43 protein-coding genes and 3 tRNA genes (2 of these 46 cut by a window edge) are annotated in these 57,671 nt (G+C 48.5%); 22 read left to right on the forward strand and 24 right to left on the reverse strand.

All coding sequences use genetic code 11. The features are described 5' to 3' along the window. Nucleotides 1-1,445: the 3' portion of a mechanosensitive ion channel family protein gene (locus L4C36_RS02035; protein WP_428476117.1), read on the forward strand. Its footprint begins 217 nt before the window's first position; only the last 1,445 of its 1,662 coding nucleotides appear in the window; the start codon falls outside the window, past its left edge; the stop codon is at nucleotides 1,443-1,445. Between the two features lie 99 nt (nucleotides 1,446-1,544). Here L4C36_RS02035 and L4C36_RS02040 read toward each other — a convergent pair whose 3' ends face one another. Continuing rightward, the gene (locus L4C36_RS02040) at nucleotides 1,545-3,164 is read right to left on the reverse strand and encodes a methyl-accepting chemotaxis protein (protein ID WP_428476118.1); all 1,620 of its coding nucleotides are present in this window, start codon (nucleotides 3,162-3,164) and stop codon (nucleotides 1,545-1,547) included. Between the two features lie 439 nt (nucleotides 3,165-3,603). On the opposite strand from L4C36_RS02040, the gene L4C36_RS02045 reads away from it, so the two are divergent. Continuing rightward, the gene (locus L4C36_RS02045) at nucleotides 3,604-4,047 is read left to right on the forward strand and encodes an META domain-containing protein (RefSeq protein WP_428476119.1); all 444 of its coding nucleotides are present in this window, start codon (nucleotides 3,604-3,606) and stop codon (nucleotides 4,045-4,047) included. A gap of 83 nt (nucleotides 4,048-4,130) precedes the next feature. Here the strand turns inward: L4C36_RS02045 and L4C36_RS02050 are convergent, their stop codons facing one another. Then, complete coding sequence (locus L4C36_RS02050; protein WP_428476120.1) at nucleotides 4,131-5,792, reverse strand: CHASE domain-containing protein; 1,662 nt, start codon at nucleotides 5,790-5,792, stop codon at nucleotides 4,131-4,133. 299 nt (nucleotides 5,793-6,091) lie between these two features. Continuing rightward, nucleotides 6,092-8,395 carry a 5-methyltetrahydropteroyltriglutamate--homocysteine S-methyltransferase gene (gene metE, locus L4C36_RS02055; protein WP_428476121.1) on the reverse strand — a complete coding sequence of 768 codons (2,304 nt, stop codon included), beginning with the start codon at nucleotides 8,393-8,395 and terminating at the stop codon, nucleotides 6,092-6,094. A 328-nt stretch (nucleotides 8,396-8,723) separates the two neighbouring features. On the opposite strand from metE, the gene metR reads away from it, so the two are divergent. Continuing rightward, nucleotides 8,724-9,635, forward strand: a complete 912-nt coding sequence (metR, locus tag L4C36_RS02060; protein WP_428476122.1) for an HTH-type transcriptional regulator MetR — start codon at nucleotides 8,724-8,726, stop codon at nucleotides 9,633-9,635. Nucleotides 9,636-9,743: 108 nt separating this feature from the next. Here the strand turns inward: metR and L4C36_RS02065 are convergent, their stop codons facing one another. Then, nucleotides 9,744-9,932, reverse strand: coding sequence for a DUF4250 domain-containing protein (locus L4C36_RS02065; RefSeq protein ID WP_428476123.1), 189 nt, complete (start codon nucleotides 9,930-9,932; stop codon nucleotides 9,744-9,746). Nucleotides 9,933-10,040: 108 nt separating this feature from the next. Next, nucleotides 10,041-10,718: a hypothetical protein gene (locus tag L4C36_RS02070; protein ID WP_428476124.1), complete on the reverse strand. Its 678-nt coding sequence runs from the start codon at nucleotides 10,716-10,718 to the stop codon at nucleotides 10,041-10,043. A gap of 313 nt (nucleotides 10,719-11,031) precedes the next feature. On the opposite strand from L4C36_RS02070, the gene glpA reads away from it, so the two are divergent. The 3 genes from glpA to glpC are packed head-to-tail and all read left to right on the forward strand — an operon-like array spanning nucleotide 11,032 to nucleotide 15,235. Continuing rightward, nucleotides 11,032-12,708, forward strand: coding sequence for an anaerobic glycerol-3-phosphate dehydrogenase subunit A (gene glpA / locus L4C36_RS02075; protein WP_428476125.1), 1,677 nt, complete (start codon nucleotides 11,032-11,034; stop codon nucleotides 12,706-12,708). Beyond that, the gene (gene glpB / locus L4C36_RS02080) at nucleotides 12,705-14,027 is read left to right on the forward strand and encodes a glycerol-3-phosphate dehydrogenase subunit GlpB (protein ID WP_428476126.1); all 1,323 of its coding nucleotides are present in this window, start codon (nucleotides 12,705-12,707) and stop codon (nucleotides 14,025-14,027) included. The genes glpA and glpB overlap by 4 nt, the downstream gene beginning before the upstream one ends. Continuing rightward, nucleotides 14,024-15,235 (forward strand): anaerobic glycerol-3-phosphate dehydrogenase subunit GlpC, encoded by a 1,212-nt coding sequence (gene glpC, locus L4C36_RS02085; RefSeq protein WP_428476127.1) that lies wholly within the window; start codon nucleotides 14,024-14,026, stop codon nucleotides 15,233-15,235. Before glpB ends, glpC begins: the two co-directional genes overlap by 4 nt. Before the next feature lie 125 nt (nucleotides 15,236-15,360). Here the strand turns inward: glpC and L4C36_RS02090 are convergent, their stop codons facing one another. Beyond that, nucleotides 15,361-16,641, reverse strand: a complete 1,281-nt coding sequence (locus tag L4C36_RS02090) for a glycoside hydrolase family 18 protein (RefSeq protein WP_428476174.1) — start codon at nucleotides 16,639-16,641, stop codon at nucleotides 15,361-15,363. A 598-nt stretch (nucleotides 16,642-17,239) separates the two neighbouring features. Here L4C36_RS02090 and dcuC point away from each other — a divergent pair. Continuing rightward, a complete protein-coding gene (gene dcuC, locus L4C36_RS02095; protein WP_428476128.1) occupies nucleotides 17,240-18,607 on the forward strand; it encodes an anaerobic C4-dicarboxylate transporter DcuC in 1,368 nt (455 codons plus the stop codon). Between the two features lie 314 nt (nucleotides 18,608-18,921). On the opposite strand, the gene ygjK is transcribed toward dcuC, so the two are convergent. Continuing rightward, nucleotides 18,922-21,588, reverse strand: coding sequence for an alpha-glucosidase (ygjK, locus tag L4C36_RS02100; RefSeq protein WP_428476129.1), 2,667 nt, complete (start codon nucleotides 21,586-21,588; stop codon nucleotides 18,922-18,924). A 693-nt stretch (nucleotides 21,589-22,281) separates the two neighbouring features. Between ygjK and L4C36_RS02105 the strand changes: the two genes are divergently transcribed. Continuing rightward, entirely contained in the window at nucleotides 22,282-24,729 is a 2,448-nt protein-coding gene (locus L4C36_RS02105) for a YgiQ family radical SAM protein (RefSeq protein ID WP_428476130.1), read from the forward strand. A 124-nt stretch (nucleotides 24,730-24,853) separates the two neighbouring features. Here the strand turns inward: L4C36_RS02105 and L4C36_RS02110 are convergent, their stop codons facing one another. Continuing rightward, nucleotides 24,854-25,009 carry a hypothetical protein gene (locus L4C36_RS02110; RefSeq protein WP_428476131.1) on the reverse strand — a complete coding sequence of 52 codons (156 nt, stop codon included), beginning with the start codon at nucleotides 25,007-25,009 and terminating at the stop codon, nucleotides 24,854-24,856. A 221-nt stretch (nucleotides 25,010-25,230) separates the two neighbouring features. After that, nucleotides 25,231-25,977: a YggN family protein gene (locus L4C36_RS02115; RefSeq protein WP_428476132.1), complete on the reverse strand. Its 747-nt coding sequence runs from the start codon at nucleotides 25,975-25,977 to the stop codon at nucleotides 25,231-25,233. A gap of 197 nt (nucleotides 25,978-26,174) precedes the next feature. On the opposite strand from L4C36_RS02115, the gene L4C36_RS02120 reads away from it, so the two are divergent. After that, a complete protein-coding gene (locus L4C36_RS02120; protein WP_428476133.1) occupies nucleotides 26,175-26,657 on the forward strand; it encodes a LabA-like NYN domain-containing protein in 483 nt (160 codons plus the stop codon). A gap of 126 nt (nucleotides 26,658-26,783) precedes the next feature. On the opposite strand, the gene L4C36_RS02125 is transcribed toward L4C36_RS02120, so the two are convergent. Further along, on the reverse strand, nucleotides 26,784-27,497 hold the full coding sequence (locus L4C36_RS02125) for a cation efflux transmembrane domain-containing protein (protein WP_428476134.1): 714 nt from the start codon (nucleotides 27,495-27,497) through the stop codon (nucleotides 26,784-26,786). A gap of 189 nt (nucleotides 27,498-27,686) precedes the next feature. On the opposite strand from L4C36_RS02125, the gene L4C36_RS02130 reads away from it, so the two are divergent. Beyond that, nucleotides 27,687-28,571, forward strand: a complete 885-nt coding sequence (locus L4C36_RS02130) for a LysR family transcriptional regulator (protein WP_428476135.1) — start codon at nucleotides 27,687-27,689, stop codon at nucleotides 28,569-28,571. A 158-nt stretch (nucleotides 28,572-28,729) separates the two neighbouring features. After that, the gene (gene aqpZ, locus L4C36_RS02135) at nucleotides 28,730-29,422 is read left to right on the forward strand and encodes an aquaporin Z (RefSeq protein WP_428476136.1); all 693 of its coding nucleotides are present in this window, start codon (nucleotides 28,730-28,732) and stop codon (nucleotides 29,420-29,422) included. 94 nt (nucleotides 29,423-29,516) lie between these two features. On the opposite strand, the gene ydiJ is transcribed toward aqpZ, so the two are convergent. Then, complete coding sequence (gene ydiJ, locus L4C36_RS02140; RefSeq protein WP_428476137.1) at nucleotides 29,517-32,585, reverse strand: D-2-hydroxyglutarate dehydrogenase YdiJ; 3,069 nt, start codon at nucleotides 32,583-32,585, stop codon at nucleotides 29,517-29,519. Nucleotides 32,586-32,745: 160 nt separating this feature from the next. After that, complete coding sequence (locus L4C36_RS02145) at nucleotides 32,746-34,215, reverse strand: phosphatase PAP2 family protein (RefSeq protein WP_428476138.1); 1,470 nt, start codon at nucleotides 34,213-34,215, stop codon at nucleotides 32,746-32,748. Nucleotides 34,216-34,385: 170 nt separating this feature from the next. On the opposite strand from L4C36_RS02145, the gene L4C36_RS02150 reads away from it, so the two are divergent. From L4C36_RS02150 to L4C36_RS02180, 7 genes are all read left to right on the forward strand, one after another. Then, the gene (locus L4C36_RS02150) at nucleotides 34,386-36,041 is read left to right on the forward strand and encodes a VRR-NUC domain-containing protein (RefSeq protein WP_428476139.1); all 1,656 of its coding nucleotides are present in this window, start codon (nucleotides 34,386-34,388) and stop codon (nucleotides 36,039-36,041) included. Nucleotides 36,042-36,191: 150 nt separating this feature from the next. Next, nucleotides 36,192-37,019, forward strand: coding sequence for a pirin family protein (locus L4C36_RS02155; RefSeq protein ID WP_428476140.1), 828 nt, complete (start codon nucleotides 36,192-36,194; stop codon nucleotides 37,017-37,019). Between the two features lie 486 nt (nucleotides 37,020-37,505). Then, nucleotides 37,506-39,509, forward strand: a complete 2,004-nt coding sequence (locus L4C36_RS02160; protein ID WP_428476141.1) for a TonB-dependent receptor plug domain-containing protein — start codon at nucleotides 37,506-37,508, stop codon at nucleotides 39,507-39,509. Next, complete coding sequence (locus tag L4C36_RS02165) at nucleotides 39,509-40,051, forward strand: YfiR family protein (RefSeq protein ID WP_428476142.1); 543 nt, start codon at nucleotides 39,509-39,511, stop codon at nucleotides 40,049-40,051. Before L4C36_RS02160 ends, L4C36_RS02165 begins: the two co-directional genes overlap by 1 nt. Before the next feature lie 736 nt (nucleotides 40,052-40,787). Continuing rightward, nucleotides 40,788-42,788 carry a TonB-dependent receptor plug domain-containing protein gene (locus tag L4C36_RS02170; RefSeq protein ID WP_428476143.1) on the forward strand — a complete coding sequence of 667 codons (2,001 nt, stop codon included), beginning with the start codon at nucleotides 40,788-40,790 and terminating at the stop codon, nucleotides 42,786-42,788. Further along, entirely contained in the window at nucleotides 42,788-43,348 is a 561-nt protein-coding gene (locus tag L4C36_RS02175) for a YfiR family protein (RefSeq protein ID WP_428476144.1), read from the forward strand. Before L4C36_RS02170 ends, L4C36_RS02175 begins: the two co-directional genes overlap by 1 nt. Next, nucleotides 43,345-45,357 (forward strand): diguanylate cyclase domain-containing protein, encoded by a 2,013-nt coding sequence (locus L4C36_RS02180; RefSeq protein ID WP_428476145.1) that lies wholly within the window; start codon nucleotides 43,345-43,347, stop codon nucleotides 45,355-45,357. The genes L4C36_RS02175 and L4C36_RS02180 overlap by 4 nt, the downstream gene beginning before the upstream one ends. 124 nt (nucleotides 45,358-45,481) lie before the next feature. Here L4C36_RS02180 and L4C36_RS02185 read toward each other — a convergent pair whose 3' ends face one another. Next, nucleotides 45,482-45,958, reverse strand: coding sequence for a DUF2947 domain-containing protein (locus L4C36_RS02185; RefSeq protein ID WP_428476146.1), 477 nt, complete (start codon nucleotides 45,956-45,958; stop codon nucleotides 45,482-45,484). A 161-nt stretch (nucleotides 45,959-46,119) separates the two neighbouring features. Then, entirely contained in the window at nucleotides 46,120-46,338 is a 219-nt protein-coding gene (locus tag L4C36_RS02190; protein ID WP_428476147.1) for a hypothetical protein, read from the reverse strand. A 362-nt stretch (nucleotides 46,339-46,700) separates the two neighbouring features. Between L4C36_RS02190 and L4C36_RS02195 the strand changes: the two genes are divergently transcribed. Both L4C36_RS02195 and L4C36_RS02200 read left to right on the forward strand, forming a co-directional pair. After that, the gene (locus L4C36_RS02195) at nucleotides 46,701-48,245 is read left to right on the forward strand and encodes a long-chain-fatty-acid--CoA ligase (RefSeq protein WP_428476148.1); all 1,545 of its coding nucleotides are present in this window, start codon (nucleotides 46,701-46,703) and stop codon (nucleotides 48,243-48,245) included. Nucleotides 48,246-48,352: 107 nt separating this feature from the next. After that, nucleotides 48,353-49,153, forward strand: coding sequence for a DUF3108 domain-containing protein (locus L4C36_RS02200; RefSeq protein WP_428476149.1), 801 nt, complete (start codon nucleotides 48,353-48,355; stop codon nucleotides 49,151-49,153). A gap of 6 nt (nucleotides 49,154-49,159) precedes the next feature. Here the strand turns inward: L4C36_RS02200 and L4C36_RS02205 are convergent, their stop codons facing one another. Genes L4C36_RS02205 through L4C36_RS02225 form a run of 5 tightly spaced genes read right to left on the reverse strand, consistent with a single transcriptional unit; the run spans nucleotide 49,160 to nucleotide 52,410 of the window. Then, complete coding sequence (locus L4C36_RS02205; protein WP_428476150.1) at nucleotides 49,160-49,411, reverse strand: hypothetical protein; 252 nt, start codon at nucleotides 49,409-49,411, stop codon at nucleotides 49,160-49,162. 1 nt (nucleotide 49,412) lies between these two features. Next, nucleotides 49,413-49,973 (reverse strand): gamma-glutamylcyclotransferase family protein, encoded by a 561-nt coding sequence (locus L4C36_RS02210; protein WP_428476151.1) that lies wholly within the window; start codon nucleotides 49,971-49,973, stop codon nucleotides 49,413-49,415. A gap of 18 nt (nucleotides 49,974-49,991) precedes the next feature. After that, the gene (locus L4C36_RS02215; protein WP_428476152.1) at nucleotides 49,992-50,948 is read right to left on the reverse strand and encodes a 5-oxoprolinase subunit C family protein; all 957 of its coding nucleotides are present in this window, start codon (nucleotides 50,946-50,948) and stop codon (nucleotides 49,992-49,994) included. Continuing rightward, complete coding sequence (gene pxpB, locus L4C36_RS02220; RefSeq protein WP_428476153.1) at nucleotides 50,930-51,673, reverse strand: 5-oxoprolinase subunit PxpB; 744 nt, start codon at nucleotides 51,671-51,673, stop codon at nucleotides 50,930-50,932. The genes L4C36_RS02215 and pxpB overlap by 19 nt, the downstream gene beginning before the upstream one ends. Continuing rightward, nucleotides 51,670-52,410 (reverse strand): 5-oxoprolinase subunit PxpA, encoded by a 741-nt coding sequence (locus L4C36_RS02225; protein WP_428476154.1) that lies wholly within the window; start codon nucleotides 52,408-52,410, stop codon nucleotides 51,670-51,672. Before L4C36_RS02225 ends, pxpB begins: the two co-directional genes overlap by 4 nt. Before the next feature lie 440 nt (nucleotides 52,411-52,850). On the opposite strand from L4C36_RS02225, the gene L4C36_RS02230 reads away from it, so the two are divergent. Both L4C36_RS02230 and L4C36_RS02235 read left to right on the forward strand, forming a co-directional pair. Next, the gene (locus L4C36_RS02230; RefSeq protein WP_428476155.1) at nucleotides 52,851-54,824 is read left to right on the forward strand and encodes a methyl-accepting chemotaxis protein; all 1,974 of its coding nucleotides are present in this window, start codon (nucleotides 52,851-52,853) and stop codon (nucleotides 54,822-54,824) included. 10 nt (nucleotides 54,825-54,834) lie between these two features. Beyond that, nucleotides 54,835-56,175, forward strand: coding sequence for an ABC transporter substrate-binding protein (locus L4C36_RS02235; RefSeq protein WP_428476156.1), 1,341 nt, complete (start codon nucleotides 54,835-54,837; stop codon nucleotides 56,173-56,175). Between the two features lie 53 nt (nucleotides 56,176-56,228). Here the strand turns inward: L4C36_RS02235 and L4C36_RS02240 are convergent, their stop codons facing one another. The 5 genes from L4C36_RS02240 to L4C36_RS02260 all read right to left on the reverse strand — a co-directional run. Continuing rightward, nucleotides 56,229-56,771, reverse strand: a complete 543-nt coding sequence (locus L4C36_RS02240) for an endonuclease V (RefSeq protein ID WP_428476157.1) — start codon at nucleotides 56,769-56,771, stop codon at nucleotides 56,229-56,231. A 233-nt stretch (nucleotides 56,772-57,004) separates the two neighbouring features. After that, nucleotides 57,005-57,091: transfer RNA gene (locus L4C36_RS02245), tRNA-Leu, on the reverse strand. A 138-nt stretch (nucleotides 57,092-57,229) separates the two neighbouring features. Continuing rightward, nucleotides 57,230-57,305: transfer RNA gene (locus L4C36_RS02250), tRNA-Gly, on the reverse strand. Between the two features lie 18 nt (nucleotides 57,306-57,323). Then, nucleotides 57,324-57,397 (reverse strand) — tRNA-Cys (locus L4C36_RS02255). Between the two features lie 156 nt (nucleotides 57,398-57,553). Beyond that, a protein-coding gene (locus L4C36_RS02260) for a sugar kinase (RefSeq protein WP_428476158.1) crosses the window boundary here: on the reverse strand, nucleotides 57,554-57,671 show its end. Its footprint extends 815 nt past the window's final position; only the last 118 of its 933 coding nucleotides appear in the window; the start codon falls outside the window, past its right edge — the gene reads right to left on this strand; the stop codon is at nucleotides 57,554-57,556.

The raw sequence follows: 57,671 nt of genomic DNA on the forward strand, positions 1-57,671 counted from the left end.
AAAATGAAGAGATCCGAACGGAAGTCCAATCGCTGCTGAATCAGCAAAATGAAGAAAACAAACCGCTGGTCATTAATCTCGTAAATGAGCAGGTTGCCTACCTGAAATCCGCCATCAATTTCTTGTCGAAACAAATGACATCACAGCAAGAAGCGATCGATAAAGCCGATCCTGAGCAAAAACTGCTGCTACAAAAAGCCTTGCAAGAAACCACTCAGTTTTACCACCAGATGCTCAAAGAACAGTGGACCAATTTCCTCTGGCTTGATCGACTTGGTGTGCCAAAACCGAAAGAGGCCGCCGCATTAGCCGAAACCGTTCGCCAGCGGTTAGATTTCATGTCTGCCATGCTCAGCTTTGACAGCCAACAAGAAAGCACCCTGAGCAACCAGCTTAAAGCTGCCGCAGAAGGCGAAAAAGCAACGCTGCAATTGCAGCAAATCCTCGCCCAGCGCAAAGTCGAAAGCGACATTCAATCGGTTCAGTATTTGTCTGACCTCGGCAAAGAAATCGGACTCGATACCACGAATTACACCAAGCAGCTGTTTGAAACCACCGGTAACCTGACCAATGAACTGCTCAACGTTAAAGTTATCATCTCGATACTCTCAGGTTGGTTTGACAATATAAAATCCTGGTTACTTGATAACACCCCGCAAATGCTGTTCAAGTTGTTCATCTTCTTGCTGATCGTGTTTGTGTTTAAAATTTTGAAAAACATCACCCGCCAGATTGTGACCCGTGCAGTGTCATCCCCGACCCTGCGCATGTCGCAATTAATGAAAGATTTCTTTATTTCTATCACGGGTAACGTGGTGTTGTGTATCGGGCTATTGTTTGCCTTGGCTCAGGTCGGTCTGGATCTCACCCCTATCCTGACCGGTTTCGGTGTGGCCGGTGTCATCATTGGTTTCGCGTTGCAAGATACCCTCTCCAACTTCGCATCAGGCATGATGCTGCTGATCTATCGCCCGTTTGATGTGGATGACTTTGTCGAAGCCGGTGGCACATCCGGCAAAGTGAGCCACATGAGTTTAGTCAGTACCACCATCAAAACCTTTGATAACCAGATTTTGATTGTGCCCAACAGCAAGATTTGGGGGGATACCATTAAGAACATCACCCATGAGCGAGTGCGCCGAGTGGATATGGTGTTTGGCATTGGTTACAGCGACGATGTCGAGAAAGCTGAAACTGTACTGCATGACATTGTGACTGAGCACCCAATGGTGCTGCGCGCACCAGAAGCGATGATCAAGTTACACTTGCTCAATACCTCGTCGGTGGATTTCATTGTGCGTCCGTGGGTAAAAACCGAGGACTATTGGGATGTGTACTGGGATATTACCCGTGAAGTGAAAATGCGCTTTGACCGTGAAGGGATTTCAATTCCGTTCCCGCAACAAGATGTGCACATTATCACCACACCGGAAAAGAAAGCCTGAATCGTTAGTCCGTTACCCTATCCGCGATAACATAACGGGGCGGTGTACGCTTTTTACGTACACCGTCCGTCATTCGTTCAACGAGATTGAAATCGATAATTAAGCGAGTTCAAATCGCCCTGTCAGTGTTTTTAGTTCATTCACTTTATGCGTTAACGACACGATTTCTTCTGCACCTTTCACCACTTGCTGCAAGGATACCGATGAAATATCGTTTATGTGCGTAATGTCTGTCGCAATAGCGCGGGTCACCACATTCTGCTCTTCCGTCGCAGCCGCAATGGAGCTGATCATCTGTTGTACCGACGCCGTACTCAACACTATTTGCTCAAGAGCACTGGCGGCATCTGTACTTTGTCCCACACCTACATTCACCAACTTCACGCTTTCCGTGGTCGATACCATGACTGTTTCTGTTCCTTGCTGAATCGCAGAGATAATGTCTGCCACTTCCTTCGTCGCGGTCGTGGTACGCTCAGCTAAGGCACGCACTTCGTCTGCTACCACAGCAAAGCCACGGCCAGACTCGCCGGCACGGGCCGCTTCAATCGCCGCATTCAAGGCCAGCAAATTGGTCTGCTCGGCAATGCCTTCAATCACTTTGATCACACTGCCAATTTCTGTGCCTTTAATGTTCAAGTTATTCATGCTGTGCGAAGTATCGCCAATTTGCACCGACACTTGCTCAATGCTTTTCAGCATATCCAGAATCACATGACGGCCATGCTCAGCCGCTTCACCCGACTGTGACGCATTATCAGACGTTGCACTGCTTTGCTGTGACACTTCCGCAATAGTGGCCGACAACTCTTCAGAGGCCGTCGCAATCAGGTGCGCACGCTTAGCCTGCTCACCGGCACCGTCTTTGATTTCTTCCATCAAATGGGAGATCCCATTCACTGTACCTTCCACCTGTCCCGTCACAGAGACAATGGCAGCAATCAAATCCGTTAACGACGCTTTCATGCTGTTAATCGAGGTCGCTAAACGCGCCAGTTCATCACCAGAGTCATCCACAATATCCGATGAGGTCAGGTTACCGGAGGCGATATCTTTCGCGATACGCTCCAATTGATGGATGCGCACAGTGATCGAACGGGACAATGCTGTCGCCACCACACCGCAAATAATCACACTCAGCCCTAACACCACCAGCATGTTCGTTTTTAAACTCGTCAGTGTCTCGCCTAACATGGCCAAGCCTGTTTGTGCATCGCCTTTTTCAGCCAACGTTTCACGATCTAAAATCGCTTCCATCGGCACCATGTATTGCTGTTCAACCTGTTTGATTTGATCAAACAACGCATCTGTATCCGCCACAGAAGACGACAGCACTTGCGGCAATACGTCAGATTGAATAAAAGAAACATACCCTTTTGCCAAACGGGTAATTTCATTCATACGCGGTATGGCATCACTGGAGGTTTCGAGTTGCTTTAGCTTATCGAGCGCACTGTAAAACTCAGCCATATTGTCATTAAACTGCGCGGGGGCGGCCGGATCACCCAGCAGCATACGTGCCACATCACGCTGCATGTCACCCGATTCATCAATCAGTAACATATAAAGCTCAACACCCGGTACATCATCAAACTGTACCTCATGCTCGACCACCAGCGCACGATTAACCTGTACAATCGTAATAACACTCGAAATGGTCATTAACATCAGGATAATACCGAATGCCCCCCACAGTTTATGCCTCACCGACAACGACATACATTTTCCTTATTATGTAATACTTACCGCCTTTATAGCTGCAAGTATAAAATTGTGTTTGTATAACTCATTGGTATGAATAACGGCACGCTCACACATCTCTTTAATAAAAAGTCACAATTTTTCAAAATTAACTACAACTTCCATTTCCTTGCCATCCAATACCGCTGATAGCCTCTCGTTTGGTACAACTTTTCACCTCACGCACCTTTCAATAACGCCCCTGCTCCCAGTTTTCATTGTTATTCACACAGCCATGACATAACGAACCCACATTTCTATTTCTTCTTTTGCTATCCTGAGATATATTTGGTTGTAAGCAATAAAAAACAATGTACAATTGATTTTGTCATTACGCACCATGCGATGACGTGCAGTTGTGCAGGATTCCCGCCTTGAAGCAGGAACCACACATCGAAGCCACTTTTTTGGGATAAATATGATGAAGAAACGTTTTCTTGCCGCGCTAGTACTACCTATGATGCTAGCGGCTTGCGCCTCTAACGACAGCAACAACGAACAGGTACAGACGATGACAAATCAAACGGATATCGCTGCACAGAACTGGGTATTGACCAAAATCGACAATCAAGTGATTTCGACTGAAACTGAAGCACCAAACCTTCAGCTAGCGTCTGACCTAAATGCAAACGGCAACGCGGGCTGTAACCGCTTCTTTGGCCAAGCAGAACTGCAAGACGGTAAACTGCGCATTGAAAAGATGGGTCTAACTATGATGGCATGTCAGGGCCCAGGCCAAGACATGGAGCAAGTGATGAGCAAAATGCTAATGGACTGGAGCACGGCGACAGTGGCTGGTGACGAGCTAACGCTGAAAAATGCATCACACAGCCTAACGTTCTCTCGTGCTGACGCTGAATAATCACTTCTGCCGATGAATACCTGAAACGCCTGCCGACGCAGGCGTTTTTTGTTTTTACGGCTGGATAAACACCGATACCCCGATCAACGGATATGGCTCAGTACCGCGGTTGGCTGAGGCTGGGCTTTGATCTTCGTCGCCCGAATCATATTTCGCCCACTGCTTTTCGCTTCGTACAAAGCATTATCGGCCAATTCATAAATCGTTTCAGTGGTATGTTGTGCCACGGTATCTAAGGAAACAACCCCAATAGAGATCGTGACCAAATCCGACGTACATGAGCCGCCATGGGCAATGCCTAAACGCTCTACCGCCATACGACACTGCCTTGCCACCACTTCACCATTGTTGGTATTGGGCAAAATAACACCAAACTCTTCCCCACCGACCCGCGCTAACATATCCGCAGGACGCCGTAATACTCGTTCTAATTCGCTCGCCACCAGTTTTAAACAGCGATCACCAGCTTGGTGACCATAGGTATCATTAAACGCTTTAAAATGATCAATATCGATCAACAATAATGCCAGCGGTTTAGCATCTCGGCTCGCTCGGCTAAATTCTTTCATTAAGGTTTCATCAAAAAAACGACGATTTGCCACTCCAACCAATGCATCCATACGGGTTAATCGTTCGAGTTTTTTGTTACTGGCGCTTAACTGTTGATTGTGTGCATCCAAGTTCTCAAGCAACGCCTGATGACGGTGCATTAAAATACGTCCGTAATACGCCAACACACTGAATAGCAGTAACACACCCACAAAAACATACAGGGGAAATGCCGTACGCCGTTGGTCAAAATAAGCGTGCGTTGGGAGTGCCTCTATCACCCACTCACGCCCGCCTTTGGCGAGCACGGTGCGTGTCACTTTCTCAGCACCCAACCAAAAGCCGACCTTCGATGTGATTGCGACGGGCGATGTGGCTGTGACAGACGGGGAGGCAGGCGTCACACTGTATAGTTGAGCATGATCAGAGGAGGCTTTCAGATCCATCACGCGGTAATGCATCTGCGAGGATTCAGCCGCAGGGAAAAGGGCCGGCATAATGTCGGATAAACGGATATAGCCGAGAATAAACCCTTCCAGCGTTTGTCGGCGCATTGTGCGCGTCAGAGGTTCAACCTGACGATAAACGGGTAACACCAGCTGCACACTACCGTCCGTTTGTGGCAGCATGCCCCGCTCTACACGCGCAGAAAGCTGTAACGCGCCACTGTCACGGGCTTGATTTAATAAGGTGCGTTGCAGTGCATTAGAACCTAAATCATACCCCAGCGCCGCTTCATTGCCCGCCAGCGGGGCGACGCTGTGTAACGGGTAGTAATCCGCACGCTCGGTCGCCGTCACCATGTCGCCCGACGCCACGCGTTCTGTAAAATGGTAATCAGAAAGCACTTGCGCTGCGGAAGCTTCATACGCCGTTCGCTGTGCAGCCGATACCCAAGGTACCCACGCTAACGCTTGCAGAGGGGAATGTTGCGCCATGACCTGTTGCGCCAATGCCGCGAAGTTGTCTCGCGTCAATACGCCCTGATATTCGTAAGCAAATTTCAGACTGTGTAAGGCACGAATATGCGAATCTATCGATTGCGACAGGGAATCTGCTTTTTTGTCGACTTCTCGTTCAAAGTCGCGCTGAATATGGGTCGTTTCCAATTGGTAGGCAATCCGAAACAATACGCAGGCCAGTATTATCCCAATGACAACAGCGCACACCGTGATGGAATACAGTCGGCGTATCATGTGAATCCTATGGTTGAATGACGATGCCTTAAGTAAAGACAACTCTGTTTAAAATTCAACTTGTTGCTTAATTTTCCCTGCGAAAATAGGGACATTTCACAGAACGAATGTGTCACAATGATAATTGGCGTGCTATGAGTCTTTCTTCATCACATTGTCATGCTTTTGAGGTATTCATCAAGAAACCGCTCCAACATACAGCTTACGCACAAAAAAGAGCGCCGAAGCGCTCTTTTTATCGTTCATCGTTCAACGTTTTTCCCGTCTGATGAGGCTTCATCGCATCGGAAAAAAACCGCTTATACCGCTTTCGCTTGCCACTGTTTACGCAACTGTTTTGCAGCCTCGACCATGTTGGTCAGTGCCGCTTCAGTCTCTTCCCAGTTACGGGTTTTAAGGCCGCAGTCTGGGTTGATCCACAAACGCTCAGCCGGTACCAGACTCTCCGCTTTTTCCACCAAGTCCACCACTTGCTCGACGGTCGGAATATTCGGCGAGTGAATATCGTACACACCCGGACCAATTTCATTCGGATACGCAAACTCTTCAAACGCTTTCAGCAATTCCATGTCTGAACGCGAGGTTTCAATGGTGATCACGTCCGCATCCAATGCCGCGACAGACTGAATAATGTCATTGAATTCGCTGTAACACATGTGAGTGTGAATCTGCGTGCCCGGCTCCGCGCTGGCGGCCGAAATCTTAAAGGCTTTCACGGCCCAATCGAGGTACGTTTGCCATTCGCTCGCTTTTAGCGGCAACCCTTCACGGATGGCAGGCTCATCAATTTGAATCACTTTGATGCCTTTCTCTTGCAAGTCAGCCACTTCATCACGCAGTGCTAACGCAATTTGGTTGGCAATGGCTTCACGGGTCAAATCTTCACGCGGGAACGTCCAGCCCAAAATAGTAACAGGGCCCGTCAACATGCCTTTGACCGTTTTCTCCGTTAGTGACTGCGCATAACGCGTCCATTCAACGGTCATCGGTGCCGAGCGATAGATATCTGACACAATCACCGCGGGTTTCACACAGCGTGAACCGTAGCTTTGTACCCAACCGAAGCGAGTAACGGCAAAACCTTCTAGTAACTCAGCGAAATATTCCACCATGTCGTTACGCTCAGGCTCACCGTGTACCAATACATCCAAATCCAAACGCTGCTGACGCTCAATGGCATCGGCAATGTGCCCTTTCATGGCCGTGTTGTAATCTTGCTCTGACAAGCGACCCGCTTTGAAGTCGCTACGCTGTGTGCGGATCTCACTGGTTTGTGGGAACGAACCAATGGTCGTGGTCGGCAGCAAAGGCAAACCGAGTGACTGACGTTGCACACGGGCACGTTCTGCATAAGGCAGTTTACGCTCCGCCAACGCATCGGTGATAGCAGCCGAACGCTGACGCACATCCGGGTTATTCACCAAGGCGCTGGTCGCACGGGCTTTAATCGGGGCGCTGTAACGCTCACAGTCCGCAATGGCTTTGCTGTCACCGTCCAAGGCACTTGCCAGTAGTGTCACCTCATGACACTTCTGCTTTGCAAAAGCCAACCACTCGCGCACGGTGGGGTCTAAATCGGTTTCCAATTCAAGATCAATCGGCGTGTGCAGCAATGAACATGACGTACCCACCCACAAACGATCACCCAGTGCGTCTTTTACTGGCTGTAGGCGATCAAGTTGCTCACTCAAATCCGCACGCCACACGTTGCGACCATTAATCACACCAGCCGACAGCACCCAATCACTTGGCAATGCAGCGACAACGGCATCAAGCTGCTGCGGGGCCGTCGCAAGATCGACGTGCAAACCATCGACCTTCAGTTCCACGATTTTATCAAGATGGTGCGTGATGTGATCAAAGTACGTTGTCAATAACAGCTTCGGCCCGCCTTGGATCACTTGATACGCAATCTTAAACGCATCGCGCCAAGCATCTGGCAATTCGAGAGCAAAGACAGGCTCATCAATTTGCACCCACTCCACACCCAATTTTTGCAGCTTGGTCAGAATCTGTTGGTATGCCACCAACAGACGAGGAAGCAGTGATAAACGATCAAAGCTGGTTTCTTCCCCCACACCGTCTTTTTCTTTCCCAAGCCACAGGTATGACACAGGCCCCAATAGCACAGGTTTGACGTCTTTACCGCTAGCCTTCGCTTCCGCCACTTCTTCAAACAATTGCTGCCAGCTCACGGTGAACTCATCGTCAGCACAGAACTCAGGCACAATGTAGTGGTAGTTGGTGTTAAACCACTTGGTCATGTCAGAAGCGGCACACGCACACCCGGTTGGCGCTTTACCACGTGCCACACGGAACAAGGTGTCGAGATCCGGAAAACCGTTACGGTGGCGTTTTGGCAAGTGGCCCAGCAGCATACTGGTGCCTAACACATGGTCGTACCATGCGAAATCGCCAACAGAGACAAAATCCAGCCCCGCTTCTGCTTGGTCAACCCAATGGCGCTGACGTAACTCGCTACCCACTGCTTTCAATGCATCCTGACTGATCTCGCCACGCCAATACTTTTCTTGTGCAAATTTCAGTTCGCGTTGGCTACCGACACGTGGGTAACCCAAAATATGTGTCTTTGTTGCTGTCATCTCTCATCCCTGCCTTTCAAATGCTTTGATTTAAATAGTCACGTCGTATGCTTGATTCAGATACGGCGTTGATGAGAGGTACAATGAAGCAAGGCATGATGATGAGCAATTTCTAATGATTAATGTTAAACATGAACATTTTTCATACACATATCATCAACGCCCCTGTCTCTCGCCACGATTAGCGTGTTACGCCCCGGCACAAGCACCTAGACGTCCAGATGTTTACCCATCCGTATTTACAGCGTGCACTTTTACCCGTACAGTTGAGGTCTAACACGAGGCAGGAGGCCAAACGTGTGACTCACAGGGACAGAGAGAACGCATTTTGATTGAAATTAAGCACCTAAAAACACTGACGGTATTGCGAGAAACCGGCTCACTGACAGCCACGGCCAACACGCTTTGCCTGACCCAATCAGCCCTCTCACACCAGTTAAAAGATCTCGAACTGCGCTTAGGTAGCCAACTGTTTTTACGCAAAACCCGTCCGGTCAAATTTACCGCGGAAGGGGAAGTGCTACTGCGTTTAGCTGATGATGTGATCCCGCGTCTCGCCCGAGCGGAACACGAGTTGGCCAGTTTAAAAGAAGACACCAATGGCCGCTTGCACATGGCCATTGAATGCCATTCTTGCTTCCAATGGTTGATGCCGGCTTTGAAGGAATACCAAATCCACTGGCCAAACGTCACCTTGGATTTCTCCTCCGGTTTTGGTTTCGAACCGCTGCCCGCCCTCAGTGCCGGTGAATTAGATTTGGTGATCACCTCCGACATTCAGCCGCGCAATGAAGTCCATTTTGAACCCTTGTTTGATTTTGAAATGCGCTTGATTGTGTCCCCGCAATCCCCTCTGGCCAGCAAAGCCGTTATTACGCCAGATGATTTGATCGATCAAACCATGATGACGTATCCGGTGCAGAAAAACCGTCTCGATGTGGTGAAGCACTTTTTGCAACCGGCAGGCGTGGAACCCGCGAATTGGAAACAAGCCGATAATACCTTGATGTTGATCCAGATGGTGTCGGCAGGATTAGGGGTGGCAGCGCTACCTAATTGGGCAGTGTATGACTTTGCCCGCCAAGGCTTGATTGTGAGTAAACCACTCGGGGAAGGATTATGGCGTCGGTTGTTTGCCGCTATTCGCGCATCAGAACGTGAGCGACATTACTTGTCGGCCTTCTTTGCAACGGCCAAACAGCAGTGCCAAACCCATTTAGAAGGCATTAAGGCGGCATAACCAATACGCAATACGTTTGGTCATACCGCCTTAATGATCGCAACAGATAGCCGGGGCAATGGCGATCACATAACCGCTATTCGCCCCGCTTATCTTTACATTAATCGATTATTTAAATTGATTGTTGATGGGATCGTAATGGTAGCCCATGGCTTCCATTTTTTCGCTAAGCTCATCAAAATCGAGTTCATAACGGCTGACAAGCTCTTCAACGGTGGAGCATTCCAGGCGAAGTCGTTCATTCACGATCCCCAGAACAATGTTCCCATCCATGCCCAATAAATTGGTGATCTCCATGCCTACCTCCTTGCTAACGTGACGTTACTCAGTAAGCATAGACAGGATCATTAGGAAAGAAAAAGCCGCCCGTCACAGTTTACAAGCTTGCTGTCACCATGCAGTCACTTAGACAGCCATGATCAACACAGACTCAAAATACGCTGAACCCACCAACAGCACCGCCGCTGCCAGTAATTGCCAACGGTTAACGGTCTTGGCACTCAGTAAATGCATCGCCCATACCAGCAATGCCGCCACTAAGCACACTAATGCCGCAATCATGGTGCCCACCATGGCCTGCGCCTGCGCATCACCCAATTGCATCGCCACCCATAACAGGCACAACACGCTGAGGATTGCACTCGCTACGCCCGCAAACGGCAATAAACGGTGGAACGCTTGTAAACGGGTACGCGCTTGCGTCAATAACAGGTGCGCCAACAATGCCCCAAACAATGGAATAGCCATCAGGCTTAGTACCGCCACAGGCAGCGATAGGCTTGCCGCAGTCATTAACCATACCACCGCCGCCAAACCGTCAGCCGCATAAAACACGTTAAGCGGCCCTGCATCACGGGTTTTGCCCGTTTTCACCTTCATAGTGAAATACGCCAAGGCCAGCAACGGCAATACCGCCAGCGGTTGGAAGATGGTCGCGATCAACCATCCCACCAGCAAGATCGGCAAGGTTTTATGGACACGGCCACGCTGGCCGGGGCAGATCTCCCCTTTCGTGAGTACCATCGTCAAAACAAGTTGGGCGCCGAGCAGCGCGGGGATCAAAAAGGGTAAACCTACGTTCATGGAGTGTGATCTTAAAATGCGAAAAAAAGAGCGGCGATAATACCAACTCCCTTCCCTGATACCAAATAGCACCGGCATTTTCGAGAGATAGGTCATTGGCAATCCCACCTGACACATTGCTCACTCGACAAGTTGCTCACCATTCGCGCATATTCGTACCAAACGCACAGAAATGAAAATCAAAATGCTCGAACGCTCATAATTGCGCTTTTGATCACCAAACAATCGGGGCTGAAATGGCATATTGCTGAGCATATTGAAAAGGAAGACACCCTTTCCTGATCCACGAACCAAACAATAAGCGAAAACGAACATGACTAGTTGGTTTGAAACAGATGTTGTGATTATCGGCGGCGGCGCGACGGGAACAGGCATCATGCGTGACTGTGCACTGCGAGGGATCCGCTGTATCTTAGTCGAGAAAGATGACCTTGCGTCCGGCACGACCGGGCGTAACCACGGCCTGCTCCACTCTGGCGCCCGTTATGCCGTCACCGATCAGGAATCGGCCAAAGAATGCATTCAAGAAAACCGCATTCTGAAAAAGATTGCTCGCCATTGTGTTGAAGACACCCAAGGCTTGTTCATTTCACTGCCAGACGACGATCTGGATTTCCAGAAAACCTTTATGTCCGCCTGCCAGCAAGCAGATATCAACGTCGAACAACTCAGCCCACAAGACGCCTTGCGCCTTGAGCCTAACTGTAACCCAGCCATGATTGGCGCCGTCAAAGTGCCCGATGGCACATTAGATCCTTTCCGCTTATCCGCATCCAATGTGATTGATGCGGTCGAGCACGGGGCAAAGTTGTTCAACCACACCCATGTTACGGGCTTGATCCGTGAAGGTGCGACCGTGTGTGGCGTGCATTGTTTGGATTTAAAAACCGGTCAACGTATTGAGATCCGCGCCAAGCAAGTGGTTAACGCGGCAGGGATCTGGGGGCAGCAAATTTGTGAATATGGCGATCTGTCCATCAAAATGTTCCCCGCAAAAGGATCACTCTTGATCTTGGATTACCGCATCAATAATTTGGTGATCAACCGCTGCCGTAAGCCATCTGACGCCGACATTCTGGTGCCGGGTGACACCATCTCGTTAATCGGTACCACCTCTGAGCGTATCGACTATGACAAGATCGATAACCTCCACGTCACCAGTAAAGAAATCGACATTCTGCTGGCAGAAGGCACCAAATTGGCGCCCATCATGGCCAATACACGCGTATTGCGCGCGTATGCAGGCGTACGTCCTTTGGTGGCCGTCGATGGCGATACCAGTGGCCGTAATATCAGTCGCGGTATTGTGTTGCTTGATCACGCCGAACGTGATGGTCTTGATGGCTTCATCACGATTACCGGCGGTAAGCTGATGACCTACCGCATGATGGCGGAATGGACAACAGACTTAGTCGCGAAAAAGCTCGGCAATACCCAACCGTGTATCACCCACGAAAAGCCGCTACCCGGTTCTGAACAAGCGAAACCCAAGAAAGCCCCTACCGCCAGCTTAGCGAAACCCGTTTACCAATCCGCCTTGTATCGTCACGGCGAACGCGCTGAAAAATTCTTGAGTAACGACAAGAAAAGCCAAGCGGTGATCTGTGAATGTGAAATGGTGACATGCGGCGAAGTGGAATACGCCATTAAAGATCTTGATGTCCATAACTTGGTTGATTTACGCCGCCGTACCCGTATCGGTATGGGGCCATGCCAAGGCGAATTATGCTCTTACCGTGCGGCTGGCCTGTTCTCTGAATTTGGTAAGAAGACCGGTAACCAAGCCAGTCACCTGTTAGAAGAATTTTTAGAAGAACGCTGGAAAGGCATTAAGCCGGTATTCTGGGGCGATGCCCTGCGCGAAGGCGAATTCACCTACTGGATTTACGAAGGTCTGTTTGGGGTCAGTGATTTACCTGAGCAACAAAGCCACAACGTTCACCCATCTACCCAAACAGCCACACCTGCAACGGACGAGGAAACAGCATGAAATTTGATAGCATCATCATCGGTGGCGGTGTCGCCGGCCTGAGTTGTGCCATCCGTTGCGTAGAAAGTGGCATGAAAACCGCCGTGATTACCGCCGGACAAAGTGCCATGCACTTTTCTTCTGGCTCGATTGATGTACTGAGCCGTTTACCCAATGGCGACGCCGTCACTGCCCCTTTCGCTGCGTTTCCAGTACTCGCTGAACAATGCCCTGACCACCCTTACAGCAAAATCGGAGTGGAAGCATGCCGCGAGGCCATCGACTGGTATCAGGCTATGATGGAAGAATCTGGCGTATACTTAACGGCGCAAGATGATGACACCAACCATTACCGCGTCACACCGATGGGCACTTTCCGCTCAACCTGGCTGTCACAGCAAACCGTGCACCAGTTCCCGATGCAGAAACTGGCCGAAGGCATCAATACACTGGCATTGGTGACGGTTGACGGATTCCGGGATTTTCAACCGCAATTGGCCGCCAGCAACTTGGCCGCCCTTGACGCTTTCCGTGATGTAAAAATCAAAACCGCTAACGTGGAATTGCCGGATTTTGAAACCATGCAGCGTAACCCGTGTGAGTTCCGCTCTATCGATATCTCTCGTGTGTTGAAAGACGAAACCAAATTGCATGCCTTTGCGAAATCCTTGATCCAACAAGTGGGCAAAGCGGACTTGGTGATCTTACCGGCCATTTTTGGTAACGGTGACGGTGCAGCCACGATAAAGCTGCTGGAAGGCCTGACGGGGTTCTCCATTTGTGAGATCCCAACTATGCCCCCTTCACTGCTGGGGATCCGCCTTGAAGAAACCATGAAGTCCCACTTCAAACAACTCGGCGGCTTATTGCTGATGGGCGATGAAGTGCAAGGCGGTGACATTGAAAACGGCCAACTCAAGCGTATTTACACCCGTCACCATGAAGACATTGCGCTTGCGGCCGATCATTTCCTGATCGCCAGCGGCAGCTTTTTCAGCAAAGGCCTAAAAGCCGAGCGTCACTGTGTGACCGAGCCGATTTTTGGTCTCGATATCACGGATACCCCGCACCGCGATCACTGGTATCAACCCCAGTTTTTCAGCCCAAGCAGCCACCCGTTCATGAAGATGGGCGTGGCGTGCACCGCCAATCTGAACCCGACGATGGCCGGTAATACAATCTCTAACCTGTATTGTGCGGGGGCGATCCTGGCTCACTACGATCCGGTACAGGAAGGTTCTGGTTCCGGCGTGGCCATTTCAACCGGCCACTATGTCGCCCAACAGATGATCCGTGCACATAACAGTAAGATCGGCACACAAGAAAGGACACACGCATGAGCCTGATTAAAAAAGACACCAGTTTCGATCAATGCATTAAATGCACCGTGTGTACGGTTTACTGTCCGGTCGCCAAAGCCAACCCGCATTATCCTGGCCCGAAACAGTGTGGTCCCGATGGCGAACGCTTGCGTATTAAAAGCCCTGACTTTTATGACGAAACACTCAAGCTCTGCACCAACTGCAAGCGTTGTGAAACCGCGTGTCCGTCGGGGGTGAAAATCGGTGACATGATCGCTGTCGCCCGTGATGAGCACGCCAAGCTACCGATGAACATCAAGACGGTTCGTGACTTTGTTCTGAGCCACACGGATATGATGGGCTCCATGGCCACGCCGTTCGCCCCGATCGTGAATACCATTACCGGGCTCAAACCGGTCAAAACGCTGATGCACAAAACCATTGGGGTGCATGATCACAAGAGCTTGCCGAAGTACTCACACGGTACGTTTCGTCGTTGGTACAAACAAAACTGCACCAGCCAAGCCCTGTACCCAAAACAGGTACACTATTTCCACGGCTGTTACGTGAACTATAACCACCCGCAACTGGGCAAAGATTTTGTCAACGTGATGAATGCCATGAGCATTGGGGTGCAACTGCTGGACAAAGAAAAGTGCTGTGGAGTACCGCTGATCGCCAACGGTTTCTTTGATAAAGCGAAGAAAAATGCCCGTTTGAACGTGAAAAATTTCTCGGCCGCGATTGAAAAATACGACAGCCAAATTGTCTCAACCTCTTCGACCTGTTCGTTCACCTTGAAAGAGGAATACCCGAACGTATTGAAGATCGACAACAGCGGCGTGGCTGATCGCATTGAATACGTCACGCGCTTTTTGTTAAAGCAATTCATGAACGGCAATGCGCCGAAGATGAAGCCAATCAACAAAAAAATTGTGTATCACACACCGTGTCACCTTGAGCGTACGGGCGGCAGCTTATATACCATTGAACTACTGAAAATGATCCCAGGCTTGGAAGTGACCGTGCTGGACAGCCAATGTTGTGGCTTAGCAGGCACCTATGGCTTTAAGACCGAAAACTACGAAACCTCCATGGCGATTGGTAACGATCTGTTCAAGCAAATCAAACGGGCCAAAGCCGATTTTGCGATTACCGATTGCGAAACCTGTAAGTGGCAAATTGAAGAAAACACCGATTTGGACACCATCCATCCGGTTTCTTTGCTAGCGATGGCGCTGGCCTGATCCGCGCTAGAGTGAGCGTTGCCTCGCGCTAACCAACAAAGCCATTCGTCATCGGTATCAAACCAGACGAATGGCTTACTTTTCTATCGTTTCAGGATCGTTTCAATCTCGCTTCAACGCTGCGGTTAACGTTTTAGATTATCCGCCATGGTCTCAGTTAACACATTATCCGGATCACCCGATAGCTCCCACACGAACATCCCCGCATATTTGTTCTTCTTTACCCAATCCGCTTTAGCTTTTATCGAGCGCATATCTTCATAAGTAATAAACACTTTTTTCTTCGGATGCCACAAAAACGGCGCATGAGCTTTTTCATCATACCCATTCTCGTAACCATCCTTCACTGTGTAGTTACGTACTAAATCCCAGTACATGAAATATCCCGGCTCTTTCGGGTCGGTGCCGAATGTCGCGCCTTTTTCTGATACTAAATCAGAAGCTAACGACTGGCCATCAAACCCTTTGGTACCTTCCCAGCCACGGCCATAATACGCCGCACCGACAACGAGTTTGTCTTTCGGGATCCCCAAGGCGACCATTTTTTCAATGAACACATCCGTTCCCATGCCCCACCAGCCATCTGGCGTGGCATGCAAGTTCGTCAAATGGCCCGTTTGCTGCCCCCACCCGCCAAGGTAGTCATAGGTCATGGCAAACATGTTGTTCATCAATGGCGCGACCGCCGCCCAGTCAATCCCTTCCGCTTTGGCACCCACGCCGACAGCCGTGGACAACTCATACTCACGCTGTGTTTTCGCCGACAAGGCATCAAGCTCTGCACGCAACGACTTCACTAAGTGAGTGTACGCGTCTTTTTCGAGGGCTTTTTGTGCATCGGTCAGTTTGGTTTCAGGATTCCATGGCGAGGTTGTTAACCCACCACCACCCGGGTATTCCCAATCCAGATCGATCCCATCGAAGAAGTCATACTGCGCAATCAATGCCACCGCCGTACGTGAGAAATGCTCAATCGCCGCCTTGTCTTTCGCCATCGCATGGAAAGGTTCTGACATGGTCCAACCGCCAAACGACGGTAAAATACGCACATTAGGGTGCGCGGCTTTCAGATCTTTTAACTGAGCAAAGTGTCCTTTGTAATCAACTCGGGCGTTAACGGGGCCAAAGTCATGCTCCAGCGCCGCTTTTTGATCGACAATAATCGCCGAGAACGGCTGTTTATCTTTGCAGGCTTGTGCCACTTGCTGTTGTACTTTCTTACTCGCGCCATCGTGAGGTCCACACATACTCAAAAAGGCGTAGATAATATGGCTGAGTTTGTCAGCGGGTATATCATCCACGGTATAGGGGTTTTGTTCATTGTCATACTGCCAATCAGCAAAGTAGCCCGCCACAACCGGGGCTGGTGCCGATGGCGCAGTTTGTGCCATTACAGTGGGCACCATGAGCAATGAGGCGACTGCCAGTGATACTGCCGTTTTCATGACGCTTTCCTTCTCATCGTTATTATTGCACGGGCCAGTGTAACGGCTGGTTAGCTTGTTTTTTGTACAAAACCCCCATTTTGGTGTGATACCTTTAATGAGCCATCAGAAATGCGACACGCTATGACGTTATTGATTGATGAGAAAAGAGTTACATATCAATATGTGATGCAATCCATTTCATCACGCCCTGACACAAAACGTTAACAACAAAATAAAACCGCAACATCCCCTTCACACGCAAATCCCTCATAGCTCTATCTTGCACAAACACAACCTTTTATTTACAACCACTTGAATTGAAATTGTTTGAAATATGGTCAAACATTACTGTTTAACTGACCCTATACAGACAAAAATCAATTCATTTTCATTTTTGTCGCACAAGCCTAACAAGCTGCTAAAAATACTGTTTAAGATCATAAAGAAGCGGAATTTTTGTCGAGCGGGGCAATCTTTTCCGATAGATTTATCGGTAGTTTATTTGTAAGCAAGTACGTCATACTGACATATTTTGACTTATTCCATCAGTATTAATGGTTAAAGAGGATGTTTTACCATGTTGGAGCTATTTATTGGCCTAGCGGTCACAATTGCCGTTGGCTACTTCATTATCAAGGGATATAAAGCCGCTGGGGTGCTGCTCACCGCGGGTTTACTACTGCTTCTCATCACCGGCTTGCTGGGCTATGACGTTTTACCTGCCAGCATTAAAACCACCGGCAACTTCGTGACTGACTCGCTGGAATACATCAAATACATGTTGCAAAACCGCGGGGGCGGTTTGGGCATGCAAATCATGTTGTTGTGTGGCTTTGCCTCTTACATGACGCACATTGGTGCCAATAACGTCGTGGTGAAACAATTCTCAAAGCCTCTGTCTATCATTAAATCACCTTACACCTTGCTGGTTGCGGCATACATCGTGGCGTGTTTGATGTCGTTGGCGGTCAGCTCAGCAACGGGCCTTGGCGTGCTATTAATGGCGACCTTGTTCCCAATGATGACAGCAATGGGGATTTCACGCCCCGCAGCCGTTGCGGTTTGTGCCTCACCGGCCGCAATTATTCTGTCTCCAACGTCTGGCGATGTGATTGTCGCAGCCGAAAAATCTGGACTTCCCCTGCACGTTTTTGCCGTTGAAACCGTTCTGCCGGTTTCAATCTGTGCCATTATCGTGATGGCAGCCGCCGCGTTCTTCTGGAATAAGTTTTTGGATAAGCGCGAAAATATCGTGATGGAAAAAGTCGATATTTCAGAAATGGAAGTGAAAGCCCCTGCTTACTACTCTATTTTACCCTTCCTGCCTATCATCGGTGTCTTCGCTTTCAATGGTGAAACCATCCCAGGCCTGACACTGGATATTTACACCATCGTGGTCATGTCTATCGTGATTGGCGCGCTGGTAGATTACGTCACCAAGCGTTTCAACGGTAAACAAACGCTGGAAGATTTGGAATCCTGCTACCAAGGCATGGCCGAAGCGTTTAAAGGCGTGGTGATGCTATTGGTTGCTGCCGGTGTGTTTGCGCAAGGTCTGATGTCTATCGGTGCGATTGATAACCTGATTGGCTTAGCTGAATCTGCCGGTGCTGGTGGGTTTGCGCTGATGCTATTGCTAACAGGCCTAACCGTTGCGGCTGCCATTGCAACAGGTTCAGGTAACGCGCCTTTCTACGCGTTCGTAGAATTGGCTCCTGCACTGGCTGGTAAGATGGGCTTGAGCCCAGCGTTCTTGATCATCCCAATGCTGCAAGCCTCTAATCTGGGCCGTACTATTTCACCGGTATCGGGTGTTATCGTTGCGACCTCAGGTATGGGTAACGTCAGCCCGTTTGAAGTAGTGAAACGTACCTCTGTGCCGGTTTTGTGTGGCCTGCTGACCGTGATTATCGGCACTATGGTGTTGGTACCAATGCACGCTTAATATCGTTTTGGTACCCATTAACGGTCAAAAAATAATAAAGGAGGCTTTGGCCTCCTTTATTATTTTCCTATTCTTCACGTCTTTCTTTACTCGCTGCTTTTCTTCCTATTGCCCTTTTTTGTCATGGCTGTAATAACACCGTGAATTCGACTATCTGAGCACTTGTTCTGTTAGCCGGTAAATAGGTTCGCTAAAATAAAAAATCGACCTTAACATTATTAAGGTCGATTTGAGCGTTAACGAGAAATCGCTGACTAACCACAAACTATGTATCGTCAGCTTTTCTTTTATTCGCTGTTACTTACTAACGAAAGTTACTTACCAACAAAACCATTGTAAAGCATGTACAGGTGAGCCGCTGACCATGAGAAGTTATTCGCGCCTTGCACCTCGCCCGTCTCTGGGTTGTAGTTCTCTTGAATTGGCGTTGATTCCGTTAAACCTTCAGCGTTAGCAAACAGTTTATCAACCATCTCACGCGCTTCAGCACCGTAACCGTAGTTATCAAGACCACGTACACCGAAGTAGAACTGATCAAGCCAGACACGACCACGCCAATAAACATCCGGACCGTATGCAGGGTTGCCCGTGCCCGCCGTACTCAATGGGATCTTAAGCTCCGTCTCTCCCACAAAGCTAAACTCACCATCAATCAAATGCTTCGCAACCGCTGCTGCATTCTCTTTCGTCGCTGCTTTGTTAAACAGCGGCGACCAACCTTCGGTGTTTTTACCACGAGCAACAATGTGTGAGCCCGCACAATTAATAGGTGTTTGAGCGTTAAACTCTGTCACAACAGGTACTGTATTTTCAATCTTGATATCGTAGAAGAAACCCGATGCGTTGTACGGGTCTGCACCACCTTTCGCATCGTAGAACATACATTGGTTGATGTAGTTCTTCGTGTAAGCCGCAAAGTCATTGTAATGCTTAGCTTCAGCCGTCTTACCAAGGATCGTCGCGATTTCTGCCAGGTACAAGTTGTCTGAGTACCAGTATGAGGCTTGGTCAACCGACTCCTGATCAATGGTGTAACCTTTCAGCGCGTTATTCTGTGGATCACGCACTTCTGTTACGCGTAATTCCCAATCTTTTGACGCAGCAGCTAAATCACCGTTGTAACGTTCTTCTGCATAAGCTTGTAGCTGATCTTCATAGATAAAGCCGAATGTTGCTGCGTTATCACGCCCTGACTCCCACCCTGCTGCGGTTTTAACTGGAATCTCCATGTTTGCTGGTGTCGCCAAGCCGTTATCAAGCACGTGGTTGTACTCTTCTAAACCACCAATAGCGTGCTTTTCACCTTCAGTCACATAAAACTTCATCGCATCTTCGCTATTATCACCTTGATAATCCTGTGAGCCGATCTCGTCGCCCATAATGGTGTGAATAGGGTCTTTCGCAGCCCCATATTCAGGAATACCGTTATGGTTAGTATCACGGTTACTCTTCCACCAGTCGTGGTAAGCCACGAGTTTAGGGTACATTTCTTCCAGCCAAGCTTTCGCTTCTTCTGGACGGTCATGTTCCGTAATCAACGCGTTGTACACTTCCATAACAGCCCACGCGGCCAGTGACGGCTTCGTGTTACGTTCGTTCCAGTTAAGACCGTTGGTCGCCAATGGGTGCGCAGCCTTATACTCCTCAGACATCGCATTCCAGCGATCTTCGGGTAAGTTATAGGTCACGACATCCAGCAAGTAACCTTCATCCCAAGGACGCACCACGTCATCGGCTTTGACTTGGTATTGGAATACAGTACGGATGTTTTCCATCGCCACATCAGGGTTAAAGTGCGCCATTGCGTATGCTTGCTTCCATGTATCCCACGGCCATGTCATGTTGCCTGAGAAGTAAGGTGCAGTCACTGACGGCGTCACGGTATCATGACTAATCGCACCCGCCTCACCACGCCAATTAGAGTGCAATGTCTCGATTGCTTTAACGGCAACAAACTCTTGTGCTTTCGTTGCTTTATCATTGGTCAAACCTTTCTCAAGGTACCCTTCCCAGCGCTGAGCGGATTTATTCATCTGCTCCACGGGATTTAGCATCAGATCAGAAAGAGTGGCCACTTCACGCGCTTCTTCCTTCGAGTCTTGAACGTGAGTAAAAGCTGTATTTATTGCGATTGTCGATGCATTACCCAGTTTCGCAGATTGCACATAAGAAGAAGAACCGGATTCATCATTCGCGGTGATTGTCGTGTTGCCGTCATGCTGAACAGAGCGCGTGACAATAAACTTGGAATCACCAGAGGTGAGTAACGACCAAGAATTTCGCACGGCACCGAATGACACCTCAATACCATCGCGGGTTTCTTTTATTGCACGCTCATAAGTTGGATATGCTTCTATGACCGTCTTATTTGTACCATCATCAGACAATGAAAAACCAGACTCATTCTGATAGTAGTTATCCATAAGAGAACCACCCCAAACAGCGCCTAACATTAAGTTATTTGGGTTATCAATCGTTACATTGACCATGGATGTTCGGTCAGAAACAAAACGCATTGTCAGCTTCGCAGTTACACCCTGTTCGCCGGTGTAATTTTGGATTAGAGCACCTGCAATTGAATATGCCTCTGTTAATACTAATTTAACAGGCTTGTCGTCTAGCAATAATGTCAGCGCGTCAAAACGACTGGCCATATAATGGACATATTCTTCCGTCAATAAAGCCACAGAACCTAAAGCAATTGAGCTATCTTGTACCTTTTTTGGATCATCTAAAGTATGGCCATGCCATGACCCGTGATCGAATAAAGGAATATACTCAAGATGACCATGAGCAAGATCCCGTAAAGCAACCGGATTACCAATACGATTAATTGTGTTTTTAAAATCAGATGCTTTTAGACTGCTYTCTGGTGTGAGTTTTTCACTGTTTTTTGATGATTCATTGTTATCGTTATTACAACCAGAAAGAGAAATAGCCATACCAATAGATAAAGCTAAAAGTGTTTTATTAATATACATGAACATTTGCCTAATTAAGATGTATCCATAAAGGATTGAGATTGTAAATATAGCAACAGAACAACATGTAAAATCGGACTCATTGGGGGAAGTGAACCTGATAATTCAGAAAATAAACATGATATAAAACACATATCAATTTACATTCTGACCATGTTTGTTTAGTTACAAACTTCGCATCTTATTTGCCATTCTCATTTTTTAAGCCAAAAAAGAATAACCTGATTATTTAAATTCCATCATTACATAGATCACAGTTTAGCGAACTGAAACCCTCCTAATATAAATAGTTAGATTCTCCTTCAGATTAAAAACCAAACAAATAATATTTTATTGACAATAGTGTTTTTTAACTATCAGGGTATTTGCTTCTGTTGCATATTCATTTCACGAATAACAGGCGTGAACCAAAGCCTATTTTCGCCCCCTGCCTCTCTACCGTATGTAATGATACTGAACACCATGCACATAAAAATCGGCCCTTCATTCTATTTTCCTCCCTGTTAGACAAAGCGCGCTCTATACTTTACAGCCAAGTGAATATCACGCGGTTCAAACACAATAATGACAGGGCAAGCCCCTTAATCCTTAATGAAAGAAGGGTTAATAAGCCACCAGCCCAGAAGGGATAAGGGCTAGATAGTTGTTTTGCTAAGGGCTATAATTCCCGCCTTCAAAAATTGAGGTCAAAATATGCACACTGAAGTAACTCCTATTAACAGCTATCCTAAATACTGGGCAGAATGCTACGGTACGGCGCCTTTCCTGCCGACCTCTCGCGCAGAAATGGACGCCCTTGGCTGGGATAGCTGCGACATTATTATCGTTACCGGTGATGCGTATGTTGACCACCCTAGCTTTGGTATGGCGGTGATTGGCCGCTTGCTCGAATCACAAGGCTTCCGTGTGGGTATCATTGCCCAGCCTGAATGGCAAAACAAAGATGCCTTCATGGCACTGGGTAAGCCGAACCTGTTCTTCGGTATTACTGCCGGTAACATGGATTCCATGATCAACCGCTACACCGCTGACCGTAAACTGCGTCACGATGATGCCTATACCCCTAACAATGAAGGCGGTAAGCGCCCTGACCGCGCGGTATTGGTGTATTCACAGCGCTGTCGTGAAGCCTATAAAGATGCGCCTGTTGTACTGGGCGGGATCGAAGCGAGCTTACGCCGCCTTGCGCATTATGATTACTGGTCAGACAAAGTCCGTCGCTCAGTATTAATGGATGCCAAAGCCGATATTTTGCTGTTTGGTAACGCCGAACGCGCATTGGTGGAAGTGGCTCACCGTCTTTCCCATGGCGAAGACGTGAAGACGCTAACCGGCATTGCGGGCACAGCGGTAATGATGAAAGCGATCCCTGAGCACTATAAAGAGATTGACTCATCACGCATTGAAAAACCGGGCCGCCCGATGGTCATGCAAAACCCGTATGCCACCGAAGAAACGTGCGCCACCAATAAAGAAGAGAAAAAAGAGCAGGCACAAGTGGTGCATGTTCGCCCATCTCGCCACGATGCTGCGACCACCGTCGTACGTTTGCCTTCTTATGAAAAACTGGCAAACGACCGTATTTTGTATGCACACGCAAGCCGTGTGATGCACTTGGAAACCAACCCTTATTCTGGACGCGCACTGGTACAAAAACATGCCGACCGTGAATTGTGGATAAACCGTGCACCTATTCCGTTGACCACAGAAGAAATGGACTTTGTGTTCGGGTTACCGTTTGCACGAGTACCACACCCAGGCTACGGCAAAGCAAAAATTCCGGCTTATGACATGATCAAAACGTCGGTCAATATCATGCGTGGCTGTTTTGGTGGCTGTTCATTCTGTTCTATCACCGAACACGAAGGGCGTATTATTCAAAACCGTTCACAAGCATCGATTTTGAACGAACTCGAAGAAATTCGCGATAAAGTCCCTGGTTTTACCGGCACAATCTCTGACTTAGGCGGCCCAACAGCGAACATGTATCGCCTTGGCTGTTCAGACGACAGAGCTGAAGCCAACTGCCGCCGTCCTTCGTGCATTTTCCCGAAGATCTGTGAAAAGCTAAATACGGATCACCGCCATACGATTGATTTGTACCGTAATGCCCGTAACGTGAAAGGCATTAAGAAAATCATGATCGCCTCTGGCGTACGTTATGACTTGGCGGTGGAATCACCAGAGTATGTGCGTGAATTGGTGACACACCACGTGGGCGGTTATTTAAAAATTGCCCCAGAGCACACAGAAAAAGGCACGCTGGATCTGATGATGAAGCCGGGCATGGGCACCTATGACCGCTTCAAAAACATGTTTGAAAAATACAGTGCGGAAGCGGGTAAAAAGCAATACTTGATCCCTTACTTCATTTCGGCGCACCCAGGTTCCACCGATGACGACATGCTGAATTTGGCGCTGTGGTTGAAGCAGAACGAATACCAGTGTGATCAGGTACAGAACTTCTACCCATCTCCGATGTGTAACGCGACAGCCATGTACCATTCGGAAACAAACCCATTGAAGCGCGTGAAATACAAAAAGCGTGAAGATTTGTTTGTTGCCAAAGGTGAACGTCAACGTCGCTTGCACAAAGCCTTGTTGCGTTACCATGACCCACTGAACTGGCCGTTGATCCGTGAAGCTTTGGTCAACATGGGTAAGAAGCACTTGATTGGTGATCGTGCCAACTGTTTGGTGCCTGCTGAAGGTAGCGAAGCGGAATTGACGCCAGCAGAGCGTCGTGGCTCAGGCCGTCACGGTGCGAAGCGTTTCGCGACGAAACACCCGAATCAGCCGGATATCCGTAAAGACGGCAAGCGCGGCGGTCAATCGTCTAACCGAAACCACGCGGGTAATCATCACGCAGACACGAACAAACCTGCTGGTGCTGGCAAAGGTAAACCGGGGCAACGCGCAGGTGCGGGGACGGGAACAAGCACAGGGAACAAGCCATCCGGTCAAGGCAAAGTACGCAGCCAAGGTAATGGCAGTGGCAACCAAAACGCCACTCAGAACAAGGGCAATCGCCCGCAACGCAGTAACGGGAAACCCGCAGGCCAACGCCAAGGCGGCGGTCAAGGTCGCACTCAAGGTAGTGGTGCTCAAGGTAGTAAACCGAGCCATTCACGCGCGCGATAATCACGCTCATGCGTCGTGACTTAAACGGCCATTCAGCCAAACATAACACTCAACAGCCCGCCTCTCGCGGGCTGTTTTTTTATCGTGCTCTCGGTGCTATCGAGGTATAGCTACCAAGGTATCGCTATCGCATCAACTCATAAGCCATCACACCCACGATATACAGCACAGCTAACAGCCCTAATCCCAATACGAATTTCATCTGTGATCTCTCATCTAAATATTTCATCACCAGCCCGCCGACCAGTAACAATAGGACAATAACCGCCAGTTTAATCATCTTCGACTCCTTGATTGAGTGCTCACTCACCGCAAGCCTACCGACAACTTACCGATATACCCACCCTATCAATAAACGGCTCAGTTTGTCTGCGCGATGACACTTATTTCGCTTTTAGATCAAAATAAACAATCCCGCCCAATAAAAAAGCGATGGATAACCATCGCTCTCTGTTTTGCTTCTGTTCGTTACCTTGTTAAGCCTTGCACACTCGGCCTGTCTTAGATTTTAAACATCGGGTAATTTTTCAATTCAGGGATCAAAGTTTGAAGCTTCTGCTCTTCTTCCGCCAATGCTTTCACATCACCACATACCTCATCAGCCTGTTTCGCCACGACTTTTGAACGTTCCGTTATGGTGGTTTGCATCCGCGTTTTCAAATCCAGCATCTTTTGCTGGAACTCGGTGAAGTTCAGCTCGCCGTCTTTCATCTCAGCCGTTAATGCTGCGAACATGGCCGCCATTGATTCAGCACTCACATGCTTCATCGCCTGCTCAAACTCTTGTCGCCAATCGCTTTCAACCGTAGAAAAAATATCCGCGGGTAAAACAAACTGCCCCTCTGGATAAAATTTCGCTTTGGCTTGCTCGCTGTATTGGTTGATCAAGGCATGTGTGCCAGCAAAGGCTTCTTCGCCCCCTAAACTTGCGGCTAATTCCGTCACAACATCATTGGCAACAGCGACGCCATCATCCGCCAGTTCCGCCATTTTCGGTAAATATGCCTGCACATGTTCGCGGTAGGCTTCGACCGCTTTTTTCTGCGCGGCATCCAAATCCATTTTCTCGCCATTAATGAACAATTGATTATTTTCATCAATCACCACTTTTGCAGTGCCTTGCTGATATAACGCCACCTGTTTATCGTTGATATGGATATCATTGGGTACGTTAACTGGGCAACTTTGTGCTTGCACATTCAAAGACGCAGGCAACAGCAGTAGAGCGAGCCCTAACTTTTTCATCATCAATCTGTTTTCTTTTTGTATCGAGTCATCATGCATATACTTTCACACGATTACGACGCAGGGACAAGTGTTCTAACCCACCAGCCAATCCCCTGTTTGGCTCCACACCGTTATCGAAACAAGGGTTTATCCATCTTTTGTGACTGTGATGAGGATCTGTTACTCTACAGGCCTACTCCTGTCTAAGAAGAGTCACTGTGGAAAAAGTTGCCATTTTTGTTGATGTTCAAAACATCTACTACACCGTTAAAGATACGTATGGTTGTAATTTCGATTACAACGCCTTTTGGGCGGAAGCTACGCAAGGGCGGGACGTGGTGGCAGCCTTTGCCTACGCCATTCATCGTGGGGATGAGAAGCAGGGACAATTTCAAAATATCCTGCGTGGGATCGGGTTTGAGGTCAAACTCAAACCGTTTATTCAGCGCAGCGATGGCTCCGCCAAAGGAGACTGGGATGTGGGCATTACCTTGGATGTGATTGAACATGCCCCTTCTGTCGATCGTGTGATCTTGCTATCCGGTGACGGTGACTTTGATCTGCTGGTAGAGAAAGTGCAATCCAAATACGGAGTCGATGTCGAGATCTACGGTGTTCCAGGTCTAACAGCCGCTTCTTTAATCAATACCGCGAATCACTTCCGTGAAATTGAAGAGACGTTACTCCTTAATCGTAAATAGCGGTTAAACAAACAACGCCAAACAATCGTGACTGCGTCGTGCACGCACATAAAAAGGCGGTAAGTGAAAACTTACCGCCTTTTTTGATACTGATTATTCAGTGCCACTTTGCTTTGACCGCTCCGCTCAACAATGTGGCATCGCACCCAAGATTTTGTTGTCCTTAACATGACGAGCGGTTACTGCTTGTTCACGAGAAAGGGCACGTAACGTTTTCACCGCGCCCACCACCATTCTCATCGGAACCACAACAAAATACAGCGAAGCAATCACGACCATCGCGGGGTCTGCATACACGGCATACTCACCCAAACCGACATACGCCAAAACGGTAGCAACCACAAAGCCCATCATGACTGCCGCACTAATTACGGTATCCATCATCCACTGCTTTGATTCTGCAGCAATTAATGCTGAACCGGTACGCGCACCTTGGGATTTGATGATCCAGTACGTCGCCAAACAACCGACAATGTTCACCACACCGAACGCTAACGCCAAGCCGGTGTTCACCTCTCGACCACCAGCGCTGATAGCCTCAACCGCAGACGCTAACGAAATACCGCACATCAAGGTGATCACCAAGCCTTTAATGGCGATCACCGCAGGCTCTATCATCTTCACGTTAGTTTGCTGGCGCGCTTTAGGCGAGCGAATGTAACTGGCTGCTGCCAACGAAAGTACTGTCAGTGCCAAGCTCACCAAGGAGTAGGCACCGTCAAACACAATGACGAGAGAGCCCATCCATAAGCCTAAGCCAATGCCCATCAACGCAAACAGCAACGCTGACACTGTGGATAGCTGCAATAGTTTTCGTTCTAAAGATACATTACACTGCATATAAACCTCGAACCGACATGCTTTTCGTCAGTTACTTTTGAATTTCTTAATTTGATTCTCAGTTTACCGCCAAGGTTTACATTAGGATAATCACTGAGCGACCGGTTTTTCGTCGCTGAACGTACAGCGAGCTCCCTCTCATCCAGCACACCGTACGCTATCGCTTCATATTTGTTTTGTGGACTAATCATGAAAATCAGCCAACTCGAAATGTTTATCGAAACCAGTACATGCGGATCCATTGCGGAAGCAGCACGTAAATTAGGGAAAAGTCGTACCACCGTGAGTGCATCTCTCAGTGCATTGGAAGATGAATTAGGGGTGGCGCTGCTTGAACGTTCCGGCAACCAAGTGCTGCTAACCGAAATTGGCGAATCCATCAAAAACGACTGCGAACGTATCGCGATGATTGCAGGGGATATTCATGCGAAATGCCACCAGCACCACCAAGGGGTTGAGTCAGCACTGCGTATTGCCCGTGATGATGCCCTGCCCGAACCTTTCTGGCGCCAATTAGTGCATGACATGCGAATACAATTTCCCAATACCAGCGTGTCGGTCTACATGGCGCCACCGCCAGAATTGGATGAAATGGTGGAATTAGACATGGTGGATGTGGCCTATTGTTTGCTGCCAAACAGCGACAGTTTGCCGCATAACTACCACGGTAAGCTGGGACAAATTCGCATGATGTCGGTGGCGCACAGTTCGCATCCATTATGCCAACTGAGTAAAGTGGTCAGTGCTGACCTTGCTCGTTATACCGAATTTGCCTTAGCGGCCATTGATGAAGACGGGCTAAAAGCCGTTTCTCCCGCTTCCAGTAACTACATTGCCTTGCCTTTTTATGAACACCTGCGCAATGCGGTACTCGATGGCATTGGTTGGTCTAACGTGCCTTCTGTGTTGATCAACACCTACCTGCGTGACGGCACCGTAAAGGTGCTGAACCACTACCAAGCCATGAAATGGCAACCTTATGGGGTGATCCACAACAAGAACCGACCGCAAGGCACGCTAACGCAGTGGCTTGCAAATCAATTACAAACCTACCTCGATGACGAATCTCACTGATTCTCGTTCCCTGCTGCCTCTTCGTCGATAACACATGCTTTTGTGATGTTTGCCCAGTGTTTCGTTTGCCTGTGTCCGATCTTTTTACAGTCATCGGCCGACGAAGCGCAATGAAGCCCTCTATACTTTTCACGGGTCTTTAAACAGGAATCATCATCATGCTCAAGAAGTTAGTGGCAGAGTTCATTGGTACATTCTGGCTTGTACTCGGGGGGTGTGGCAGCGCCGTATTAGCGGCCGCTTTTCCTGATGTCGGCATTGGCTTATTAGGGGTGGCGCTGGCCTTCGGTTTGACCGTTGTCACCATGGCCTATGCGATTGGTCATATTTCCGGTTGCCACCTTAATCCCGCCGTCACCGTGGGGTTATGGTCAGGGGGACGTTTCCCGAGTGCAGAAGTGATCCCTTATATCATCGTCCAAGTACTGGGAGGGATTGCCGGGGCGTATGTGCTTTACATTATCGCCAGTGGTCAACCGGGATTCAGCTTGGCTGGCGGACTCGCGTCTAACGGTTACGGCGATCATTCCCCTGGTGGTTACGATCTCATGTCCGGTTTTATCATCGAAGTGGTCATGACGTTCATGTTCTTGATCGTCATTCTCGGTGCGACCCACAAATTGGCCACGCCCGCTATGGCTGGGCTCGCTATTGGCTTATGTTTAACCTTGATCCATTTGATCAGTATTCCTGTCACAAACACCTCGGTCAATCCAGCTCGAAGTACCGGCCCAGCAATTTTAGTGGGGGATTGGGCGATGTCGCAGCTCTGGTTGTTTTGGCTAGCGCCGATGATTGGCGCATTGATCGCCGGTGTGGTGTATCGCTGGCTCAGCCCCAACGACGAGTGATCACTGCGGATCAATGTTGATCTTTCTGATATAAAAAATGCGGCTTCAATAAGCCGCATTTTTATTGCTTCGTGTACAACAGCAAATGCTGTCGTTATGCGTGCCCGTTCAGGACCTGCAACAGTACTTGTGTCGGGTGCTTCATTTTGATTTTTTCAAAACGTTTCACTTGGCTGCGGCACGAATAACCGGTTGCCATACAGTGCGCCGGATCAAGCTGTTCGATATTCGGCTGCCAGCTTAAATCGTAGACACCGCGTGACATCTCGAGCTTGTCTTTCTCATGACCAAACGTACCCGCCATCCCACAACAACCTACCGCGACCGGCACTAATTTCGCGCCAAAGTGATGGAAAATACTCGCCCACTCTTTTTCTGCATTAGGTAGTTTAGTTTTCTCGGTACAATGGGCAAACAAATACCAGTCCGTCGTTCCCTGTGAGGTCGCCGCAGGGTGTGCTGGCAGTAATGTCCCCAGCCATTCATGTGCCGTCAGTACCTGAAAGTCCCCACGCTTATCCTCTAAGATCTCGGTATATTCATCGCGGTAACACAGCACCAAGGCTGGATCGACCCCGACCATTGGGATTTCAAGGTCAGCCAACTGATTTAAGAACGCCGCCGTATTGCTGGCAGTTTTGGCAAACTCACGCAAGAAGCCTTTAATGTGCTGCGCTTTACCGTTCGGTTTAAACGGCACAAGCACGGGCGTTTTACCCAGTTTTTCCGCTAACTGCACAAAGTCTGACACCACATCGGCATCGTAATAACTGGTGAACGGGTCTTGCACAATCAGCACATAGTCATCTTTTGCTTTTGCGGATAACGCTTGCAGCGCAGACAAATCAAACTGCGTGGCATCATGCCCTTTCAGCGTTGTTGCCAAGGTCGGCACAGACAGCGCTGGCATGTCTACATAACCAATGGTCTTTTCCGTTAATACCTGAGACCAACGCGGACGCATCACGGCATTAAACGCCACCGGTGCTTTGGCCATTAATGGCAAATAGCTTTCGACATAGGCAACCAAATAGTCCTTCACCGGACGCTGATAACGGCTGTAATAAATTTGCATGAAACGCGAGCGGAAACTCGGCACATCCACTTTAATGGGGCATTGACTCGCACACGCTTTACAAGCCAAACAGCCATTCATGGCATCCATCACTTCATGTGAGAAATCGTAAGATTGACGGTTTTTGCCGAAACTGTTTCTAAAGCGATCAATGATTTGCTTCACTGTCGGCGCTTTTTCCATCAGCTCTTTTTCTAATACTGTGGGATCGATGCCCTGCTCGGCAAGCTGACGTAACCATTCACGCACAAGGCCAGCACGGCCTTTCGGCGAATGACGACGATCGGCGGAAATCTTCATCGACGGGCACATCGGTGAGCTGGTGTCATAGTTAAAACACAACCCGTTACCGTTACATTCCATCGCTTGTTTAAAGCTGTCACGGACTTCAATCGGGATCTGACGGTCGTAATAGCCCCGTTTCACCCCATCGACTTGCACCAGTTCTGCCGTGCTGTCTAATGGCGTACAAATTTTCCCTGGGTTCATGCGGTTATCTGGATCAAACGCGGCTTTAATTCGGCGCAATTCGGTAAACAGTTCTTCGCCAAAAAAGGCGGGGCCGTATTCAGAACGGTAACCTTTGCCGTGTTCCCCCCACATCAAACCGCCGTATTTAGCGACTAACGTGACGACCTGATCGGAAATCGTCTTCATCAATAATTCTTGTTCGGGATCGCACAGATCCAACGCCGGACGCACGTGTAACACCCCAGCATCAACGTGACCGAACATCCCATAATTGAGCTGATAGCTGTCCAGTAACGTGCGGAACTCCGCAATGAAATCGGCGAGGTTTTCAGGCGGCACGCAAGTGTCTTCGGCAAAGGCCACCGGCTTTTTACTGCCTTTGGCCGCACCGAGTAATCCAACGGCTTTTTTCCGCATACCGTAAATTTTCTGAATGCCCGCCAGCTCATTACACACTTGATAGCCAATAATGCCATGCTGTTGCGCGGCAATCATGGCGTCTAATCGGGCGCACAATGCCGTCACGTGTTCTGCGTTTTCAGCCGGATCATTGCTGGCGTATTCCACCATGTTGATACCCAGCATGTCTTTGCCCGGCACATCTTCCAGCAAATCGCTCACGGTATGCCAGACGATATCTTGCTTGGCAAGGTTCAGCACACGAGAATCAATGGTTTCGACCGACAAGGCTTGTGCTTCCACCATCATCGGCGCATTGCGCAAGGCGGAATCAAAGCTGTCATATTTGATATTCACCAACGCCCGCGCTTTGGGGATTGGGGTGATATTCAGTTTTGCTTCGGCGATAAAGGCTAACGAACCTTCCGCACCACACAACAGGCGAGCGATATCGAAATGCTCAAGCGCATCATCAAACCCGTTTTTTAAATCATATCCGGTTAAGAAACGGTTTAAGGGGGGAAATTTATCGACAATTTGCTGGCGTTTATCACGACAAACGGCCGCTGCGGTTTTCAGTGCTTGGTTGGCCAGCGTGGATGTATCCGGTAGGGCAAGAATCGCGTCGTTACTCAGCACTTCCGTATCCAGCACGGAACCGTCCACCAGTACGGCTTTCAATGACAGGACATGATCGGAGGTTTTACCGTATTTCAATGACCCCTGACCGGAGGCGTCAGTATTGATCATACCGCCAATGGTCGCACGGTTACTGGTCGATAAATCCGGCGAAAAGAAGAAGCCCAAAGGGCGCAACGCATCATTCAGCTGATCTTTCACAACCCCGGTTTGTACCCGCACCCAGCCTTCTTCCGCGTTGATTTCCAACACTTGATTCATGTGGCGAGAAAGATCCACCACAATGCCTGGCGTTAATGACTGGCCATTGGTGCCGGTACCACCGCCGCGAGCAGAAAAAGTAATAGCGGTATGGGCGCTGTCTTGGACAGTGTGGCCCAGCGTCACCAGATCGTGATAATCACGCGGGAACACAACGGCTTGTGGTATTTGCTGATAGACACTGTTGTCTGTCGCGACCGCTAAACGGCTGGCATACGTCTGTTCAATGTCGCCCTTAAAGCCGGCATTGTCTAACGCATGAAGAAATGACAGAACCGCATCATCGGTACTGTCTTGATGAGTTAGTGCAGGTAACATTGCTCTCCTTGTCCAGTTTCCTGTCATATCCTATGACAACTGGCCTTCTCTATATCGGATGTGTGCTTCACTTTACCTCACCCATAGAGGGAAAAAAAGTGTGATGTTAAACAAGGAAATGTCCCGCACATCACATGATTACCTTTTTCTTTTCGCTGATCTACGCACGTAATCGACGATGTAGCCACGCCGTACCCGCCACTAACCACAGCGTAATCACTAAGCAACCGCTCGCTTTTATGCCGAGAACAATCAAGCTAACCGTGCTCTGCTCAGCAATATACTGTAAGGCGCCATACAAAATGCCAGTGATGCCTCCTATTATCACACAAGACAGTAACGCTTTCGGTACAGGTAATCCGGTCGATTCCGCCATCTGTTTAGACGCAAATTCCACCGATAAGAAGATCCCGAGCATCATCGCAAAAATGTAGGCTTGCGCGGGCACCAGCGTATAACTGGCAATAATGCCGACAGCCATGGTTAAGAACAGCCAAAACCAACGGTTATACAGATACGTTTGCAACGGTGGTTCGTGCGTGCGCCAAACAAGCAGTGACGACACGATCATGATGCCAAGCATCATGGTGATCACCACATCACTGATAAATTGCACCCCAAACCAAACGCGTGCTGCCCCTTGCCCAATAATCAGCAGTGCTACTATCACACCCACGATAATTTTCTGGAATGAGGGCGCCCGTTGTGTCATTACATGCCATACGCCCCCCCACAACAAGGTGGCCATCAAAGTGTGACCGCTCGGGAAACCGAAACCACTCGCATCAATGCGTTGCAGTTCTGGTAAGGCAAAAAAAGGACGCGGTGACGCAATACCGTGCTTCAGCAATGAAGTGGTAAACAAGCCAATTAACAATAGGAACAGTAACTCCACCAGCGGTTTTGTCCCCAAACAGCCCGCAGTTAAAACCACCACCAGCATGATAAACCACACTTCCCCGGGCAGATTCAACACATAAGCGATGGCTTCAAACACGACTTGCGCCAACGGCGGCCATTGTTCAACCGCGTGCTGAAAAGCCTGAATATGGCGAACTTCATATTGATGAAGCAGATTTATTTTGTCATCGAGCTGGTCATACTCCAGCACGTCACTATTGGGGGTTCGAGCCATCCAGCCCGGCAGCAATAATACATCCGATGCATACCGATAATCCGACGTGGTTACCTGTTGTGGATCAATCAAATACACTCGCTCAACTTCAGACGCAAAGTGTTTAGAAAACCACGATGCCACAATCGGGAAGCCACGTTTATCACGGAATGAAGATACCAGAATGGGGGATGTCGCTTGGCAAGCATAAATAGCCGCTCGACCACGGTATTGCAGTAAGTCACCCACATGCACTTGAATCCCCGATTCTTCCAATGCTTCTCGGGCCGCCGCTTCTTTCGGCGTATCCGGCTTATCGATATACCCCCCTGGCAACGACAGCTTTTTCGTGATCACTTCAGAAAGCATCACAATCTGATTATCATGGCGAATAATACATACCGCGCCAACAAGATCATCCCGTACCTGCGTTGAAGCCGTTTCACTGGCAGTAACCCAACTACTTAACAGGCACAAACACAGTACACACCACCAGCGAATGACTTCCATTGCCATGACCTACTCTACAAACCGGGTAAAAAACCATCTATGATGGAGAAAGAACTCAGGTAGCAATATTGCTAACTCATTGACTATCATATCTGTTTTTTGCTGACAGGGGCAATCGATTGCCGCCTTTCAACCGTCATTACGTCAAATACATTGCCACAACGTCAAGGATTTACATGTCAGCACCGCTTTCTTCTGACCCGTCGCCTCCCGCTCTCGCTGTCGATTATTATCGCACCAACTTTCTGACGCTCATTCATACGGTGCAGGCTCAATATGACGACTTACTCACGCCAGATGAACGCGAGTGGTTAATCACCTTTCTCGCCTTGCCTCTTAATAGCCAATGCTTGTACTTGCGGTTACTCACACGAAAAGGGCCGCTCTTTCGCTTATACAAACTGGACTATGATGAAATTCCTGACCGTGACGTGGCCGCTCAGCACCTCGCCGATGCTGGCTTTATCCACTTCGCATTAACGGATTTTCCTCTCGCGCAGATCTGTGCGTTGTTTACCAAGCCAGAACTCCTGCAGCGATTTTCTTGTCTGCACGCCCTGAAGCAAGCCACCAAGCCTCGCTTGGTCGAGCGTCTGAGTGAGCATCCCATCACATTTACGGATTTTCATGAGCCCCTGTTCGCTATTTGTCATTCTGAGCATTTGCAGGTTTTTTTACTGCTGTTTTTTGGTAACTCACATCAAGACCTCAGCCAATTTGTATTGGCCGAACTGGGGCGACAGACCTTTGAACAATACCCCCTTGACCGTCAACACCGTTTCTTTCACGAACGACAACACATTGAAGACTGGCTATCGCTCTCCCAACTGAATGACGCGTACTGGCAAGCAAAAACGCAGCGCGATACCGACGCAATCTGCGCTTTAGTGCCACGCTTACCACCGGCTTTTACGTGGGTACCGTTAGAAAATAAACGTCAGACGTTGATTAATCATCTCGCCCGCGATCTTGAACGGCACGCTGGTGACTGCCCGATGTTACAGCAACAGGCGCTCTCACTGTTTCGCCAAAGCCAACGCCCGCCCTCACGGGAACGACAAGTACGCCTATTAGAAAAGCAGCACCAACTCACCAGCGCATTGACCTTAACCAAAGACATGCTCTCCCCCCCCTTTCACGAAGATGAAACCGATGTGGCACATATTTTGTTCAAGCGTTTAGCGAAGAAAAAGGGGGAATCCATACCGGCCTGCCGTCCTTTTTCTCCCAACGAAATACACCTGAAGCTCACAGCGCAATCTGCGCGGGTCGAAACCTGTGTCGCCGACTATTTCCAACAACACAACTGGGAAGCGCATTATGTCGAAAACCATTTGATGTGCGGTTTATTCGGTTTGGCTTTTTGGGACATTATTTATACCCCTATCGCAGGGGCGTTTCTTAATCCTTACCAACGCTCCCCCAGAGACATGTTCACGCCTGAGTTTTATCTGCGGCGTAAGCAGGCAATAAATCACCGACTGCATGCCATTGAGCACGCCCAATGGAACGAGTGGCTGACGGTGTATCAGAAAAAAGGGGGGATCGGTAATGACTGGGTGCACTGGTCGGCACTGAATGAAGAGCTGATCAAGCGAAGTATCGAGATAATCCCAACCCACGCGTTGCGAATGATCTTTGAACGCATGGTTTTCGACCCCAAAAATAACCGCAGCGGGTTTCCGGATCTCATACTGTTCAACAAACAGCAATATTGCTGGGTAGAAGTCAAAGGCCCTGGTGACACATTACAACGCAACCAAATGCGTTGGTTATCGCACTTTGAGCAATACGGTATACCGGCAAAAGTGGCTTACGTCACGTGGGTATAACCCCCTCTATTTTGTTTCCTGAAAATTATGCCATTTTCTCCCTCTTCAACGTCATTTCTCACCTATTATTATCTTTATTAATAATAGTATTTTTATTAACCATAAGGCCCAAAGGAAAAGGTCGAATTATCATGATATTGGTGGCGGTTCATGAACGAAACACGCAAAGTACACACAATTCGGTTCGGCAAAAAATCGGGATCACTCACCGCTTACATCCACAATGAGGATCATCACCAACTCGACCCTTTTGTGCTTTGGGATCATTTTTCCGCCAAAGCCGTTATGCATTCAGCGGGACTGGACTACCATGGTCACTCCGGTATTGATGCCATCAGTTATCCGGTAATAGGAAAACTCAACCACTGCGACTCAGCAGGCAGCCACATCACGCTAGCCAGTGGTGATGTACACATCATGACCAGTGGTAATGGCGTTATTCACAAAGACACACTGACACCAAAAAACGGGCAAATTGAAGCCTTCAGTTTATGGACCGCTCTGCCTGCAGGACAACCCGAAATGGCGCCGGCTTCAAGCACCCACATTCAGGCACAACACTTACCGTTAGTCGAGGAAAAGAGCACCATCACCAAAGTCATTATTGGCCAGTATAGAAATGCCAACAGCCCCGTGCAATACAGCCTCCCAATCACCTATCTTGATGTCATGATTGCCCCCTATAGCAACTGGTATTTTGTGCCGGATAGCCTGCAACAAAGCGGCTTTATTTACCTGCAATCCGGTACCTGTTACATCAGCGGGTGCCAAATACAGTCTCAACAGATGGCCACGCTGCAACCCTCCGCTCTCCCTATCGAGATCCGAACAGGAAAAATCGCTGCCCGCCTCTTTGTCGTATTGGGGCAACCGCTTAAACAACCCTTCTACGCCTCTATCAGTTCAGTCCACTCTTCTCAAAAAAATCTGACAAAAGCGACCCAAAATATTAAAAACTTACTCCTCATGAGAAAATAACACCGAAGCAAGCAATTACTTAAAGTGAGAGTGATCACAAATTTGAATTTCCATTTTTTTGACGTTGTCAGTAGTACTGATTCATGGTGTAGAAAATTGCCTCACCACATCATTCAACATYTCCATCAATTCATTTACTTCTTAAATGAAAATTTCATATCCGTGTCAATTTATTGCCTTTCACACACCCGATTTAAGATTATAAATGCGATAACTACGTCAATACGCCATAAAAAATGCCATTTCATAACCGTCATAAAGAAACAAACGTCTCATCACACCGAAATAAAACCCGATTTTATTTGGTAATATATTCTGGTCTTTCATATCTGAATATTTATAAGTATGCCATCGCTTTTTTGTCATCATGCTGGGGCGCTGTTCCGCGCTAAGCCTATTGCTCTTTTCGTCTCATTGACCTGTTCCATTTCCATCGCGCACGCAAATACTGATCCCTTTGCGGATATCGATCAGCTGGATCTATTAATGTCGATGAGCCTGGAAGATCTTGCCAATGTTGATATCAGCATGACCTCTGCAGCAAAAAAAGAACAAGCTATTTCTGACATTCCCGCTGCTGCCTATGTGATCACCAATGAAATGATCCGCCGCAGCGGTGTGCGTTCTGTTGCTGAAGCGCTGGGGCTAGCGCCTGGCGTGCAGGTCACCCGTCTTTCAGAATACAACTGGCAAGTTTCCCTGCGCGGTTTAAATACCATTCTCTTTAATCAACTTCTCGTCATGATTGACGGACGCAGTGTTTATAGTCCGCTGATGTCAGGCACCTTCTGGCATACCATTGATACGGTCTTTGAAGACATAGAACGTATTGAAGTCATTCGCGGCACCTCAGGAACCATGTGGGGCGGTAACGCTGCCAATGGCGTGGTGAATATCATCACGAAAAATAGCGGTGACACACAAGGGCATTATGTCGAAGTGGCAAATGGTGAGCGCAACTACCAAGAGTTGAACTACCGTTACGGCACGACCCTAAGTGATAAAATCACTGCGCGTGCATTTGTAAAAGGGATCACTGGCGACTATTACAGTATCAATGATGATCTTTGGCGTAATGTGCGCGGGGGAATACGGGCCGACTACGATGATAACGCCCGTCAAATCACCGTACAGGCAGGCGGTTTTGAGACCAAATCGGATCATGACTGGTTCTATGGCAGCTTTGACAACGTCAACTTTGGCGATAAAGTCATGTTCAACGCTTCCGTCGTTGACGTGTATTCTCGTGGTCTCTATGCCAGCCTAGACTGGTTTGAAACGGTTAATGAAACCGACTATGAATTACACCTATGGACAGACTATAACTTTACTGATGAAGCCTCTGCACAAGGCGAGTTTTATTCATTTGATGTCGATACGCTCGCACGTACCGCACTAAATGAAAAACACGAATTGACCAGCGGGGCTGGCCTGCGCGTGATCCATCGCCGCACAGAGCCCTACCCGGACAATTTTTATTCTAAAATGGAAGCATGGGGCCGCTACAGTAACGACCCTGTCGGCACCGATATCAATGTAAATGGCTATATTCAATTAGAATCCCAACTGAGCGATAAACTGACCTCAACGTTAGGCGCAAAAATCGAATACTTTTCACTCAACGACACCGTAGAGTTACAGCCACAGGCACGCTTACTGTACAAATACAATGCTGAGCAGCAATTTTGGGTCGGCGCAGGCCGTGCTGTCGTCACCCCCTCTTTTGTCGACACGAAAACCGATATGTATCAGCTGAGCTATAACCACCCCAATGAACAGGGTGAATATGAGATCACTGGCGTCTTTATCTCTAAAGCCAAAGAAGATTTAGACAATGAAAGCGTGATTACTATTGATGCGGGGCACCGTTTTACCCCGATGCCATCACTCAATATTGATAGCACCGTGTTCTACAGTCAATACGACAACACGCGCATGGAAGACCCTAACCAACTGCTGTGTCATGATGGTAACTGTATTGATGGAAGCAACGTTGAACATAAGCTGCCTATTTACCTCGATAGCTACAATGATGACTTAGACGTTGAAACCTTCGGTTTTGAAACGGCCATCCGCTGGACGCCCTTTGAAGCACTAACAATCAATACCAATTATACGTTCATGGAAACAAATGCCCGTTGTTCCGGTTACGCCGCTTGTGAAAATGACACGACCCCCGGCTACAACATGAAATACAATAACCAGCCAAAACACTTTGTGTCGATGCAAAGCCTGTGGGATTTTGCGCCCGGTTGGCAGCTCGATTTGTGGTATAAATATCGAAGTGGCGTTTCAGTGGATAGCATGTACTATGACACCCCTTCCATCAGCACGGTTGATCTTCGTCTCGCGTGGCAGCAACAGCCCAATTGGCCACGTGTCGAGTTAGTGGTCGATGGTTTTGGTGAGGCGGCCTATGCCGATCAGCCAGGAGCTTATCCATCACTGGAAGAAACCATTTACTTTAAAGCGTCTTGGAATATCCAGTAATGAATTTATCCCGCATCTATACGCTTCTGTTTTATGTTGTCAGCCTGTGGGGGCTGACAGCTGGATCTGCGCATGCTGACATCGCTTTTTCCGAGTATAAAATCAAGGCGGTTTATATCTACCGCCTCACCAATTTTATCCGTTGGGATAATGCTTCCGAGGCCGCACCGATTTTTTGTACACTCGGTCAAGACAGTACCACTGCGATCTTAACGCAATTATTGGCCAAAAACGGAAACATAAAACCCGTTCAGCAGATGGACAACTTGGCGGACGCCGATAAGCAGTGTGATCTACTCTATATCACTGAAAAAGAACTTCACGCATTACATACCCTTCCACAATACCCGGGGTTACTCACAATCAGTGACAGTGCAGATACGTTGCCGTTAGGTGGTATGATTGAATTACGCACCTTGGGTCAGCAGATAAAGCCGGTTTTATCTTTATTAAATATAGAAAAAAACAACTTATCGGTAAGCTCACAGTTACTGCGCATTGCGATTATCTTTCCCCCTCAAGACAAGGTATTTCAGAGCTAACCGCTCAGTAAAACAAAGCAACAAACAAGCCCAGAAATTGAAAAAGAACGAGATCAAACCCTATCTCGTTCTTTTTTTTCCTATCATGATCACATAACACTCCAAAGCCTTACACGCCCCGGCGACCACTTTCCCTACTAACCATATTCTCAATGCACAGAAGTAAATATCCCCCTGCATAAATGGCCATGATCATTGCACTTATTATCTAAACGCGATAAAACTGTCACAAACGACTCAAAATACAAGCAAATAACCGCAACCAATAAAGTGACATTCGTTCAAAAAAGCAAAACAGAGAGATCTTTATCACAATAACGAGCATTCATTTTTTTGACATCCTATTGGGTTGAAAATCATCAATAACGGTCAAAAGCATCACCTTTTTTAACATTCACCAAGGACAATTTACACCCAAAAAGGAATATGCACTTCAGTGTCAAATTAATGCCTTAATTGAAGTGCAATTGTATAAAGATAACCATTAATTACCGCCACTCACATCCCTTAAAGGAATATATTTTAAAAGCGAATAATTTAGTGACAATACTAAACCGCAAGTCAATCACGTATTTTTTGATAAAATATTTATGTCAATTGCATATGGRTTTGTCTCAGCATGTCATCACTTGTATGTCCTCAATTAATTCCGTTATTTCGAATTAAACGCCTAGTGCTTTTCTTATCGCTTGCTTGCGCATCTGCCTATGCACACAGCGAAGAATTAGACCTCTTAATGTCAATGAGCCTTGAAGAGCTGTCTAATGTTGACATCAGCATGACCTCTGCCGCGAAAAAAGAACAATCTATCTCCGACATTCCAGCGGCGGCCTATGTGATCACCAATGAGATGATCCGCCGCAGTGGTGTTCGCTCTGTCGCTGAAGCCCTTGCGCTAGCGCCCGGCGTGCAAGTCACACGTATTGCCGAATATAACTGGCAAGTCTCCTTACGCGGTGTCAACGAAGTTTTATTTAACAAACTGCTGGTGATGGTTGATGGACGCAGCGTCTACAGCCCATTGATGTCCGGTTCCTTCTGGCACACCATTGATACCATGCTTGAAGACATTGAGCGCATTGAAATTATTCGTGGGACAGCTGGCACCATGTGGGGCGGTAACGCCGCGAATGGTGTCGTCAACATCATCACGAAAAACAGCCAAGAGACACAAGGACACTTTGTGGAAGTGGCGCACGGAGAACGCAGCTATCAAGAATTGAATTACCGCTACGGCACCACCATTAATGACAAGCTCACAGCCCGTGCTTATGTGAAAGGCCTAACCGGTGATTACTACAGCATGAATGATGATCTGTGGCGAAACCTGCGCGGCGGTATTCGTGCCGATTATGAAGATGAGCATCGCCAATTTACCTTCCAAGTCGGTGGCTATCACACCAAATCAGATCATTACTGGTATTACGCGGATTTTTACAATGATCCCGCCGATGTTTTTACCTATACGACCATTGATATTTACGCACGCGGCGCTTATGCGAGTTTTGACTGGTATGAGCAAACACAACGTACCGATTACGAACTTCATGTGTGGGCTGACACCAATTCTACCAACGAACCTTCCACACAAGGCGAATTTTATACCTTTGATGTTGATGCGCTGGCGCATATAAAACTGAATGATCGCCACGAGTTAACGACAGGCGGCGGTGTCCGCGCCATTCATCGCCGCTTTGTGGATCATCCTGATGAATTATATAGCCACGTTGAGCCTTGGGGGCGATTCAGTAATGACCCCACGGGCACGGATATGATCATCAATGGCTACGCACAGTTGGAAAGCCAATTGACGGATAAGCTGACCTCAACGTTAGGGGCTAAAGTCGAATACTTCTCACTCAATGACACGGTAGAATTCCAGCCGCAAGCACGTCTGCTCTATAAACACAGCCCAGAACAACAATTTTGGGCCGGTGCTGGACGCGCAGTGGTCACACCGTCTTTTGTTGCCACCAAAACAGATTCCTATTTTTTAGGCACGGTAGAGATAACGGATGGTAAGGGTAATGTTGTCGCGACCGCACCAGGTGTCATCATCACAGAGGCCAATGAAGATTTAAAAAATGAATCGGTTGTCACACTGGATGTCGGCCATCGGTTCTCACCGACACCCACGCTCAATATTGATAGCACCCTTTTTTATAGCCAGTATAATAACACCCTCATGGAAGGCGAAAGCGCATGGGACTGCACCTTTGGCCAATGTCTTGACGGCTCAACGTTACCTAACGGACTTTTTACACTGATTGAAAGTTACGGTGATGGACTGGATGTTGACAATTACGGTTTTGAAACGGCGATCCGTTGGACGCCTTTTGAGTCACTAACGCTCAATACCAGTTACAGTTATACCCAAACTGAAGCGACATGCTCTAATCATTACACATGCGAGATTGACGCACCGGCAGGAATGAAAACAAAATATAATAGCCAACCCGCACATTTAGTGTCAGTACAAAGCCTGTGGAATTTTGCCCCAGGCTGGCAACTTGATCTTTGGTATAAACATAAGAGTGCCGTTGACACTGATAGCCCGTATTACAAGGAATCTTCCGTTTCCACCATGGATCTACGACTTGCTTGGCAGCACCAGCCAACATGGCCACGCCTAGAGCTAGTTGTTGATGGTTTCGGAGAAGCGTCGTATTCAGAACTGCAAGGAAAGGCACCCGTTGAAGAAACCGTTTATTTTAAAGCGTCTTGGAACATCCAGTAATGAATTTTACCAACCGGTATAAACTTCTGTTTTATATTGTCAGCCTGTGGGGGCTGACGATTTGGCCAGCACAGGCTGAAAGTAGCGCTCAAAAAGCCTTCTCAGAGCACAAAATTAAGGCGGTATATATTTACCGCCTTGCTAGCTTTATTCGCTGGAATAATGGCACACAAACCAGCCCGCGATTCTGTGTGATTGGACGAGACAGCACCACGGTGACACTGGAAAAATTATTTGCCAAAAGCAGTTCAAACAAAGCGTTACTGAGCATGACTAACCTCACTGAAGCCAGTGAGCAATGTGACTTGCTGTACGTGACCGAAAGTAAACTGCAACTGCTGCAGACGCTGCCCCAATATCCGGGGCTACTGACGATCAGTGATAGTACCGATACACTGCATGTCGGCGGCATGATTGAACTACGTACATTAGGCCAGCAAGTAAAGCCCGTTCTTTCATTGTCTAACATCGAAAAAGCTAACCTCTCTGTCAGTTCGCAATTAATGAGGATCGCGATAGTCAACGACCCAAAGTCGAACAGCGTTGGGGGTAGCTTATGAATTCTTGGATTTCCAAACTCAGCCTCAACCAACGCTTGTCTATTCCTATCATGAGCTTTATTTTGCTTGCGTTTTTAGGGTTTCAGTTCATCAGTTACCAAAGTTATTTGGCCATTGAACGCGACAACCTGCTGTCACGCACACAAGCATTAGCCAATGGTGTGGGTATGAACTTAACAGCCTCTGTCTTGTTTAATGATGCGCAATCCGCTCAAGAAATCCTCTCGGCATTAAAAGCAGATTCGCTGATTGTCGAAGCGCGTCTTGAGCTGAACAACCATGAACAGTTTGCCCAATACACCAACAACAAATTCAAATCGGTTTATCCGACGGAGCAACAGCGACAGCTCATTATTCAAAATGGGCATCATTTTGCCCCAGAAATGCTGTACCTGATTGTACCGATCACGATTGATGCTGAAGAAATCGCCCATATGCACATTGCGGTTTCACTACAAGCATTGCAAGAAATGCGTATTTCACACCTTAAATACAGCATCATCATGCTGCTTTTACTGTGTGCAAACAGTATTTATATTATCAATCGCCTTCAGCACTGGATTGTGAAACCGATCACCCAGCTTAATGAAGGCATGCGCCGCATCATTAAAGGGGATAAACACCAGCCGTTGCCACAAAGCCAATACACAAACGATGAACTCTATGAACTCACCGATGGCTTTAACAACATGGTCGATACCATTAACCTTCGCGATCTTGAAATTCGCCATACAATGGATGCCCTGGGACTGGAAAAAGCCTTTGCGGATGAAGTGGTTGAAACGGTCCAGCATGCACTGATTGTTGCCGATCCAAACGGTATTATCACTCTCGCCAACAAAGCGTGTGAGCGTGTATTCAACCAATCACCTGAACGTTTGATTGGCCAACCGCTGATGGATCTGTTGAAACCCGTTGAACGTGACGCCATGCAGCAACTGTTAAATAGTGCACTGCAAAAAAACCATCAAATCGACCATTTGTTGCTCGACAGTGCGCATGACACCGGCACACGTACGTATCAAATCGTCAGCCGTCCCCTGCTGCACCGTCTGCAAACCTTGTTTGCGGTTGAAGATGTGACGGAACATCAAAAGGCAGAGCGTCAACAAAAAATGGCCGCAAAAGTGTTTGATCACAGCCAAGATGCCATCTTGCTCTTTGGTCAAGACGGCAATGTCAGCATGGTCAACAATACCTTCTTGCGCCTAACGGGTTACCAAGAACGCGATATTCTAGGTCAGCATTTCCTTCAACTGATTGACCCGAAAGAATATGCGCAAATTCAAGATGACATTCGCTTTTCGCTAATGATGGAAAACCACTGGAATGGTGAGATTCAGGTAAAAACCACTGACAATGAATTTGTACCGTTACTGGCGCGTATTAACTGGATCAGCGATACCCACAGTCAGGATAAGCAAACGGTTGTGATTGCCTCGGATCTCCGATCGATGAAAGAGATCAAACGCCTTGAACACTTGGCGAACCATGATCCTCTCACCAATTTGGCGAACCGAGCGAAACTCTACCAAGCATTGCAAAATCAAATGGTATTGCAAACCACCACCCGTGAAACATTTGCTGTCTTGTTCCTCGATCTGGATGGTTTTAAAGGGGTCAATGATACCTATGGCCACGATGTCGGCGATCAGGTACTGAAGATCATTGCGGAGAAATTACGCCGCACGGTGCGTACCCGCGACATGGTGTCGCGCTTAGCGGGGGATGAATTTGTTGTGCTGTTGTCCGCCATGCACGATGTCGACATGGTGAAGCAAACTTGCCAGCGTCTGTTTGAGCGCATTTGTGAACCCATGCATATCGACGGTTTTACCGTCACCATTGGTGCCAGTATTGGTTGCTACTACGTGCATGCAAGCGATTATCAAGACGTGGATGATATTTTACGCCGTGCAGATAAAGCCATGTATGAAGCAAAACTGCTGGGTAAAGGGCAAATCATTGAATATAACGACGGGTTACCGCACCGTGAGCTGGCTTGTTAATCACTCACAAGCCACGATACACATTGTTTAACCAGCAGTAATAAAAACGCTCCGTGCCGACTTATCGGTTCACGGAGCGTTTTTTATTGGTTCGGCATCTGTTTATGCCAACAACCCAAAACGGTTATTCACCACGCAATGCAAGGCGGTAAGTGCCCTTTGACGTAAACCATACCGCTTGTTTTTTCTTACGACCAAGCAAGATTGGGCCGTCATCAAAGAACAAGAAGTTCTTCCAATTACGCTTAAAGACACCCCATTGGGTTTCAATCACATTGTATTTTTCATAGCAGAAGAACACCGTGGTGTTGTCTTCCCAGTCAATGAAATCCGCCATCTCCGCCGGCAGTGCTGCGTCATCCCCATCCCAGTCACTCTGCCAGTTAAACGCACTCGACCAGAGGCTGTCATTCGACGCCCAATCCCCTTGACCAAAGTGATCCGCATCAGGGCTTTGTTTACTGATATGCTCAACCCAAATCTGCGATGAACGCGCTTGGGTAAAGGGCTTGATCAGCGCCAAATCGGCTTCTGCAACAGGCATGGAAGCATGGGTGAAGATCCACTTGCGGGTATAACTATTTAACTCTACGTAGTTCATGCGTTGACCTAACAATCTATGACGTCCAGAAATGTACCTGAGTCAGTGCCATTCTGCCAGTATTAATCCACGTCTCCGCCTTATCTACCCGCACAAAAAAAGCGGAATCGATACCGCTTTTTCTTTACCTTTTTCGGGGTTATGATTCGCCGAATGTCGAACTACTTTTTCGCGTCCCACACATTACTGACCCACCCCCCCACACTGTCGTCATAATGACAGCCCGTAAACTGTTTATCAGCAATGGGACTTTTTTCATGGTGCCCATCAAGCAATTCAGAAATGTGGCAAGCCATGGGATCGCCTCGAGACGTTAAACGCCGACGCGTCGCGACTTCTTTGATGATTTGTAAACGATACGCTGAGTTCATTTTCTTCACCTTTCCACACCTCTGTCTGTTGAGCCCAACTAAAAATAGAAGTCGCTAACACAATCGTCAAATCAACGACATGAAACGGTCATCTCAATGCGTTAAAGCCCAATACGGCAATCCCTCTACCTTTCAACGGGTTAATAATACCGTGAAGATTTCCCGTCTCATATCCCGCCCACTCCGTCGATCACGGTTGTACACACCTCTTTGCTAACTCATTGGATAGGAAAATAAAAATCTCTGTCATGAAAAATTCGTATTTTCTGTAAAATTTTCATCAGAACGAAAATTATTCCACGGCAAAACGCGCATCTTCCCCACGCTTGGGGTTAAAATGTTTATCAAATACTCAAAAACAAATAATCACTATGTATAACTTAGCCACCAACCTTGAACGCAACGCCGTATTTCGTGGTGATGACACAGCATTAATTTTCAATGATGAAAGCCTGAACTACCGAACCCTGAATACACTCGTTAACCGTATTGCCAATCACCTTCTGGGCTTGGGTATTCAACCTGACGATAAAGTCGCTATTTCGTGCCCAAACACGCCTGCGTTTGTTATTGGTTACTATGCCATCCAAAAAATCGGGGCTGTCACGGTACCGCTCAATGTGATGCTAAAAGGGCAGGAAGTTGCCTATCACTTGGATGACTCGGATGCCATTGCGCTGATCAGTTTTGAAGGGAACAGTGCCCTGCCATCCGGTGAATATTGCTTTGACGGTTTTAACCAAGCGCCTCAATGTCAGCACTTCATTACTATCGAATCAGGTGCCAATACCCCAATTCCAGAAGGGGCACACCGCTTTAATGCCTGGCTGGAGAGCGATCTCGACCAATTTGATGCGGTATACCGTCATGCTGAAGATACCTGTGTCATTTTGTACACGTCAGGCACCACGGGACGCGCAAAAGGCGCCGAATTAAGCCAAAGCAACATGCTGTGTAATGCACAGGCATGCCAAGCATTGACCAACCAGAAAGGCACCGATGTCAGTATCGCGATACTGCCGTTGTTCCACACTTTTGGCCAATCATTGATCATGAACACCTCAATCTTGGCAGGCAGTGCATTGGTCTTGATCCCACGCTTTGTGCCAAAGAATGTGATGCAGCAGATGCAAAAACACAAGGTCACACACCTTGCTGGCGTGCCAACCATGTTCATCGGCCTGCTGGCTTTTGCTGAGAAACACGGTGCTGAATACATTGACGACATTGCTGCACACTTAAGAGTGGCCATTTCTGGCGGCGCATCCATGCCTGTCGAAATCCTCAAGCAATTTGAAGCCAAGCTCAACGTACCTGTTATTGAAGGCTATGGGCTGTCTGAATCGTCCCCCGTGGCGGCATTCAACCACCTTGAGTACGAACGTAAACCAGGCAGCATCGGCCAGCCGTTACCGGGTGTTACCATGAAAGTGGTGGATGACAAAGGCAACGACGTACCGAGAGGCAAAGAAGGCGAATTGCTGATCCGCGGCCACAACGTGATGAAAGGCTATTACAAGAAGCCCAAAGATACCGCAGCAACCGTGGTTGATGGCTGGCTACATACTGGTGATATCGTTCGCATGGATGAACAAGGCTACGTGTTTGTGGTGGATCGCCTAAAAGAAGTGATCATCCGTGGTGGCTTTAATATTTACCCACGCGACATTGAAGAAACCTTCATGACCCACCCTGACGTACACATGGTGGCCGTGATTGGGATCCCACACAAAACCTACGGTGAAGAAGCCAAAGCCTTTGTGATATTAAAAGAAGGTGCTGACATCACAAGTAAAGAATTGGTGACATGGGGTAAAGCCCGCTTAGCCGATTACAAATACCCGCGCCTGCTTGATGTCGTCACTGAATTACCGATGACGGCGACCGGTAAAATCCTCAAACGTATGCTGAAATAATTCAGCCTATACGTTAGGCCAGCTTGGGCGTTAACCAGCTGGCCTTTTGGCATAACCCTCCAATCCCTGCTAACTTCATACTGAATGCTCACGGTTATTGTCGAGGTATGGATTTGCAGGTACCGTCTTTTTTCACACTTACCACATTGGCAACCTTGTTGTGCGTCACCAGCGTGCATGCCAATCCCGCCTCTGATCTACATCAATGCACCAAAACCTTTACTTACCAGCTTTTTTTCAACAATATAAAAATTGGCCAACTCAGTCGGACATTGCGCTGGCAAGACAATCAAGCGCAAGTCAGTGCTTACAGTAATATTAATGTACTAGCGACCAAAACCCGCTTTCGACAGCGCAGCCAAATATACTGGTCACCTGAACAAAAATCGTTTCTCTCTAAAGGCTTCACCCGCCAAGTGGATGGCTTATTAGCCGGCAACACGGAAGCGACGTTCAGTGCAGACGGTAAACATTCCACCGTGGATGAAAATGGGAAAACCCGTGAGTTCTCCAGTCCCTCACAGCCCCTGCTCGACAGCGATGCGGTCGGTAGTCAAATGCGCTTAGCCTTGATTCAGGGCAAAACGCATTTCAACTTCAAGTTGCAAGACAGTGATGACGTGAACCATTACTATTTTCAGGCCAAAGGTAAGGAAACCATAAACTCTAACTTCGGAAAAATTTCTGCCATTCGTGTTGAACAGGTACGAAAAAATGACCGAAAATTGGTAATGTGGTTTTCACCCGATGTGGACTATCAATTGGTGCGCGCGACCTATCAACGCAATATTTTGGATGTGAAAGCGGTGATGTTGAGCAAACAAATCACCTGTCCGGTCGCCGTCACGGCGAAAAACACCGTTAAAGCCAGCACCACAGAAACAGCATCAACGCGCCAACGTCCATAACCGCCCTCATTTCATCGTCACTTTGCCGCCAATCATTTTCAGGGCTGGCGCACCACGCATTAATGTATCACGGGCAAATTGCCCCCCGCACTGCGGGCAGATCCCTTCCTGCTCGGTGAAATCTTTCACAATGCGCTCTTTAAAGCATTTCACCAATGCGCCTTTGCCTCCTTTTCGGTACTTATATAACGGGGCTTTGCACCCCGCACACGCGATATCAACCGTTTTGGTCGGTCCTTTTTTATTGGGTTTTGCCATGTTATTTCTGCAGTCTGACTCGTGCGACTAATCGATCGATATACGCCAAATGATCCGCTTCCACACCGGCATGATTACCGTATTTCGGCTGATGGCGATCATTTTCAAACGGATAATGCCAGCCTTGCGTCGTCTCGACAAACTCTTTGGCAAACTGCTCAGAAATACTCAAACACCCCGCCAGTACCGTATCCACATACGTCTGCATGATCGGCGACAGCGGACACGGCGGAGTTAACTGGGACTGCGTATACACCCACACCGGCAAATCGACATCATGGCCAAGGTGTGTAACCACCTGTGCCGGATCCAACTGCACCCGTTGATAACCCCGTTCTCGTTGGTCAAAACACGCCAGCCCTTCATCATCAACACGCACCAACACACCATTACATTGGCCGTCCCCTAACGACGCCACTAATGGGGCAATCGGATAGTTACCATTTACTTTCCCCCAATGGCGCTGCAACCCTGACACCGTCGCAGGCAACGCCCCTTCGGTTTGCCCAGTTAACAAACGTGAATGGTGGTTAATCAAGCTTCCATAGCCAAATATATACATCTCGTTCCTTCCTTTTGTTTAAAACGGCAACGCAAAAAAGCGAGAAAACTGCTGCCATTCTTCCGTTAATGCTTCAAGGTTGCCAGGTTGAAAGTGTACCTTCGTCCCAGGACGCGCTTGTGCTAAACGGGGTAAATCCACCCGTGCCACACACCCTAACTTGGGGTAGCCCCCCAGTGTTTGCCGGTCATTGAGCAAAACAATAGGCTGACCATTCGGTGGAATTTGGATCGATCCTTGCGCAATGCCTTCTGAGATGATCCCTTCCACCTCACACTGAATCGGTTCACCGTCTAATCGGCACCCCATGCGATCCGTTTCTTGTGTCACAGTATAGTGACTCGCATAAAATTTCGCTTTTTCAAGCGGTTGAAAATGCGCCGCCTGATATGACTCCACCACCCGCAGCGTAATACTTGCTGCGTAATCCGGTACAAAACGGGGCGGAATGTGAGGAAGACGAATATGAGGAGAATCGGTTCGGTCCTGAAGCTCGATATCCATCCCCTTGAAAGGCACCCGATCACTGGCGACCAGAGGCTGCCCCTGAGCCAATCCCCCTAACTGATTGCGTACAACCGTCGCGCAGCTGCCCAACACCGTCGGCACATGAAATCCCCCCTGTATCGCCAAATAGGCGCGCAGTCCATGCCGTGCAAACCCGAGTTTCAACGTTTGTCCTTGCCGCATGATCCCACTTTGCCAAGTCACTACCGGTTCACCGTCCAAGGTGGCTTGCATTTCGGCACCCGTTAACACAAACACGCAGTCGTTAGTGGCGGTAAATTGGGCTTGCCCGAGGGTCACTTCCAAAACCGGCGCCTCAGCCCCATTACCCACCAAATAATTGGCCCAACATGCTGCATGGAGATCCAACGCACCGCCTTGGCTTATCCCCTGTTCAGCCGCACCCAATCGCCCCAAATCTTGTAATAAGGTCAACATACCTGGGTGACTCACGACCAATGCGGCCATATTTCACCTCCTTGTTGTAAAAACTGCTCACGACTGATCGGCGAAAATTGCACTTTATCACCGACCGAAAACGGGCTCATCGGCGTCTTATCCGGCGTAAAAAGCGGCACCGGACAGTTACCGATGATTTGCCAGCCCCCCGGAGAAGCATTGGGATACACCGCCGTCTGTTGATTCGCAATCCCCACACTGCCGGCGGGCACCTGTTTACGGGGTGTCGCTTGACGTGGCATCGCAATCTGCTCATCCACCGCCGCCAAAAAGGCAAAGCCCGGCGCAAAACCAATAGCACACACGGTGTAAGTTTTCGCGCAGTGCCGTGCAATCACTGCGTCGACCGATAACCCAGCGAACTCTGCCACCGCCGCCAAATCGGGTCCCACGGCATCATCATAAAAAACAGGGAGTGTCAGGGTACGATCGCCGGCATTGTCATTGTTGTGTTGACGATCAGGGTGTTGGCGATCAACGTGTGGTTTTTGTGGAAACAAACACGCCGCTTCATACTGTCGTAACGCCACGACCAATTGTGCGTAGCGAAGGTGATTCGGATGATATTGCACCAGCACCGAGGTGTAAGCGGGAATAACGTCAACAATCCCCGGTAACGGAAAATGTTGCAAGAAGTGGGTCAAATGCCCAATCGCTGGGGTTAAATCAAGATCGATCGCGTTACCCAGGTAAATAATCAGGTACGTTTCCGAAACAGGTTGAATGTCCATCATGCGCGTAAATCCTCAGATAAGGTTTTTACCAACGCAATGGAGGCATCGTTATCCCCATGCACACACACGGTATCGACCTGCAGTATCAAGAAATTTCCTGACAGCGTCCTCACCGTCCCACGCGCTAACAAGGCCACTTGCTGACGGATCTGCGTCGGATCATGGTACACCGCATTGGGTTGGCTTCTGGGGACCAATAACCCCTCATCGTCGTAAGCACGATCGGCAAAGGCTTCAAACAACAAAGGGACACCCTGTTCATCCGCCCACTGTTGATAGGCTTGATTGTCCACTCGTGCCAATATCATCAAGGCCAAGGGGGCAGAACGGTGCTGATTTAAACCGGCGACCGCAGATAAGATTGCCTGATACACCGTCTCATTTTGCATCATGTCGTTGTACAGTGCCCCGTGCGGTTTCACGTAGGTCACCGCCGCACCCTGCAGCTGACACAACGCATCCAATGCCCCAACTTGATAGGCCACCAGCGCAGTAATCGCAGCGGCGGAATGCGGAATACTGCGGCGACCAAAGCCGACTTTATCGTCGTAGCCAGGATGCGCCCCAATATCCACATGCCGAAAAACGGCCAAGGCGATGGTCGCCGCCATGTTTTCAGGATCAGAGGCATGAAAGCCACACGCGATGTTCGCCATGTCCACCCAGGGCATCACAGCTGCATCATTGCCCATGGACCAACACCCAAAGCTTTCCCCCATATCGCAGTTCAGTTTCATCCTTCATCCTTGCTAATGTACACGCTGTTTTTACCCTATACCTGCAACAAGATAGACGCAATCACCCACCTCTCATGCTGGTGTATTCACCCCGCAAAATATCTTAGCCATGTATTCGTACAGTAAAAAACACCGCTTTCTAAATCCCCATAAACACCTCAAATAATAGGCAAAAGGAATACTGAATTTTTAAAGAGGATACCGATTATCACTTTCTTTTTTGAATTATTTTCTCTCGCAAAATAAATGTGCGCGCGACTGCATTTTTCATTTTTTGCCGTCCATTACATTTTTTAATACTCTCGATTAGTGTCACAATAAAAAACGAAAAGGACTTCTCGCAGCGCATTATTCTGGAAGATAAAATACATCCAGAAGGCAAATCGTGAAGTTAGGTATTTATCTCAGCGAATATTCCTCGCTGTTGTAGAGTGAACAACATGAAATTGTCCGTTGTACAAAGAACCGTCGCTGGCTTTGCATTAATGTTCGTATTAATGGCCTTGCTGAGCAGCGTCAGCTTATTCAATGCCCAATCCCTGCAAAACAAAGTGGAACATATCACCGAGCAAACCACCCCCATGGTGGTCACCTCTGGTCACTTAATGACTCAGCTCATGCAAACGAGCTTGCTGATCAATACGTTTCATGATGATCCGGCGCAAATTCACCGCGTGGATCAAACCTTTTCCGATCAAAAGCAGGCATTTTTCCTGACACTGAAACAAGCACAAAGCGGTACACAAACCGCACGTGAGCGTCAGCAACTGGAGGCGATTGCCCAAGCGTCCACCCGTTACTTTACTCAAGCTGAGGCTCTGATTGCCTTACAGCAACGTTCCAATGCATTGATTGATCAACGCAATACGCTGGACTTACAATTCCTTCGCTTGGAAGACACCTATTTGTGGGCGGCAAACCTACTACTGCAAAAAGCATCCAGTAAGCGCTCGCTACATAACCGCGCAGAGTTGATCACCAGTGGCATTGCCCGTGACTTAAAATCCCTGCGTCGAGCGAACCAAGCCACAGATCTCACCCAGTTACGTACCGTGCTCGCGAAAGATATTGAAATAGCCTTTAAGCGCCTGGCCTTGATTGCCGTCGAAGACGATGTGAAAGCCCGTTATTCCCGCAACCTAAAACAGGTCGAATCCCTGACGTTGGGTGATAACGGCTTACTGGACGTACTGCAACAACAACAGCTGATCAACCGCCAATTACAGTCTGAACGTACCCGCACGCAAGACGAGTCGGCAACCATTCAACGCTTGTTGGAAAACTACGCCCAGCATGCGCAGCAATTAACGCAAACAAGTCGTTTAGATGCAGAAGCTGCCGTAAGCAACGCCTTCCTGTACGTCTTTATCATGATCGCCATTGCTGCCGTGATCAGCCTTTGGGTGGGGATCAGCACCACGCGCAGCATTCAACAGCCCCTCATTTTGATCAATGCCATGCTAGATAAAATGGCGGACGGGGACATGCGTAACCGTGCCAACTATGACGCGGATGACGAGTTCGGTGAGCTCAGTCGCTCCATGGACAAACTGGCCGACATTATGTCGCACACGCTGGGGAAATTTGGCGAAGGGGCAACCCACCTACTGGAAGAAGCCAACAGCTCTGCCGTTGTCAGCGATAATGCGATGTCACGGGTTGAAGATCAAAAAGCCCGTACTGACCAAGTGGCGGCTGCGATTTCAGAAATGGAAGTGAGTGCCAAAGAGATCGCCCGCTCCACCGACATGACCGTGGCTGAAGTGGAAAATACCAACCAAGCCGCCAACGATGGCCGAACACAAGTATCGCGCAGCCGTCAATTGACCGAACAATTGTCAGGTAACATCGAAGAAGCCGTATCCAATACCCAGCAGTTAAACCATTACTCCAACAATATCGGCTCCATTTTGCATGTGATCCAAGGTATTGCAGAGCAGACCAATCTACTGGCACTCAACGCCGCCATTGAAGCTGCGCGCGCTGGCGATCATGGTCGTGGCTTTGCGGTAGTGGCCGATGAAGTGCGTGCACTGGCAACCCGTACTCAACAATCCACCGAAGAAATTCAGCAGATGATCACCAACTTGCAAGGCAACGCGAACCGCATGGTCGACACCATGGGCGTCAGCCAAAAACAAATGGAAGACTGCCTAATCCAAACCCGTTTGACGGATGAAATCTTGCAAGATATCGCCACGCGCATGTCGTCCATTCAAAAGATGGCCGTTCACGTTGCCCATGCCACCGAAGAGCAAATCAAGGTCTGCCATGATGTGGCTGAGCATATCAATGGTATCGCCCATGTCGCGTTTGAAGCAGAAAAAGGCGCACGCGACTCGGCGGCCAGCAGCGAATCACTCGCTAACCTCGCTCAAGAGCAACAAACCTTGATTTCAAATTTCCGAGTGTAAGAGTTTCAGTATGAAAAAGTTCACCTTATTGCCCTCTCTCTTCTCTGTGGCTTCTGCCGTTTCTGTCGCCGCCGCGCTACTGACATTGCCGTTAAGCGCGTCTGCCCAGCAACAGGTCGTGATTGAATCATGGCGTGCCGACAACGCCATCTGGAACGAGAAAATCATTCCTGCATTCAACAAACACTACCCAAACATCAACGTTGACTATGTCTCGCCGTCTGATGCAGAAATTGCCCAATGGAATGCGGATCCTGTCGGGTATGTCAAAAACCGGATTAAAACCGGCAAAGCCGGTGATTTGATGGCGTGCCGTCCGTTTGATGGCGCATTGCCCTTGTTTGAAAGCGGTCTGCTCAAAGAAGTGACCGAGATGGAAGGGATCGAAAACTTCCCCAGTTTTGCCTTAGCGCCTTGGCAAACGGATTCTGGTGCACAGACATTCTGTCTGCCAATGGCCTCGGTGATCCACGGGTTCTTCTATAACAAAGACATCTTCAAAGAATTGGGCGTCAATGAGCCCGTGACCAATGCCGATTTTTACTGGGTATTGGAAAAAGCCAAACGGGCCGGTTACCTGCCGCTGGCGATGGGACTGAAAGACCGCTGGGAAACCGATGCGCTGGCATTCCAGAACATTGGCCCTACGTACTGGAAAGGGGAAGATGGCCGGGGTGCGCTGATTGATGGCACCGCGCGCATTGACAGCACACCGTACCAGCAAACCTTTAGTACGCTGGCAAAATGGGCTAACTACATGGGTGACAATGCAGACCAACGTGGTTACGGTGATTCGCGTACGCTATTTGCAGAAGGCAAAGCCGCCGTTTTTCCGGCCGGTTCATGGGATATTTTGACGTTCCAAGGCAAACTTAACATGGGGGCTTTCCCGCCGCCCGTTGAGRAAAAAGGCGATGCCTGTTACTTCAGTGATCACACCGATTTAGGTATGGGGATCAATGCGCACGCGAAGAACCCGGAAGCGGCAGAAATCTTCCTGAAATGGATGACCTCTGCTGAGTTTGCGGAAATACTGACCAATGAAATCTCTGGCTTTTTCTCATTGTCTAACCACTTCTTTGACATCAAAGATCCGGTTGCTCAAGAGATGATGAGCTGGCGTGAACAGTGCGATTCCACTATCCGGAGCTCCAGCCAGATTTTGTCACGCGGCACCCCGAACTTTGAGCAAGAAATTTGGACCACCAGCGTCGCCGTCATGAAAGGTGAAATGACGCCAACACAGGCGACCTCTCGCTTGCAAAGTGGCTTAAACCGCTGGTATGCGCCCCAAAAGCAGAGCAAAGCCAACGCCCAAGGTGAGAATTGTAACTGTACGCCAGTGCTGTAACAGACTTGCCTACCGCTCAAACATCACAGAAACCGGCTTAGGCCGGTTTTTTCTTATCCTTGATGCCTTTCAGCCTGACGGCACTCTGAATCAACCGCCTTGGCTAATGTCGGCAAACGGTAGGCACCATGCATGGTTTGTACACGGTGTGTTGCTGCCTCTAATGCCATGCCCATACAGGTCACGAACACAGGGTTTTGGCTTTTCCCTCGTAACACTTCACATGCTGCCGGTGTATCCGCAAAACGGTTCTTAGCAATCCCGATCACCGGTATTTTTTCGCCTAATGCGCGATACAGGTACGCCCCTAACCCATCGCGCTTTTCTTCCCCCAGCGTCACATAACCATCAATGATAATGCAGCTTGGTGTAAAGGGCATTTTCGCGATCAACGCCAACAGGCACGGGAGTTCCCGCTTATAAAACTGCCCTGGCTCATAAGGTGCAACCTCATCAAGTACCTTGATGTACGTCTCGCTAATCACATCCGATTGCCAGTCCTGAAACGTCAATCCGGCCACGACAGCCCAGTCACAGCCTACCGCCACACCATCATCCTTTTTCGTACGGTAATCGACATCAATAATGACGTGCATGTATTTTCCTTTTACTGAAGCCACGTAATTTAAGGTAATTCCGCTCACAGTAAGCCGTTACTTTTCACACGACAAGCGGAGAAACTCAATGACATCAACAACTGTGAATTCAGCCGAAAAGAAACAGGCCGTAGAAAGTAGGAAACAGCGGCAGGAGATGAAACGAAGGAGAAGATCAATAAAAGCAGAATACAAGAAAGGCCCACAAGTTACCTTGTGAGCCTTTAATGAGATGGTGCCCCGGGCCGGACTTGAACCGGCACAACGCGAACGTCGAGGGATTTTAAATCCCTTGTGTCTACCAATTTCACCACCAGGGCACGCAATTCTTTGCGATGCGCTAACTGAAAAGTTAAACACCATCTTCGATACTGTAGTGACACAATATCTTAAATTTGGAGCGACGCGACCAGCTTGGGCACGAGGTTCCTCGTGTTCGGACACATCATCCATTAATTTGGAGCGACACACGAGGTTCGAACTCGTGACCTCAACCTTGGCAAGGTTGCGCTCTACCAACTGAGCTAGTGTCGCATATCATTCTCAAAAGAATGGAGGCGCGTCCCGGAGTCGAACCGAGGTACACGGATTTGCAATCCGCTGCATAGCCACTCTGCCAACGCGCCTTTGTACTCGTCAGCGTGTTTCGCTGCGGTATGCGTTGCATTCTACGGAAAGCGCCCTACGAGTCAACAATAAAGTTGAATAAAAACAATCAACCGCCTGATATTTGTACAGATTGTTATCAAACGTGTTCTCTTTGGTGGTTTTATGCACATTTCTCATTGCAACAATGCTTTCATCGCTTGGAGTGGAATGATCGCCCCGGGATGTTGCAATACAATCGCCGCCAATTGATGGCCTAATTCTGCCGCCGACGTTGCACTTCCACCACTTAAT

The organism is Photobacterium japonica, from assembly GCF_050337005.1.
Classification (GTDB): domain Bacteria; phylum Pseudomonadota; class Gammaproteobacteria; order Enterobacterales; family Vibrionaceae; genus Photobacterium; species Photobacterium japonica.

Excerpts from the sequence above, each read along its gene's own strand:
- dcuC (WP_428476128.1), top strand. The coding sequence starts at position 17,240 with ATGTTGGAGCTATTTATTGGCCTAGCGGTCACAATTGCCGTTGGCTAC.
- L4C36_RS02115 (WP_428476132.1), bottom strand. The coding sequence starts at position 25,977 with ATGATGAAAAAGTTAGGGCTCGCTCTACTGCTGTTGCCTGCGTCTTTG.
- L4C36_RS02145 (WP_428476138.1), bottom strand. The coding sequence starts at position 34,215 with ATGGCAATGGAAGTCATTCGCTGGTGGTGTGTACTGTGTTTGTGCCTG.
- L4C36_RS02050 (WP_428476120.1), bottom strand. The coding sequence starts at position 5,792 with ATGATACGCCGACTGTATTCCATCACGGTGTGCGCTGTTGTCATTGGG.
- L4C36_RS02130 (WP_428476135.1), top strand. The coding sequence starts at position 27,687 with ATGAAAATCAGCCAACTCGAAATGTTTATCGAAACCAGTACATGCGGA.
- L4C36_RS02045 (WP_428476119.1), top strand. The coding sequence starts at position 3,604 with ATGATGAAGAAACGTTTTCTTGCCGCGCTAGTACTACCTATGATGCTA.
- glpB (WP_428476126.1), top strand. The coding sequence starts at position 12,705 with ATGAAATTTGATAGCATCATCATCGGTGGCGGTGTCGCCGGCCTGAGT.
- L4C36_RS02170 (WP_428476143.1), top strand. The coding sequence starts at position 40,788 with ATGTCAATGAGCCTTGAAGAGCTGTCTAATGTTGACATCAGCATGACC.
- L4C36_RS02215 (WP_428476152.1), bottom strand. The coding sequence starts at position 50,948 with ATGGCCGCATTGGTCGTGAGTCACCCAGGTATGTTGACCTTATTACAA.
- glpC (WP_428476127.1), top strand. The coding sequence starts at position 14,024 with ATGAGCCTGATTAAAAAAGACACCAGTTTCGATCAATGCATTAAATGC.
- aqpZ (WP_428476136.1), top strand. The coding sequence starts at position 28,730 with ATGCTCAAGAAGTTAGTGGCAGAGTTCATTGGTACATTCTGGCTTGTA.
- L4C36_RS02065 (WP_428476123.1), bottom strand. The coding sequence starts at position 9,932 with ATGGAGATCACCAATTTATTGGGCATGGATGGGAACATTGTTCTGGGG.
- L4C36_RS02160 (WP_428476141.1), top strand. The coding sequence starts at position 37,506 with ATGTCGATGAGCCTGGAAGATCTTGCCAATGTTGATATCAGCATGACC.
- glpA (WP_428476125.1), top strand. The coding sequence starts at position 11,032 with ATGACTAGTTGGTTTGAAACAGATGTTGTGATTATCGGCGGCGGCGCG.
- L4C36_RS02125 (WP_428476134.1), bottom strand. The coding sequence starts at position 27,497 with ATGCAGTGTAATGTATCTTTAGAACGAAAACTATTGCAGCTATCCACA.
- L4C36_RS02240 (WP_428476157.1), bottom strand. The coding sequence starts at position 56,771 with ATGCACGTCATTATTGATGTCGATTACCGTACGAAAAAGGATGATGGT.
- L4C36_RS02205 (WP_428476150.1), bottom strand. The coding sequence starts at position 49,411 with ATGGCAAAACCCAATAAAAAAGGACCGACCAAAACGGTTGATATCGCG.
- L4C36_RS02185 (WP_428476146.1), bottom strand. The coding sequence starts at position 45,958 with ATGAACTACGTAGAGTTAAATAGTTATACCCGCAAGTGGATCTTCACC.
- L4C36_RS02180 (WP_428476145.1), top strand. The coding sequence starts at position 43,345 with ATGAATTCTTGGATTTCCAAACTCAGCCTCAACCAACGCTTGTCTATT.
- pxpB (WP_428476153.1), bottom strand. The coding sequence starts at position 51,673 with ATGATGGACATTCAACCTGTTTCGGAAACGTACCTGATTATTTACCTG.
- L4C36_RS02110 (WP_428476131.1), bottom strand. The coding sequence starts at position 25,009 with ATGATTAAACTGGCGGTTATTGTCCTATTGTTACTGGTCGGCGGGCTG.
- metE (WP_428476121.1), bottom strand. The coding sequence starts at position 8,395 with ATGACAGCAACAAAGACACATATTTTGGGTTACCCACGTGTCGGTAGC.
- L4C36_RS02070 (WP_428476124.1), bottom strand. The coding sequence starts at position 10,718 with ATGAACGTAGGTTTACCCTTTTTGATCCCCGCGCTGCTCGGCGCCCAA.
- L4C36_RS02105 (WP_428476130.1), top strand. The coding sequence starts at position 22,282 with ATGCACACTGAAGTAACTCCTATTAACAGCTATCCTAAATACTGGGCA.
- L4C36_RS02210 (WP_428476151.1), bottom strand. The coding sequence starts at position 49,973 with ATGTATATATTTGGCTATGGAAGCTTGATTAACCACCATTCACGTTTG.
- L4C36_RS02200 (WP_428476149.1), top strand. The coding sequence starts at position 48,353 with ATGGATTTGCAGGTACCGTCTTTTTTCACACTTACCACATTGGCAACC.
- L4C36_RS02090 (WP_428476174.1), bottom strand. The coding sequence starts at position 16,641 with ATGGTGCCCACTGTAATGGCACAAACTGCGCCATCGGCACCAGCCCCG.
- L4C36_RS02230 (WP_428476155.1), top strand. The coding sequence starts at position 52,851 with ATGAAATTGTCCGTTGTACAAAGAACCGTCGCTGGCTTTGCATTAATG.
- L4C36_RS02150 (WP_428476139.1), top strand. The coding sequence starts at position 34,386 with ATGTCAGCACCGCTTTCTTCTGACCCGTCGCCTCCCGCTCTCGCTGTC.
- L4C36_RS02040 (WP_428476118.1), bottom strand. The coding sequence starts at position 3,164 with ATGTCGTTGTCGGTGAGGCATAAACTGTGGGGGGCATTCGGTATTATC.
- L4C36_RS02155 (WP_428476140.1), top strand. The coding sequence starts at position 36,192 with ATGAACGAAACACGCAAAGTACACACAATTCGGTTCGGCAAAAAATCG.
- L4C36_RS02195 (WP_428476148.1), top strand. The coding sequence starts at position 46,701 with ATGTATAACTTAGCCACCAACCTTGAACGCAACGCCGTATTTCGTGGT.
- L4C36_RS02165 (WP_428476142.1), top strand. The coding sequence starts at position 39,509 with ATGAATTTATCCCGCATCTATACGCTTCTGTTTTATGTTGTCAGCCTG.
- L4C36_RS02175 (WP_428476144.1), top strand. The coding sequence starts at position 42,788 with ATGAATTTTACCAACCGGTATAAACTTCTGTTTTATATTGTCAGCCTG.
- ydiJ (WP_428476137.1), bottom strand. The coding sequence starts at position 32,585 with ATGTTACCTGCACTAACTCATCAAGACAGTACCGATGATGCGGTTCTG.
- L4C36_RS02225 (WP_428476154.1), bottom strand. The coding sequence starts at position 52,410 with ATGAAACTGAACTGCGATATGGGGGAAAGCTTTGGGTGTTGGTCCATG.